Source organism: Rugamonas sp. FW305-51 (assembly GCF_058786935.1).
In genome coordinates this window covers 1-53,105 of record NZ_JBYSZG010000005.1, presented here as the reverse complement: position 1 = coordinate 53,105, position 53,105 = coordinate 1, and the positions used below count along the sequence as shown (strand labels likewise).

Sequence of the window (53,105 nt, the reverse complement as noted above, 5' to 3'; positions counted from 1 at the left end):
GGGCGCCGGGATGGGTAATGTGGGCTTACTCGACTTCCTTCAGTACTTTTTCCACCGTCGCCAGACGGGATTTCAAGTCGCTCAGCGTGGCGTCGATGGACGTCAGGCGCCGCGCGGCTTCGGCTTGCGCTGCAACCGCCTGTTCGGCGAGCTGGCGGTAGGCGTTATCGTTGGCCTGGTGCGCTTTCGCCTGCTGGACGGCGGCGTAGGAACGCATGCCGAACACCAGGACGATGGCGGCGAGCGGCAGGCAGATCGTCAAAAGATAGACACTTACGGACATGATGGCCTCTACGTTTCAGTATTGTTGGTCAGGGACTGCACCGCCTGTGCGATGGCGGCCGGGGTAAGGTCGACGTCGAAATCGGCCGCTTCAAAATACTTGAGCGCCTTGCCGTCGTGGGACAGCTCCAGCTGGCTCGTCACCAGGCCCGCGTCTTCCAGCTTCTGCAGGTGCAGGTGCAGCAGCGGGCGGCTGATGCCGAGCTCCCGCGCCAGCTGGCTGACGTAGTTGCGCCCGCCCGACTCCAGCATGGCGACGATGCGCAGCCGGTGCGGGTTGGCCAGCGCCGACAGCATGGCCAGCAGCCGGTTTCCGTCGATTTGTAGTGTTTTCGTTTTCACGTGTAAAGAATATCTGACACGTGACAGTAAGGCAAGCGATTTCGCTGCGATGGATGCGCAGCGATTTGGGCGGATGCAAAAGCGGGGTTGGGTCAGCGGTTGCGGAATACCGGGCAGAAGGCTGTATTGCCGGTGTAGCTTTGTCCGGCCGTGCCGTCGGGCTTGAGTTCCTTGAGCCAGCCGTCGGGATGGGCCGGCGTCGGCCGCTTGCCGCAGTTGGTGTGCACCCAGTGGATGCCCACGCCCCTGGAGTAGAGCTGGCCGCACACGCCGATCTTGTCGTTCACCTTGATCGCATTGAGCGGGGCCGGAATGCCGGCATTACCCTGGTCAAAGCCGGGGACGAAGACGTTGTCGATGGCGACGTCGTAGATCCTGCCGTCCTGGTCCGCCTTCATCGTCAGGTGCGTGTGCGACAGCTCCACGCCCTTGCGATACTGGCCATGCGCGAATTTGGGGCCGCGCACGACCACGCCGGTGCGGTAGGAACCGGCGGCCGCGCTGCAATCGCTGGCCTCGTCGGCAAACGCGCCGGTGGCGGTAACAAGCAGGCAGGTGACCAGCAGGGTTTTCATCATGACGTCCTCTATGTGGTGGGTGATTCGGGAAGTGCGAACGGGTGCCGGCTACGTGGGTTTTATAGCAGCTTGTGATAGATGACGAATCCCGGCTTGTCGGCCACTTTATCGTAAAGCTGCATGGCCGTCAGATTGGTTTCGCGCGTTTGCCAGTAGACGCGGGCAATGCCGGCCGTCCTTGCCTGTTCGTAGACCGCGTTGATCAGCGCCCGGCCCACGCCCAGTCCCCGGGCCTCTTCAGCGGTGAACAAATCCTGCAGGTAGCAGGTCGGTGCGATCTGTATCGTGTTGCGGTGGTAGAGGAAATGGACCAGTCCCAGCAACCTGCCTGCCCGTTCGGCCACCATGGCGTGCATGGGCTCATAGGCGTCGAAGAAGCGCGACCAGGTCATCCTGGTAATTTCCGGCGCCAGGGCCGTTTCGCCGGATCGGCCGTAGAAGGCGTTGTAACCGTCCCAGAGCGGTTTCCACTGCGGGAAATCGTCCTGCTGCACTGCGCGTATCACCAGCTGTTCGCTCATGGTTTCCTTGTCAAATGGTTGGGGGCCGGATTCCTGCCCGCCGATTTTCACCCTAAATCATCGATCGGATAAGGCGTGCCGTCCTTGTGAGCATACCCAGCGATTTCCGGGGCGAATACGAGGTCGACGTCGGAGTACACCACGCGATCGTTGGCCATACGTGAGCCAACCTCCAGGCAGAGGGCCGTCGCTTCGCTCCGGTTGACGAGATGGTGCCCATTCGGCGTGTTCGCGGGAAAGGCGGCACAGTCGCCCGCCCGCATCAGCCGTTCGCCGCTGTCCGTGATGAGCACAACTTCGCCAGATATCACATACACAAATTCATCTTCCGCCGAATGCCAGTGACGCTGCCCGGACCAACAACCGGGCGGGAGCTCGATGCGATTGACGCCAAACTGCGTCAGGCCGCCTGCATCGCCCAGCCGCTGGCGGACGCGCGCAGCAACCTCCAAGTGGTAGGGAGCCGGATAATCGGAGCCTGTATGCGCAGGGACATTGTTCAAATCGAGTTTGGGCATGGTCACTACACCTCTGGTCAGTTTTACGGTTCGTCTTCGCCGCGCCCTGTGTTTGCACGCATGGATCGCGACCGCTCTCATCACCCCGCCGCAAACAGCGGGAACTGGGCGCCGCCATCGGCATCCTCGCCATGCAGGCTGACGATGGGCGGCAGCCGCGTGGCCGCTTGCCAGATGGGGGCGCTGTCGAAAGCGGCCACCCAGGCCAGCACTTCGCCGGCCGGCATGGGGCGGGCGATGCCGTAACCCTGGGCCAGGTCGCAGCCCAGCCGCAGCAGCATGGCGCCATGCTCCACCGTTTCCACCCCTTCGGCGATGATGCGCATGCCGAACGAGCGCGCCAGGCTGATGATGGCGCTCACCAGGTGCAGGTCTTCCCGGTCCACCAGCATGGCGCGCACGAAGCTCTGGTCGATCTTCAGCGTGTCGGCCGGCAGCCGCTTGAGGTAGGACAGCGACGAATAGCCGGTGCCGAAATCGTCCAGCGCGAAGCTGATGCCCTGCTGCTGGCAGGCCAGCATGATGGCGCGCACGTGGGCGATGTCGCTCAGGGCCGACGATTCGAGTATTTCCAGCTCCAGCATGGCCGGCGGCACGTCCGGGAATTCGGCCAGGATGGCGCACAGGCGCTCGACGAAATCGGCGCGCTGGAAATGGCGCCCGGCGATGTTGATGCTGACCACCCAGTCCGGCATGTCGGCCCGCCACGCCTGCAGCTGGCGCAGCGCCTCGCGCAGCACCCATTCGCCGATGTCGACGATGATGTCGCTGTGCTCGACGATAGGCAGGAAGTCCATCGGCCCCACCAGCCCCCGCTGCGGATGCTGCCAGCGCAGCAGCGCTTCCATGCCGATGATGCGGCCGGTGCGCATGTCGAGCTTGGGCTGGTAGTGCAGCCGCAGCTGGCCGGCGCGCAGCGCGGCGCGCACTTCCGTGCGGCGGTTGTGGTGGGTGCGTACCTGTTCGTCCAGGTCGGCGTCGAAGAAGTGGAAACGCTTGCGGCCCGTGATCTTGGCCTGGTACAGGGCCTGGTCGGCGTGGCGCAGCAGGAGGTCGGCGCTGGTCTCGGTGCCGGTGTAGATGGCCACGCCCACGCTGGCCGACATCTTCACCACTTCCCCTTCGCACAGATAGTCGCGTTCCAGCGCGGCCATCAGGCGCTGCAGCACGGGGGCGATGGCGTTGCGTTCGCCAAGTTCGGGCAGCAGCAGCACGAATTCGTCGCCGCCCAGGCGCGCCACATACTGGCGGTGTTCGGCCAGCTCGTGCAGGCGGCTGGCCACCTGCTTGAGCAGGGCGTCGCCCACGGCCTGGCCCAGGCTGTCGTTGACGTGCTGGAAGTGGTCGAGGTCGAACAGGCACACAGCCAGCCGGTAATGGCCGTCGCGGGCGCGCGCGATCTCGTGCTCGAAGCGGGCCGCCAGCGCGGCGCGGTTGGGCAGGCCGGTGAGGATGTCGTGATTGCTCTGCCATGACATCTGCTGGATCAGCTGGCGCCGTTCCGTCACGTCGCGGAACACCAGCACCATGCCGTGCACGGATCCGTTGGCCGAGCGGATGGCGGCGGCCGTGTATTCGATGGTCGACAACTGGCCCGACAGATGGCGCAGGGCCTGGTTGCTCATCTTGACGGCGGCGCTGCCGGCGCAGATGGCGTCCGTGGCCTTGAGCAGCGCGTGCTGGCCGAAGTTATTGGCCAGTGCGAACACCTGGTGCAGTTCCATACCGCGCGCCTGCTCCTCGTCGCGTCCGGTCAGGGCCTGGGCCACGGCGTTGACGGTGACGATGCGGCCGGCCGTGTCGGTGGTGATGACGGCGTCGCCGATCGAGGCCAGCGTGACTTCGATGCGCTCCTTTTCCGCCCGCAGCTGCTGCTGGCTGCGCCGCAGCGTGTGCACCAGCGCCGCCACCTTCTCGGCCATGTTGTTGAAGGTGCGGGCCAGGGCGCGCGCTTCCAGCGTGCCGCGCTCGCGCATGCGTACCGTGTAGTCGCCGTGCTGGAATCGATCGGTGGCCGCTTCCAGGCGCCGCAGCATGCGCTGGTTGAGGCACACGAGCATGGCCAGCAGGGCGTAGATGATGGTGATGTTGATGGCCGAGATCACGGCTTGCTGGCGCACCGTGTGCCACACGGCGTTCAGCTGCGCGGTGGGCGCGAACTGCAGCGCCAGCGTGGCGCGCGGGCCGATGGCGCGCTCCATGGCGAGCGCCGGCACCGTGCCCAGGCCGGCGAACCAGGAGGGGAAGCGGACCGGCTCCGGCGCCGCGCGCAGCGCTTCCAGGTGGCCGCCCGGGTAGTCGAGGCGGACATCGGCCACGTCGGGATTGAGCAGCAGGGCGCCGGCCAGCACCGTGTCGAGCGCGCCGCGGTCGCGCGCGGCCAGCGCCGGCTGCAGGGCTGTGGCCAGGTAGCTTTCCAGCTCGCGCGCCTGCTGCCGGTAGCGCGCCCCGGCCGCCTGCGATTCGCCGTCGATCAGCAGGGTGTAGCGCACGCCGGTGACGACCGCGATGATGACGAAGATCGGCAGGAACAGGCGGGAATAGGTTCCCATCCGCATCCAGCGTGATAACAATTTCCCGAGCAGCGGCATAGACGGTCGATTTAATCCGGCAAATTTATCCACACTCATTATTACCGAAAAGTTAATCCACACGCATTTTATTTTGCCACTCGTAAAGTTCGCGGGGCCGCGGGACGGCGACCCCGGTGTGGCGGGCGGCACAGGCGGCCCGGGCGCGCGACTGCCCGACCCTAAAGCTTGCATATTGCAAGCCGGAGGGCCGTCGTACGCCTGATTGTGGGTGGGGAGCGGGAGGCTGACGGGGCCTGGCCGCGATTATTCGGCCAACAGCTTTTCTATGTCGGCGATCAATTCTTCGGGCTTGGTGGCCGGCGCGTAACGCTTGTAGACGGTGCCGTCCTTGCGCACCAGGAACTTGGTGAAGTTCCACTTGATGCCTTCCGTGCCCAGCAGGCCGGGCGCGTCCTTCTTGAGCTGCTTGAACAGGGGATGGGCGCCGCTGCCGTTCACGTCCACCTTGGCGAACATGGGGAAGGTGACGCCGTAGTTCTTTTCGCAGAAGGCGCCGATCTCGTCTGCCGAGCCCGGTTCCTGGGCGCCGAACTGGTTGCACGGGAAACCCAGTACCACGGCGCCCTTGTCCTTGAACTGTTCATACACCGCTTCCAGCCCCTGGTACTGGGGCGTGAAGCCGCACTTGCTGGCCGTGTTGACGATCAACAGCACCTGGCCTTTGTACTGGCCCAGGCTGACGGGCTTGCCCGACAGGGTGTCCGCTTCCAGGTCGAAAATAGTATGCATCAGATGATTCCCAAATGTTCGGTGCCGGCCGACAGGTCGCGCGTCTTGGCGGCCTTGCCTTCCAGCTTGATGGTGAGCCGCAGGTCGTTCACGGAATCGGCGTTGCGCAGGGCGTCCTCGTAGGTGATCAGGTCGGCCTCGAACAGGTCGAACAGGGACTGGTCGAAGGTCTGCATGCCCAGCTCGCGCGACTTCTTCATCAGCTCCTTGATCTCGTGCACCTGGCCCTTGAAGATCAGGTCCGAGATCAGGGGCGAATTGAGCATGATCTCGATGGCCACGGCGCGGCCCCGGCTTTCCTTGCGCGGCACCAGGCGTTGCGAGATCATGCCGCGCAGGTTGAGCGACAAGTCCATCAGCAACTGCTGGCGGCGCTCTTCCGGGAAGAAGTTGATGATGCGGTCCAGCGCCTGGTTGGCGCTGTTGGCGTGCAGCGTGGCCAGGCACAGGTGGCCCGTCTCGGCGAAGGCGATGGCGTGGTCCATGGTCTGGCGGTCGCGGATCTCGCCGATCTGGATCACGTCCGGCGCCTGGCGCAGCGTGTTCTTCAGGGCCACTTCCCAGTCTTCCGTGTCGACCCCCACCTCGCGCTGGGTGATGATGCAGTTCTTGTGCGGGTGCACGTACTCGACCGGGTCCTCGATGGTGATGATGTGGCCGTAGCTGTTCTCATTACGGTAGCCCACCATGGCCGCCAGCGTGGTCGACTTGCCCGAACCGGTAGCACCGACCATGATGACCAGGCCGCGCTTGGACATGACCACTTCCTTGAGCACCTCCGGCAAGCCCAGGTCTTCCAGGCGCGGGATCTCGCTGGTGATGGTACGCAGCACCATGCCGACCGAACTCATCTGCACGAAGGCCGATACCCGGAACCGGCCCAGGTCGCCGGGGCTGATGGCGAAGTTGGCCTCCTTGGTCAGCTCGAAGTTGGCGGTCTGCTTGTCGTTCATGATGGAGCGGGCCAGGTCGGCCGTGTGGGCGGCCGTCAGGGCCTGGGCCGACACGGGCGTCATCTTGCCGTCGATCTTGATGGCGGGCGGGAAGCCGGCCGTGATGAACAAGTCCGAACCCTTCTTGCTGAGCATCAGGCGCAGCAAGTCGAACATGAATTTTGATGCCTGGTCCCGTTCCATGGTGACCGCTCCTTGCAGGGGCGGGGGGCAGTTGCGGCAAGTGGACAGAGGCGCTGCCTTAGTCCACTTGCCGCAACTGACCCCCTGGGTTTTAGCCGGGGAAGTTGTCCGGCGTCTTGGCGGCCGAGCGGGCCGCGGCGGACGAGATGACGTTGCGCCGCACCAGGTCGGTCAGGGTCTGGTCCAGCGTCTGCATGCCCACGTTGCTGCCGGTCTGGATGGCCGAGTACATCTGGGCGATCTTCGCTTCGCGGATCAGGTTGCGGATGGCCGGCGTGGCCACCATGATCTCGTGCGCGGCCACCCGGCCGGAGCCGTCCTTGGTCTTGAGCAGCGTCTGCGAAATGACGGCCTGCAGCGATTCGGACAGCATGGCCCGCACCATTTCCTTTTCATCGGCCGGGAACACGTCGACGATACGGTCGATGGTCTTGGCGGCCGACGAGGTGTGCAGCGTGCCGAACACCAGGTGGCCCGTCTCGGCCGCCGACAGGGCCAGGCGGATGGTTTCCAGGTCGCGCAGCTCGCCCACCAGGATCACGTCCGGATCTTCCCGCAGGGCCGAGCGCAGCGCGTTGTTGAACGACAGCGTGTGCGGCCCCACTTCGCGCTGGTTGATCAGGCATTTCTTCGATTCGTGCACGAATTCGATCGGGTCTTCGATGGTGAGGATGTGGCCGTACTCGTTCTCGTTGACGTGGTTGACCATGGCCGCCAGCGTGGTCGACTTGCCCGAGCCGGTGGGGCCCGTCACCAGCACCAGGCCGCGCGGCTTGAGCGACAGTTCGGCGAAGATCTTGGGGCAGTTCAATTCTTCCAGGCTGAGGATCTTGGACGGAATGGTGCGCAGCACGGCCGAGGCGCCCCGCTCCTGGTTGTAGGCGTTGACGCGGAAGCGGGCCAGGCCGGGAATGGCGAACGAGAAGTCCACTTCCAGCATTTCTTCGTAGGCCTTGCGCTGGCCATCGTTCATGATGTCATAGATCATGCCGTGCACGTCCTTGTGCTCGAGCGGCGGCAGGTTGATGCGCCGCACGTCGCCGTGGACCCGTATCATGGGCGGCAAACCGGCCGACAGGTGCAAGTCCGAGGCCTTGTTCTTGACGGAGAATGCCAGCAGTTCTGAAATGTCCATTTATAATCCCTGTGCCTGTTGTCGGGCGCGCGCGCCGGGTCGGCTTACCGGCGCGGCGAATGTGTCGGGCTGAATTCTTTTCAGCCGCGTCAGCCCATCGTCTGTTTATTGTCCGCTTACCACCATCTGCTCATTGATTATGTCCACAATCGCCCAGAACTTGCAAGCCATAGCCGGCACAATTGTTGCCGCATTACAAGAAAGTGGCCGCCAGCCCGGCGCGGTCCAGCTGCTGGCCGTGTCCAAGACGTTCGGCCCGGAGGCGGTGCTGGAAGCGGTGCGGGCCGGCCAGCTGGCCTTTGGCGAGAACTACCTGCAGGAGGCGCTCGACAAGATGGCGGCCGTGGCCGCCGGCGCGCCCGGCACGGCCCTGGCCTGGCACTTCATCGGCCCCATCCAGAGCAACAAGACCCGGCCCATCGCCGAGCATTTCGACTGGGTGCACACGGTGGACCGGCTCAAGATCGCCCAGCGCCTGTCGGAACAGCGTCCGGCGCAGCTGGCGCCGCTCAACATCTGCCTGCAAGTGAATATCAGCGGCGAGGCCAGCAAGAGCGGCGTGGCGCCGGACGAAGTGGCCGAACTGGCCCGCCAGGTGGCCGCGCTGCCGCGGCTGCAGCTGCGGGGCCTGATGGCGATCCCGGAACCGGCCGAAGGATACGAGCAGCAACGAGCCCCGTTCGCCCGCCTGCGCGCGCTGTACGAGCAATTGCGGGCCGAAGGCCTGGCGCTCGACACCTTATCGATGGGCATGTCGGCCGACCTGAAGGCCGCCATTGTCGAAGGGGCCACCATCGTGCGCGTAGGCAGCGCCATATTCGGATCACGCAACTACCACTAAAACGAGAGAGCGAACATGAAGATAGCATTTATCGGCGGCGGCAACATGGCATCGGCCCTGATCGCGGGCCTGGCGGGCAAGCTGACGGCGGGCCCCAACATCCACGTGGTCGACCCCAACGGCGCCGCGCTGGACAAGCTGCAGGCCCAGTTCGGCGTGACGACGGCCGCCGCGGCCGACGGCGCGCTGGCCGGGCGCGACGTGATCGTGCTGGCCGTCAAGCCGCAAAGCATGCGCGAAGTGGCGGCCCAGCTGCTGCCGCTGCTGGACAGGAACGCGCCGCCGCTGGTGCTGTCGATCGCGGCCGGCATCCGCGCCGCCGACCTGTCGCGCTGGCTGGGCGGCTACGGCGCCATCGTGCGCTGCATGCCGAACACGCCGGCCCTGATCGGGCTGGGCATCACGGGCATGGTGGCCATGGCCGGCGTTAGCGCGGCCCAGAAGGACGCGGCCGATGCCATCCTGAAAGCCGTAGGCCAGACCGTGTGGCTGGACGACGAAGCGCAGATCGACCCCGTGACGGCCGTGTCGGGCAGCGGCCCGGCCTATGTGTTCTATTTCATCGAAGCGTTGCAGGAAGCGGCGGCCGAGCTGGGCCTGAGCGCCGAGCAGGGCAAGCAGCTGGCGCTGGCCACCTTTGCCGGTGCGGCGCAGCTGGCCGTGCAGTCGGACGAACCGGTAGCGCTGCTGCGCGAGCGCGTCACCTCCAAGGGCGGCACCACGTATGCGGCCCTGACCAGCATGGAAGGCAGCGGCGTGAAGGCGGCCATTGTCCAGGCCGTGAAAGCGGCGGCCCAGCGCGGCAAGGAACTGGGCGACGAGCTCGGCGGCGCGGCCTGATCGCCAGCCGGCCAGGCAAGCTGGCCGGCAGCGACAATCGCAGACAAAATAGGCAAAATGGGGACGTACCCCATTTTTTTGTTTCATGGCGGGGACGAAACACTTGGTTCGGCGCGGCGCGCGGGCGGCGTATTATCATGACGGCTCGCCCAAAATGGGGACGTACCCCATTTCACGTACCCTATTTCACGACGAGCTCGGCCTGATTGCCAGCCGGCCAGACAAGCTGGCTGGCAGCGACAATTGCAGACAAAATGGGGTACGTCCCCATTTTTTTTGTTTCATGGCGGGGACGAAACACTTGGTCGGGCGCGGCGCGCGGGCGGCGTATTATCATGACAGCTCAACGATTGTCGGGAGGCAAGATGGCCAATCGCAGAATCTTTATCATGCACGCCGTGGCCGGCCTGGCCGCCGCCGGCCTGGGCCGGCTGGCCGTGGCCGCCGAGCGCAGCCCGCTGCGGGAAGACGACCCCAAGGCGGTCGAGTTCGCTTATGTGACGGATACCCGCCGGGTGGACCAGGCCAAGTTCCCCGAGCATCAGCCGGACCAGCAATGTGCCACATGCCAGATCTACGAAGACGGACCGGACGGCATGGGCGGCTGTCCGCTGTTCCCCGGCAAGCTGGTGCGGGCCGGCGGCTGGTGCAGCGCCTTCAATTAGAGCGCCGGCGCCGCAACGGCGCCGCGTGGACCCATTAGTCGGTCTTGCCGTCGCCCAGGTACTTCTGGTAGATGGCGTTGTAGCGTCCCGTTTCCTTCAGGTGCTTGAGGCCGGCGTTGAAATCGTCGCGCACCCGGCCGTCGCGGAATACGGGCCGGTAATCCATGGGGTTGAGCTTGACGAAGCTGTGCTCCTCCGTCGGTTTGAGCGGCATGCCGTGTTCGCGCTTGAGCTGCAGGGTGAAGTATTTGAAGATGTTGCGGTCGCTGAGCACGAGGTCGTAGCGGCCCTTGTCCAGCGTGAGTACCTGCAGGCCTTGGTCGTTCTGCTCAAAATACAGGCCCGCGTCCTTGACCGGGCCCAGCCAGTCGGGATAACGCTTGGCGGCGCCGGCAAAGGCGATCACGCGCAAGCCCCGCAAATCTTGCGGCTTGCGCACGACCAGATGACGCTCCTTGAGACTGATGAACACGTTGTCGTACAGCACGGCCGGATCGCCGTACCAGCCGCCTTCGGCCGTCATGTTTTCGCCCAGGTCCGTCATGGCCGCATCGACCACCCTGGTCTTGAATGCCACCGGCACGCGGGCGAACGGGAAATACTGGGGTTTGAGCACGTGGCCGCGATAGGCCAGCGCTTCGCCGATGACTTCCAGTTCGATACCTGAATTGGTTTCCGGGAAACAGAACGGCGGGATTTTTTCCCCGAACGCCATTTTGACTTCCACTGCCCGGGCAGGCGACCATGCGGCGCAGGCCGCCAGCAGAATGAGCAGACGATAAGGCAGGCGAGACGACATGAAGGTCCAGGTTCAGGGAGTGGCGCGACGACAAAAGCAGCGTCATTATGGCATGGTGGCGCGCCGGCGGGAATTTGGATATGCTAGGGCCAGCCCGCCTCCGGGCCCATGACATTCACCTGGCGCAGGGAACGATAATGACGATGCGGATGCTGTTGCTGGTCACTGCCTTGTGTGCCGCCGCGCCGGCCGGCGCGGGTATGGCTGTCACGCCTGAGGCAGCCGCGGCAAGCGCCGGCCGGAACTACACGGTCGGCGTGGAGAACCTGCAATACTATCCCCTGCACAGCACGGACGCCAACAACGAGTACACGGGCTTCGCGCGCGAAGTGCTGGATACCTTCGCCCGCCAGCAGGGCTATACCTTCCATTATGTGCCGCTGCCCATCAACCGCTTGTACACGGCGTTCCTGAAGGAACAGTCGCTGGACTTCAAGTATCCCGACCATCCGAAATGGCGCGAGGAGTTGCGCCATAGCCTCAAGATCAGCTACAGCGACGTGCTGGTGAGGTCGGAAGAGGGGGCGATGGTGTTGCCGCAGAATAAAGGCCGGCCTCTGAGTACCATCCATTCGCTGGGCACGGTGCTGGGGTTCACGCCCTGGCCCTACCTGCCGGCCATTGAAAGCAAGGCCATCGTCGTGACCACCAGCAACCGCTTCGACGGCTTGCTGCGCCGCGTGCTGGCCGGGCAGCTCGATGCCGTCTACGTCAATATCGATGTGGCCAATTACCTGCTGGCGCAGGAATTGAAGGCGCCGGGCGGCCTGCAGTTCGACCCCTCCCTGCCGCACGCCCACAGCGATTTCCGCCTGTCGAGCTTGCGGCATGATGAGGTGGTGGCCCAGTTCAGCCAATTCCTGCAGCATGAACAGCCCTTGCTGCAGCAGCTGCGGCTCAAGTACAAGGTAGCCGAGCCGCGCCCCGCCGAGGCTGGCAGCCGCTGAGCGGCGTGCCGGCGGCTTGATGGCCGCATCAAGCCGCAGGCCGGCAGCCGCTCAACGGGGTTTCAGCGCCGTGATGGCCGCATCAAGCCGCTGGCCGGCAGCCGTTCAACGGGGTTTCAGCGCCGTGATGGCCGAATCACGCCGCAGGCCGGCAGCCGCCCAGCCGGGTTTCAGCGCCGTGATAGCAGCAGGCCGGCAACCACGCCGACGGCCGCGCCCAAGCCCACGGCCTGCCACGCATGGCCCTTGACGTAGCCGTCGGCCGACTGGGCCACCAGCTTGCCGCGCGCCGTCACGTTGTCCTGCAGGCGCAGCAGGTCGGTCTTGGCGGCCCGCAAGGTTTCATCGAAGCGGGCCTGGGCTTCGCCGGCGTGGCTGGCGGCGTTGTGTTTGGCTTCCTTGAGCCAGGCTTCGGCGTCGCCGATGACCAGCTTCAGATCGTTCATCAATTTGTCACGCGCCTCGTTGCCGGTGGCCTGGCTTTGCGCCATGTTGCCGTTGACGGCGCCATTGCCTTGTTGCACAGTCTGTTCCATGATGGCTTCTCCCTGGTCAGGTGTAACGATACTCCGTGAAAGTGCCCAGTGTATAAGTTGCTGCGCGGATGGCGCTGTGCGCCAGATCAAGGGGGCGCGGGACGCGCTCAGCGCAGCGCGTAATCCAGGGCCACGCCGGCGAACACTGCCGCGCCCAGCCAGTTGTTGTGGCGGAAGGCGTAGAAGCAGGCGTCGCGTTCACGGTCCCGTATCAAGGTGTAATGGTACGCCGCTATGCCGGCCGCTGCCAGCAGTCCCGTAACGAACCAGGCCCGCAGGCCCAGCAGCCAGCCGCAGGCCAGCAGCAGCGTCAGGTTGGCGCCATAGCAGAACATGACGGCGGCCACGTCGTGGCGGCCGAAGGTGATGGCCGAGGTCTTGATGCCAATTTTTAAGTCGTCGTCGCGGTCCACCATGGCGTATTCCGTGTCATAGGCCAGGGCCCAGAACACGTTGGCCACCAGCATCACCCAGGCCAGCGGCGGCACCGTGTCCTGCACGGCGGCGAACGCCATCGGAATGCCGAAGCCGAAGGCGATGCCCAGGTAAGCCTGGGGCAGGGCGAAGAAACGCTTGAAGTAGGGATAGCTGGCGGCAATGATGACGGCGGCCACCGACAGTTGCTTGGTCAGCGCATTGAGCGGCAGGATCAGGCCGAACGACAGCAAGGCCAAGGCGGCGGCGATGGCCAGCGCTTCCTTGCCGCTGACCTTGCCGCTGGTGATGGGGCGCTGGGCCGTGCGCTTGACGTGCTTGTCGAAATCCTGGTCCGCGTAGTCGTTGACGGCGCAGCCGGCCGAGCGCATCAGCAGGGTGCCGACGGAAAAGATCAGCACCAGCTTCCAGTCCGGCTTGCCGCCCGAGGCCAGCCACAGGGCACTCAGCGTGGGCCACAGCAGCAGCAGGGTGCCGATCGGTTTGTCGAGGCGCAGCAGGCGCGCGTAGAGCTCCAGCTTGTTCATGGATGAGGTCCGTTGCAGGGCAAAACGCGATTATCGCAAATCCTGGCGGGCTGCGTCAGCAAAGGAAGAGCGGGCGTCAGTGCGCGTCCACGGGCAATGCCGTCACGCCGGGCAGGTGGCATTCGGCCACGGCGGCGCAGACGGCGTCGATGGCGGCCTTGCGGGTGAAACTCTTGCGCCACACGATGACCACCCGGCGCGACGGCTCCGGCTGGCTGAAGTGGCGGAATTGCAGCATGCCGTCGGCGCTGTCCATGTCCGGCACGGAGGCGCGCGGCAGTACCGTCAGGCCGATGCCGGAAGCGACCATGTGGCGGATGGTTTCCAGCGACGACCCTTCGAAGGTACGCTGCATGCCGTTGCCGGGCGAGGAAAAACGCGCCATTTCGGGGCATACTTCCAGCACCTGGTCGCGGAAGCAGTGGCCGTTGCCCAGCAACAGCATGTTTTCCGTCTTCAAATCCTCGGCCGGGATGGCCTGGCGCCGCGACCATGGGTGTTGCGGCGGCATGGCCACCACGAACGGTTCGTCGTACAGCGCTTGCACGGCCATGCCATGTTCGGGCAGGGGCAGGGCCATGATGGCCGCGTCCAGTTCGCCCTGGCGCAGCATTTCCAGCAGCTTGACGGTGAAATTTTCCTGCAGGATCAAGGGCATCTGGGGCACGTTGGCGATCATGGCCTTGACCAGCGGCGGCAGCAGATAGGGGCCGATGGTGTAGATCACGCCCAGCCGCAGGGGACCGGCCAGCGGATCCTTGTTCTGCTTGGCCAGTTCCTTGATGGCGGCCGTCTGTTCCAGCACGCGTTCGGCCTGGGCCACGATCTGGGCCCCCAGCGGCGTGACGGAGATTTCCGCACCGCCCCGTTCAAACAATACGACACCCAGCTCGTCTTCGAGCTTCTTGATTGCTACCGAGAGCGTAGGCTGGGCGACGTAGCACGCCTCGGCCGCGTGGCCGAAGTGTTTCGCTCGTGCAACAGCAACGATGTATTTCAGTTCGGTCAGTGTCATAAACCTATTTGAACACAGGCATTGCGGGGACGCAATGATATAAATGGGCCAATATCAAGCGCTGTCCCATTTAGGAAAAACGGTGGCGGCGGCCGCTGCCGATATAATGTTGCGCACGGCCGTTACGCTGCACCGACTGATTGAAAGGTTCGCATGTCCTCCACTTTTGGCCCTGAAGAGGCCCAGGCCTACCTCCACAAGCTGCTGAAGGTAATGCACCACACGGGCGGCTCCGATTTGTTCATTTCCGCCGACTTTCCGCCCAGCATGAAGTCGCAGGGCGCCATGAAGCCGCTCAGCCAGCAAAAGCTCAGCGGACCCATCACGCGCGCGCTGGCCCTGTCCATCATGAACGAGAAGCAGCGCACCGAGTTCGAGGCTGAGCTCGAGTGCAACTTCGCCATTTCACTGCCGGACGTGTGCCGCTTCCGCGTCAACGTGTTCGTGCAGCAGCAGAACGTGGCCATGGTGATCCGCACCATCGCGTCCGAGATCCCCACCTTCGAAAAGCTGGACCTGCCCGACATCCTCAAGGAAGTCATCATGACCAAGCGCGGGCTGGTGCTGGTGGTGGGCGGCACGGGCTCGGGCAAGTCGACCACGCTGGCGGCCATGATCGACTACCGCAACGCCAACTCGGCCGGCCACATCATCACGGTGGAAGACCCGGTCGAATATGTGCACAAGAACAAGAGTTGCCTGATCACCCACCGCGAAGTGGGGGTCGACACGCTGTCCTGGCACAACGCGCTCAAGAACACGCTGCGCCAGGCGCCGGACGTGATCCTGATCGGCGAGATCCGCGACACGGAAACCATGGAACACGCCATCGCCTTCGCCGAAACGGGGCACCTGTGCCTGGGCACGCTGCACGCGAACAACTCGAACCAGACCATGGACCGCATTATCAACTTTTTCCCGGAAGAGCGGCGCAACCAACTGCTGATGGACCTGTCGTCCAACCTGCGCGCCATCGTCTCGCAGCGCCTGGTGCGCACGGAAGACGGCAAGGGGCGCAAGGCGGCCATCGAAATCCTGCTCAACACGCCGACCATCGCCGAGATGATCTTCAAGGGCAATTTCCAGTCGATCAAGGAAATCATGCACAAGTCGCGCGAACTGGGCATGTGCACCTTCGACCAGGCCCTGTACGAACTTTATAATAAGGGCTTTATCGGCTACGAGGAAGCGATACGCAACGCCGACTCGGCCAACGGCCTGCGGCTCCAGATCAAGCTGCGCGGCGACCGCCACGGCGGCCAGGCGGCCTCCGGCGGGGGCGAACTGAGCATGCAGGTGGACGACGAGGAAGAGGACGAGTAAGCCAGTCCGGCGGCCGGCGCCGCCGTCCGCAACAGCAGAACGCAGCAAGCGGCGGCTCCCGGCCGCCGCATCACCCAACCAGATATTTGCCATGCCCCTTTTTGAAGACAAGATTTGCACCCGTGAACAACTGGCCGCGCGCGTGGCCGCGCTGCCCAAGCCCGTGGTCCTGACCAACGGCGTATTCGATATTCTGCACCGCGGCCACGTGACCTATCTGGCGCAGGCGCGTGCGCTGGGCGCTTCGCTGGTGGTGGCGGCCAACACGGACGCCTCCGTCAAGCGCCTGGGCAAGGGCGACGACAGGCCCCTCAACAGCTGCGCCGACCGCATGGCCGTGCTGGCCGCGCTGGAGTCCGTCAGTCTGGTGGTGGACTTCGACGAGGATACGGCCTTGCAAGTGGTGCTGGAAGCGCGTCCCGAGATCTACGCCAAGGGCGGCGACTACGACATGGGGGCCATTCCGGAAGGGCAGGCCGTGCTGGCCTACGGCGGCCAGGCGATTGCCATCGACTTCGAGCACGACCGGTCGACCACCAAGCTGCTGAACAAGGTGCGCCAGGCATGAAATCGCCGTCGTCGCCGCACGGCACGCAGGCATGGCTATCGACCGTGCGTGCCTACAACCTGTGCGAGACGGTGGTCAGCCGGCGGCTGGCCGAGATCCAGCTGCGGGTGGGCGACCTGGAAGTGCTGGCCACGCTGGCTACCCGGCCCGGCCTGAGCCAGCGCGAGCTGGCGGCCCGCTGCTTCATCACCAAGAGCGGGGTGAGCATGCTGCTGACGCAAATGGAAGAGCGGGGCCTCGTCGTGCGCGGCACCGACGCGGACGACGCCCGCACCAAGCGCCTGACCCTGACGGCCGCCGGCATGGCGCTGGCGGAACAGGCCATGCAGATACAGGCCGAGGTGGTGAAAGCCATGGTGGCCGGGTCTTCGGAGGCGGAAATCGCCACCATCGGCCGCGTGATGGAGCGCGTGTCGGCCCGGCTGGAGGCGCTGCTGTAGTCAACGCAGCAGTCGCTGTTCAGGCGCGGGCATCCTGGCTGGCCTGCAGGGCCGCGATCACCACGTGGGGCGCGACCACGCCCTGCTTGCCCACCAACAGTCCTTTCGACGTGCCCTCGGCGATGAGTTTGTCGCCGATGGTGAAGCGGTGCGTCATGAAGAAATGGCGCTCGTCCCAGTGCGTCAATTCCATGGTCGCCTTGAAGCGGCGGAACACGCCCAATTCCTTGCGGTACTTCATCGTATGTTCCGCGATGACGGGCATCCAGCCATGCTTGACCATCAGCCGCGCCAGGCCGGAGCGGATGAACAGGTCGACCCGGTTCAGGTCGCACAGCGTCAGGTAGCGGCCGTTGTTGACGTGCAGGTTGATGTCCAGGTCATTGGGCATGGTCATCAACGCCAGTTCGCTGGTGGCCGGGCCCACGGGCAGGCGCGGGCGGAACAGCGTGGTGATCAGCACATAGAACAGCCGGATAAACAGATTCATGGAATGGGCTCCGCAAAGGTAACTGAATTTGGTTCGAGTTTGAACAGTATAGTTCAAATTTGAACTATGTGCGCGCGCGTTCGGATGTGTGCAGCTTTTGCTTGGTCTGGTGGTGTCGCATCGGCAGGCGGATGCACTGGGCCGTAGGGACTATGCGCGCAGAGTCGGGCCCAGGCCTCGCGTAAGTGGCGCAAGGACGCAAAAAATAGGGTTCTTCACGGATTAGCGGGAGACGGCGCGAGGCTTCAAGTACCGGGTTAAATTGCCAGCAGGTCTATCTCGTCAGGCCCCGCCCGCGTAGCCGTTCTGGCGCCACGCTTCGAACACGACCACGGCCACCGTGTTCGACAGGTTCAGGCTGCGGTTGTCGGGCCGCATCGGCAGGCGGATGCGCTGGGCCGGCGGGAACGACTCGCGCAGGGCCGGGTCCAGGCCGCGCGTTTCGGAACCGAACACGAACACGTCGCCGGGCCGGAACGTGGCGTCGGCGAACGGCGAGGAACCATGCGTGGTCATGGCGAACATGCGGGCCGGGTCGGGCTGCACGGCGGCCAGGAAGGCGTCCCAGTTCGGGTGTACTTGCATCTGCGCGTACTCGTGGTAATCGAGGCCGGCGCGTTTCATTTTCGAGTCTTCCAGCGGGAAGCCCAGCGGTTCGATCAGGTGCAGCTGGGCGCCCGTGTTGGCGCACAGGCGGATCACGTTGCCCGTGTTGGGCGGGATTTCCGGGTTGACGAGGACGACGTGGAACAAAGTGCTTCTCCTAAAAAAATCAATGGGGCGGTGTGCGGGCGAACACCAGGTTGCTCACGCGCGCGGCGCCGTAACGCTTGAAGGTGGCGGCCAGTTCATTCAAGGTCTGGCCGCTGGTCATGACGTCGTCGACGATGCCGATGTGGCGGCCCTCGACCAGCGCCGGGTCCGCGATGGCGAAGGCATGGGCCACGTTGCGGCCGCGCTGGTCGGGCGCGACGCTGCTCTGGGCCTGCGTGTCGTGCACGCGGCAGGCCAGGCGCGGCACCAGCGTCACGCCCAGCGCCCGCGCCAGGGGACGGGCGATTTCCAGCGCCTGGTTGAAGCCCCGCTCCGCCAGCCGCCGCGGCCCCAGCGGCACCGGGCACAGCACGGCGGGCAGCACGCAGTCCGGCTGCTGCAGCACGGCGTCGCGCAGCAGGCGGGCGAACAGGGCGGCGTGCGCCAGCCGGTGGCCGAATTTTAACTGCAACACCAGCTGGTCCAGCGGCATGGCGTAATCGGCCGCCACCACGGTGGCGTCGAAGGCGGGCGGCTGCAGCAGGCAGCCGGCGCACAGGCCGGACCCGGCCCCGGCACCGGCCGGCAGGGGATTGGCGCATTGGCGGCAGCGCAGCGTCATGCCACGGCAGCCGATACCGCTGGCGCCAGCGCTGCCGAAAAATTGGGCAGTGCAGGGCATGCACAGCGTTTCCGCGCAGGCGACGCCGCACAGGGCGCAGGACGTGGGCAGCAGGCCGTGCAGCAGGGCCGTGCCGGCCCGGCGCAGCAGCGCGCGGGCGCTGGCCGGCGGCGGACGGCGCGGCAGTGGCGGGGCGGTCGGCATCGCGTTTGGCTTCAACCATGTACACTGCCGACATTATCGCATCTTCATCGCCTCCTATTCAGAACCATGCAAGTGCCTGCCAATCCGCCCAAACTGAGCGCGCCCATAGACCTGGCCCGCGTGCGCGCCGCCTTTGCCCACCCCCAGCGGGTGCAACCGTCCGACTTCCTGCGGCGCGAAATTTCGTCGCGCATGCATGACAGGCTGGGCCTGATCAAGCTGTCGCCCCAGCGCGTGCTCGACGCCGGCTGCGGCGAGGGCGCCGATCTGGCGGCCCTGCAGAAAGCCTATCCGGCGGCCCAGATCGTGGGGGTGGATGCGGCCGAGGCCATGGTGGGCGCGGCCCGCACGCCCGCCTCGCGGCTCGGCTCCATCAACCAGTTGCTGAGCAAGCTGTTGCCGGCCAAGACGGGGGTGGACCTGGTATGCGGCGATTTCGCGGCGCTGCCGCTGGGGCCGGGCGCCGTCAACCTGGTCTGGTCCAACCTGGCCTTGCACTGGCATCCGCAGCCGGACCGCGTGTTCGCCGAGTGGCGCCGGGTGCTCAAGGTCGATGGCTTGCTGATGTTTTCCTGCTTCGGTCCCGATACGTTCAAGGAAGTGCGGGCCGCGTTCGCGGCGGCCGACGGCGCGCCCCATGCGCTGCCGTTCGTCGACATGCACGACTTTGGCGACCAGCTGGTGGAGGCGGGCTTTTCCACGCCGGTGCTGGACATGGAGGTCATTACCGTCACCTACGATACGCCGCAAGCCCTGCTGGCCGACGTGCGGGCCTGGGGCGGCAATCCGCTGGACACGCGCCGGCGCGGCCTGATGGGGCGCCAGGCCTGGGCCCGCGCGCTTGCCGCGCTGGAACGGGGCCGCCGCAGCGACGGCAAGCTGGGCCTGACGTTCGAGATTATCTACGGCCACGCCTTCCGTCCGGCGCCGCGCGTGACGTCCAAGGGCGAGGCCATCATCCGCTTCGATTTGCCGCGCAAGCCGCGCTGAACGGCTGCATGTCGCGAGAGCAGAGGAGGCGGGGCGCGGCGCGCCCGCGCCCCGCTGGCGTCGCCGCCGCGCGCATCGCGCAATGTTTTGCCTTCCCGGCAACGCCGGCCGGCCGCTTCAAATGCACTTCTTACTCACGCCGCGCACAACAATGGTGCGCCGCTCCTATGACAAATTGGTTTTTTTCTTGATGGATGTCATTGTTGTTCTATATAATCGTTGACTAATTTTGTCATGACTTGACATCGCCAACCAGATATAGGCGACGCAGGGAGGCGAAGAGTAATTGCTAGTGCAGGCCGGGCAACTGATAGTAATATCGGGTACGCTTGGCGAAATATCAAGGTCCCGCCGGATCATCGCCCGCAGCATTTCGCAGGCGGCGCCGGCATGGGGCCTGTAGGTGTTTAAGGAGCGGCGGCGGTTCAACTCATCGAATCTCTACGCCGTTATAAAAAAATATTTCTATTTTTTGGTGGTTGGGGAAAACATGAAACATGCAAAGCGACTTCAATCGTTGATGCTCGGGCTGCTGATGACAGCCGCGGGCATGCCGGCGTGGGCGGCCGACGCCCCGGTGGCGGCCGGCACCTATACGGCAGCAACGGGCGGTACCGGCGGGCCCATGGTGCGCGAACTGAACCTGCAAGCACCGGCAACGCAGATCGCGACCGAAGTCTATAGCCTGCACACCTGGATGATGGTGATCTGCATGGTGATTTTCGTCGCCGTGTTCGGCGTGATGTTCTATTCGATCATCAAGCACCGCAAGTCGCTGGGCCACAAGCCAGCCACCTTCCATGAATCGACGGCCGTCGAAATCGCCTGGACCGTCGTGCCCTTCCTGATCGTGATCGGCATGGCGCTGCCCGCCACCCGCACCGTGGTCGGCATGAAAGACACCTCCAACGCCGACATCACCATCAAGGCCACCGGCATGCAGTGGAAATGGGGCTACGACTACCTGAAAGGCGAGGGCCAGGGCATTTCCTTCCTGTCCAACCTGTCCACCCCGCGCTCGCAAGTGGGCGCGCCCGGCGTGGCGCCGACCGAGCCGCGCGGCGAGAACTACCTGATTGAAGTCGACAACGAAGTGGTGGTGCCGGTCAACAAGAAGATCCGCATCGTCACCACCGCCAACGACGTGATCCACGCCTGGTCCATCCCCGCCTTCGCCGTCAAGCAGGACGCCATCCCCGGTTTCGTGCGCGACACCTGGTTCAAGGCCGAGCATACGGGCACCTACCGCGGCAACTGCGCCGAACTGTGCGGCAAGGAACACGCCTTCATGCCCATCGTCGTCAAGGTCGTGACGGAAGACGAGTACAAGGTCTGGGTCGACGGCAAGCTCAAGGAAATGGCCGCCCAGGCGGAAGACCCGAGCAAGGTCTGGACCATCGATGAACTGAAGACCAAGGGCGAAAAAGTGTACGCCACCAACTGCGTCGTGTGCCACCAGGCCAACGGCAAGGGCTTGCCGAACGCGTTCGCCGCGCTGGACGGCTCGCCCGTCGTCAACGGCGCCAAGGCTGACCAGATCCACGTTCTGCTGAACGGCAAGAAGAGTGGCAAGTTCCCGGGCGAAATGCCAGCGTGGAAACAACTGTCGGATACGGAGCTTGCGGCTGTCATCACCTACACCCGCAACAACTGGTCGAACAAGGCCGCCGAAAACATCGTTCAACCAGCCGAAGTCCTGGCTGCACGCAAGTAATTAGGGGATTTACATGAGCACAAGCACTCTGGATCACGCACACGATCACGCCCACGATCACGCGCACGACCATCCGCACGGTCTGTCGCGCTGGCTGTTTGCCACCAACCACAAGGATATCGGTACCCTGTACCTGTGGTTCTCGTTCATCATGCTGCTGTCGGGCGGCGTGTTGGCCCTGATGATACGCACCGAGCTGTTCAAGCCCGGCCTGCAGTTCTTCCAGCCTGAATTCTTCAACCAGCTCACCACCATGCACGGCCTGGTGATGGTGTTCGGCGCCATCATGCCGGCCTTCGTCGGCTTCGCCAACTGGATGATCCCGCTGCAGATCGGCGCCTCCGACATGGCGTTCGCCCGCATGAACAACTTCTCGTTCTGGCTGCTGCCACCGGCCGCCATCCTGCTGGCGTCGTCGTTCTTCGTGCCGGGCGGCGCCACCGCCGCCGGCTGGACCCTGTACGCGCCGCTGTCGAGCCAGATGGGCATCGGCATGGACATGGGTATCTTCGCCATGCACCTGATGGGCGCCTCGTCCATCATGGGTTCGATCAACATCATCGTCACCATCCTCAACATGCGCGCGCCCGGCATGACGCTGATGAAGATGCCGATGTTCTGCTGGACCTGGCTGATCACGGCCTACCTGCTGATCGCCGTCATGCCCGTGCTGGCCGGCGCCATCACCATGACCCTGACCGACCGTCACTTCGGCACCTCGTTCTTCAACGCAGCCGGCGGCGGCGACCCCGTCATGTACCAGCACATCTTCTGGTTCTTCGGCCACCCCGAGGTCTACATCATGATCCTGCCGGCGTTCGGCATCGTGTCCCAGATCCTGCCGGCCTTCGCCCGCAAGCCCCTGTTCGGCTACGCCTCGATGGTGTACGCCACCGCTTCGATCGCCATCCTGTCGTTCATCGTGTGGGCCCACCACATGTTTACCACCGGCATGCCGGTAACGTCGCAGCTGTTCTTCATGTACGCCACCATGCTGATCGCCGTGCCGACCGGTGTGAAGGTGTTCAACTGGATCGCCACCATGTGGAAGGGTTCCATGACGTTCGAGACGCCGATGCTGTTCGCCGTCGGCTTCATCTTCGTGTTCACCATGGGCGGCTTCACCGGCCTGATCCTGGCCGTGACCCCGATCGACATCCAGCTGCAGGACACCTATTATGTGGTGGCCCACTTCCACTACGTGCTGGTGGCCGGCTCGCTGTTCGCCCTGTTCGCCGGTTTCTACTACTGGTCGCCGAAATGGACCGGCCATATGTACAACGAAACCATGGGCAAGCTGCACTTCTGGCTGTCGCTGATCACGTTTAACATCACCTTCTTCCCGATGCACTTCCTGGGCCTGGCCGGCATGCCGCGCCGCTACGCCGACTATCCGGCGCAGTTCACGGACTTCAACATGATCGCCTCCATCGGCGCCTTCGGTTTCGGCCTGTCGCAGGTGTTCTTCCTGTTCTGCGTGGTGCTGCCCACCATCCGCGGCGGCAAGAAGGCGGAAGCCAAGCCATGGGATGGCGCGGAAGGCCTGGAATGGACCGTGCCTAGCCCGGCCCCGTTCCACACCTTCGAAACGCCGCCGACCGTCAAGTAATGGCAAGGGCGGGCCGCCAGCCGGCGGTCCGCCAACGAACGATGCAACGATGAATGAGTTGGCAACCATGTCCCAAGCGAACAAACCGAACAATGTGAAGACCGGCCTGATCCTGGCCACCGTGGCACTGGTGTTTTTCGTGTCCGTGTTCGTCAAGCACATCTGGCTGAGCTGACATGGCCATGGACCGGGAAACCCGCGGCCTGAACCGGCAACTGCTGGGCAAGCTGCTCGTCATCGCCGTCATGATGTTCGGTTTCGGCTATGCGCTGGTGCCCGTCTACAAGCAGATCTGCGAAGCGCTGGGGATCAACGTGCTGACCCAGAAGGATGGCACGGTGGCGCTGGACCAGAACACCCAGGTCGACCTGAGCCGCACCGTCACCGTGGAATTCGACGGCAACGCCCAGGGCCCGTGGCGCTTCCGTCCCGTGGTGGCCAGCCTGAAGGTGCACCCGGGCGAACTGCAGACGGTGCTGTATGAAGTGGTCAACACCCAGCCCCGCACGGTGCAGGCGCAGGCCATTCCCAGCTATGCGCCGCAAAGCGCCATGCCGCACTTCAAGAAGGTGGAATGCTTCTGTTTCAAGCAGCAGACCCTGAAGGCGAACGAGGCGCGCCAGATGCCGGTGGTGTTCTTCATCGATCCGGCCCTGCCCAGGGATGTGAAGACGATCACGCTGTCGTACACGTTTTTTGAAATCGCCGGCCTGGACAAGACGGCCGCCAAGTGAACAAGGTAAGCGCCATGGATGAAGCAAAGAAACCGCAGCAGCAGGCCTCGTTCCTGTACTCGATGAAGGCGGTGTTCTGGTCGTTCTTCGGTTTGCGCCGCAAGAGCGATTTCGACGCCGATTCCGCCAAGTTGAATCCGGTGCACGTCATCATCGCCGGCCTGATCGGGGTAGCCCTGTTCATCACGTTGCTGATATCGATCGTTAAATTTGTCGTTTTAAAATAAAAGTAGCATTCTCGAATACAGTTGATTTAGGGAGATGAAGATGAGTTCACAAAACGCCTCGGCACCGTACTACTTCGTGCCTGGTCCATCCAAGTGGCCATTGCTGGCCGGCCTGTCGCTGTTGCTGACCATGGTGGGCGCGTCCGCCTGGGTCAACGATGTCTCGTGGGGCCCGGCGCTCAACATGATCGGCCTGGTGGGCATTATCGCCGTGCTGTATTTCTGGTTCGGCGACGCCATCAGCGAATCGGAAAAAGGCCTGTACAGCCAGCGCATCGACCACTCGTACCGCTGGTCGATGAGCTGGTTCATCTTCTCGGAGGTGATGTTCTTCGGCGCCTTCTTCGGCGCCCTGTTCTATGCCCGCAGCATCTCCATGCCGTGGCTGGGCGACCTGGACCACAAGATCCTGTGGCCTGACTTCGCGGCCCACTGGGGCAACACGGGGCCGGCCGGCACCATCCAGGAATTCAAGACCATGGGGCCGTTCCCCATCCCGACCCTGAACACGGCGCTGCTGCTGACCTCGGGCCTGACGCTGACCATCTCGCACCACGCGCTGCGCGCCGGCCACCGCGCCCAGACCGCGTTCTGGCTGTTCGCCACCATCCTGCTGGGCGCGACCTTCATGGGCTTCCAGGCCTTCGAGTACATGCACGCATACAGCGAGCTGAACCTGAAGCTGACCTCGGGCATCTACGGTTCCACCTTCTTCATGCTGACCGGCTTCCACGGCTTCCACGTGACCATGGGCGCCATCATGCTGTCGGTGGTGCTGTACCGCGTACTGAAGGGCCACTTCACGCCCGACCACCACTTCGCCTTCGAAGGCGCGGCCTGGTACTGGCACTTCGTGGACGTGGTCTGGCTGGGCCTGTACGTCGTCGTCTACTGGCTGTAAGAGAGCGCTATAATTCGCGGCAACCCAGCCGCGAAGCTGAAAAAGCCGCATGCGGGGAAGTCCCCGATGCGGCTTTTTTCGTAACAGAAGGGGGCGAAGGGCGGCGGCTTAGCGGATGCCGGTGGGCTGGATGTAACCGAGCTTGTAGCCGAGCAGTATCAGCAGGAACAACGTGATCGACAGGCCCACCCGCATGGCCAGCGCCCGCACCGTGTTGTTGCTTTTGCCTTTGTCGCGCATCAGGTAGAACAGGGCCGAGCCCAGGCTGCCGATAATCAGGATGAAGGCGATGGCAACGGCAATTTTCATGGCGTGGTAGGCAGGAAATAGAATTAAGGCACCCATTGTAATGCGTATCGCCTTCCGGTTTACACTTATCCCGTTCGCGGCCACCGTGCTGGTGGCGGCGCTCGGCATCGCCCTGGGCAATTGGCAGGAACGGCGCGCGGCCGAGAAGCTGGTGCTGCAGGCGCAGCTGGCCCAGGGGGCCGCGGCCGCGCCCCTGCAGCTCGATGGCCGGCCGCTGGCGCCGGCCGCCGTGGCATTTCGCCGGGTACGGGTGCAGGGCCGCTTCGTGCAGGAATGGCCGCTGTACCTGGACAACCGCCCCTACCAGGGCCGGGCCGGTTTTTATGTGCTGATGCCGTTCCGGATCGCCGGCACGGCCAGCCATGTGCTGGTGGCGCGCGGCTGGCTGCCGCGCGACCCGGTCCAGCGCGACCGGCTGCCCGTCTATGCCACGCCGGCCGGCACCGTCACGCTGGAAGGCGTGGCGCGCCTGAACGCAGGCCACGTGATGCAGCTGGGCGCGGCGCCCGCGCTGCGTCCGGGCGCCATCGTGCAGAACGCGGACGCGGCCCAGGTGGCGGCCGACAGCGGGCTGGCGCTGGCGCCGTTCATCGTCGAACAGACCGGCGCCGCCGGCCCGGACGACGCGGCCCTGGTGCGCGACTGGCCGGCGCCGGCGCTGGGCGTGGACAAACATCGCGGCTACGCCTTCCAGTGGTATGCACTGGCGGCGATGGCCATCATCTTCTTTGCATGGAATGGATACCGACGTGGAAAAGGCAGTGGACAAAGCAATGGACAAAGCAATGGACAATAACGCAGGCCAGGCCGACCCGGCCGCGCAGCGCACGGCGCGCGGGCGCTGGAAGCTGCTGGCCGTGCTGGCCGTGTGCGCGGCGCCCCTGGTCGCCTCCTACTTCACCTATTACTTCATCAAACCGAGCGGACGCACCAACTACGGCGACCTGATCGACCCGCGCCAGTATCCCATCCCCGCCATGGCCAGCACCACGCTGGACGGCAAACCAGCCACGCTGGAGGACTACAAGGGCAAATGGATCATGCTCAAGGTGGGGCCGTCGGACTGCCAGCAGGATTGCCAGGACCAGCTGTTCGCCATGCGCCAGCTGCGCACCATGCAGGGCAAGGAAATGGAGCGCATCGAGCGGGTCTGGCTCATCACCGACAACGCGCCGCTCGAGACCATGCTGCTGCGCGTGAACGACGGCACCCGCATGCTGCGCGCGCCGGCCGACGTGGTGGCCAAGTGGCTGCCGCCGGGCACGGACGGCCCCCTGGCCGACCACGTGTTCCTGATCGACCCGCTGGGCAACCTGATGATGCGCTTCCCGGCCCACGCCGTCTCGTCCGACATCGATAAAATGGCCAAGGTGAAGAAGGACCTGGCCAGGCTGCTCAAAGCCTCCGCCATAGGTTGAACCGCCATGCACGCCGCCACCTTGCCCCAAATGGCCATCACCGCGCTGCTGGTGGCCCTGCTGCCGCTGTCCATCGTCTGGACCTCGTCCGACACCAGCAAGTACCGCAAGCTGGTGTGGGTGTGCGTGTTCCTGACGTTCGATCTGATCGTGTTCGGCGCCTTCACCCGTTTGACCGACTCCGGCCTGGGCTGCCCCGACTGGCCCGGCTGCTACGGCACGGCCAACCCCTTCCTGGCCCATGCGCAGATCCAGGCGGCCGAGGCCTTGCTGCCCACCGGTCCCGTGACGGTGGCCAAGGCCTGGATCGAGATGATCCACCGCTATCTGGCCATGGCGATCGGGGTGCTGATCGTGGCCATGGTGGTGCAATCGTGGCGCCACTGGCTGCGCGACCGCAGCCGCGCCGAATACGCGCCGGCCCTGCCCACGGCGCTGCTGCTGTTCGTCTGCCTGCAGGGCGCGTTCGGCGCCTGGACCGTCACCCTCAAGCTGCAGCCCGTCATCGTCACCACCCACCTGCTGCTGGGCATGGGCCTGCTGGCGCTGCTCACCTGGTATGGCGGACGCCAGGACCAGCTGATCGCGCCCGTCAAGATCGTGACCGGTTCGCCGCCGGCCATGCGCAACATCCGCCTGCTGGCCGCGCTGTCGGGCGTGCTGCTGCTGATGCAGCTGGCCCTGGGCGGCTGGGTCAGTACCAACTACGCCACGCTGGCCTGCACCGACTTCCCCCTGTGCGGCGGCAAGCTGGTGCCGGAGATGGACTTCGCGCACGGCTACACGCTGTGGCGCGAACTGGGCAAGACGGCCGCCGGCCACTACCTGCCGTTTTCCGCGCTGACGGCCATCCACTGGGTGCACCGCAACTTCGCCTTCGTGGTGGCGCTGGTGGCCGGCTACACGGCCTGGCGGGCCTGGGGCCACACGGCCCTGCACCAGACGGCGCGCACCATCGCCGTGGTGCTGGTGCTGCAGCTGTGCAGCGGCATCGCCACCATCTTCCTCAACTATCCGCTGGCCATCGCCGTGCTGCACAACGCCGGGGCGGCGCTGCTGGTGCTGCTGCTGACCATGTTAAACTACCGGGCTAAGTTCCAATTCGAGATTGCGCAGAAGGCAGCCGCCAGCGCCGTATTCCCGCAAGCCACCGCTGCCAGACACCACTAATGACGACCCAGACCGCAACCCATAAATCCAGCAACCGCATCGCTCAATACTGGGCGCTGACCAAGCCCCGCGTCACCCAGCTGGCCGTGTTCTGCGCCGTGATCGGCATGTTCCTGGCCGCCGACGGCCTGCCCGACTGGCGCGTGGTGGTGGCCGCCACCTTCGGCATCTGGCTGCTGGCCGGCGCCGCGTTCGCCGTCAACTGCCTGGCCGAGCGCGAGATCGACGCCCGCATGGCGCGCACGGCGCGCCGCCCGATGGCCACCGGTGAGCTGAGTGTGACCCAGACCGTGCTGTTCTCGGCCATCATCGGCGGCGCCGGCATGTGGGTACTGTACGCGCTGGTCAACCCGCTCACCATGTGGCTGACCTTCGTCACTTTCGTCGGTTACGCCGTGATCTACACCATGATATTGAAGCCGGCCACGCCGCAGAACATCGTCATCGGCGGCCTGTCCGGCGCCATGCCGCCGGCGCTGGGCTGGGCCGCCGTCGCCAACGACGTGCCGATGCAGGCCTGGCTGCTGGTATTGATCATCTTCGTCTGGACCCCGCCGCACTTCTGGGCGCTGGCCATGTACCGCCGCGACGACTACGCCAAGTCCGGCCTGCCCATGCTGCCCGTCACGCACGGCCTGCCGTTCACCCAGTTCCACGTGTGGCTGTATTCGATCGCGCTGGCCGCCACCACCTTGCTGCCGTTCGCCGTCCACATGAGCGGCTTGATCTACCTGGCCTGCGCCGTGGTACTGAACGCCATCTTCCTGCGCCACGCCTGGAAGATCTACCGCCATTACACCGACCTGGTGGCCCGCAAGGCCTTCACCTGGTCCATCATCTACCTGTCGCTGCTGTTCGCCGCGCTGCTGGTGGACCACTACATCAAGCTGTAATTGAAGCTCCAATCACACACCATGAAAAAACTGTTAGCCCTGTTGACACTGGCCATACTGGCGGCCGGTCCCCTGGCCGGTTGCGGCGAAAAGCCGGCCCTGCCCAAGGTGGAATTCAAGAACACCGACCTGACCGGCCTCGATTACGCGCGCGACTTTTCCCTGACCGACCACACGGGCAAGCCCCGCAAGCTGGCCGACTTCAAGGGCAAGGCCGTGGTGATGTTCTTTGGCTATACCCAGTGCCCGGACGTGTGCCCGACCACGATGGCCGAAATGGAGAGCGTGATGCAGGCGCTCGGCCCCCTGTCGGACCAGGTGCAGGTGCTGTTCGTCACCGTCGATCCCGAGCGTGACACCCAGGCCCTGCTGGCCCAGTACGTGCCGGCGTTCGACAAGCGCTTCATCGGCCTGTACGGCACGCCGGAACAGACGGCCGCCGTGGCCAAGGAATTCAAGGTGTTCTACGCCAAGGTGCCGGGCAAGACCAAGGACAGCTACACGGTCGACCACACGGCCGGCAGCTACGTGTTCGACAAGAGCGGCAAGCTGCGCCTGTTCGTGCGCCACGGCCTCGGTCCCGAACCGATCGTGCATGACCTCAAGCTGCTGCTGAACTGAGCCTGACATTGGGGGCGCCGCGGCGCGGCCCACCGTCCAACCAACCGGGGATTGCATGGAGCAGCGCTTCCAACCCTACACCCGCCTGGCGGCCGTCGTGCTGCTGATCCTGGGCTGCCTGATCGTATTGCGCCCCTTCCTGGCCGCCATCCTGTTCGCGGCCGCCATCGCCATCTCCAGCTGGCCCCTGTACCTGCGCCTGCTGCACCGCATGCACCAGCGCCGCACGCTGGCCGCCGCCCTGATGACCGTCTCGCTGACGCTGGTGATCCTGGTGCCGCTGGCGCTGGTGGCCTGGAGCGTGGCCGACAACGCGGCCAGCTATTTCGACCAGGTGCGCGCCGCCATCGACGACGGTACCATCGTCCCGCCCGCGTGGCTCAAGCAGCTGCCGCTGGTGGGCGAGCAGGCCGACGCCTATTTGCGCAAGCTGGTGGCCAGCCGCGAGGAACTGATTGCGCTGGCCCAGCGCCTGCTGGAGCCGGCGCGCCGGCTGCTGCTGGGCGGCAGCCTGGTGCTGGGGCGGGGCGTGGCCCAGGTCAGCCTGGCCGTCTTCGTCTGCTTCTTCCTGTACCGCGACGGCCACGCCATCGTGGCCATGGTCCGCAGCGGCATGGAAAAACTGATCGGCGCGCAGGGCGCGGCCGTGGCCGACACCGTGGGCCGCACCGTGCGGGGCGTGATGTACGGCCTGCTGGGCACCGCCTTGGCGCAGGCCGGGGTGGCCGCCATCGGCCTGGCGCTGGCCGGGGTGCCGGCGGTGGCGCTGCTGTCGATCGCCACCTTCTTGCTGTCGCTGATCCCCGTGGGGCCGCCGCTGATCTGGGGCGGGGCCGCCATCTGGCTGTTCAACGAGGGCCATACGGGATGGGGCGTGTTCATGCTGGTGTGGGGCTTTTTCGCCATCAGCGGCGTGGACAACGTGGTCAAGCCCATGCTCATCAGCCGCGGCAGCAGCCTGCCGTTCATCCTGGTGCTGCTCGGCGTGATGGGCGGCGTGCTGGCGTTCGGCTTCGTCGGCCTGTTCATCGGCCCCACGCTATTGGCCGTGGCCCTGGGGCTGTTGCGGCACTGGGGAGCGGCGGGGCAGGAAGACGGCGTCGCCTGAGGCGTGTGCCGCACCCATTCCATGGTTGCGATGTGCGGGCTTGGCAGGCTATGATAAGTTGATTGAAACTTAACATGCACTGAGCAACATGGACATCACCTTTTGCACTGAATTGCCGCCCGCGCCATCGTTCAAGCATCTCTACGACACGACCGGTTGGGGACCGCTTGAGCGCGACGCGGCGTTTTATGCGGACGCGCTGCGCGGCTCGTGGGCGTGTGTTGCGGCCTATGACGGCGACCAGCTGGTGGCATTCGCCCGCGCGATTTCCGACGGCCGCCTGCATGCCTTCATCACCGAGATGATCGTGGCCCCGGCCTACCAGGGGCGCCGGATTGGTGAGCAGCTGCTTGCGCAACTGGTGGCACGCTGCCATGCGGCCGGCGTGCGCGACATCCAGCTCTTTTGCGCGAAGGGCAAGTCGGACTTCTATCTGAAATGCGGATTTTCCAGGCGCCCGGACGATGCGCCGGGCATGCAATACACGGGTGACGCCACCTGATGATGGGCGCCGGCGCCTGCTGCCATCGCCGATTCGTTCTGACCTGGCCAGGCGCGGCCAGACTTGTCGGGAGAAATACAGGGAGGCAGCAGGTTGCCATTCTTGATCTGAAAACAAAGGAGCATCGCTATGCGTCGGGAATTTTTCAGTGTGAAGTTATGGACGGTGATCTTTGCGATCGCATTGCATTGCGCGCTGCCGGCACGGGCCGAGGAGCCCGTGGCGGTATTGGCGCCGGCGCAGCAATCCGAACTGGCCGGCAAGCTGGTGGCAGGTTCCCCGTGGCGCTTTGAAACGAAGTACGAAGACACGCTCTTCACGTTCCGCCTGACCGAGGACGGGAAATTGCAGCGCCAGTCCTCGCACAACCAGAGCTGGAGCGACTTGCCGGTGACGGAGCAGCGCGCATCCTACCGTACCCAGAACGGTTATACGGTCACGTTCATGCTGGATGCGGCTGGCACTCCGGTGGCGTACCACTCCAAGCACACGGCAACGTTCAAGTCCGTCAAATAGCGAGCGTCCTCAAAACGTGACGATGAAGCGCGCGCCGCTGCCGACCGATTTCGCGTAGCGCACGGTGCCGCCATTGCGGTGCACCAGTTGCCGCACCATGGACAGGCCGATGCCGCTGCCTTTGCTCTTGGTCGAGAAGAAGGGCGTAAAAATGTCGGCTGCCAGCAGGTCCGGCACGCCTGGACCGTTGTCGCACACCTCCACGCGTAACCGTCCGCCGCGCACCAGCCTGGCGCTGACACGTACTTCCGGCGCCGCCGGGCCAGCGCATGCTTCGGCCGCGTTCTGGATCAGGTTGACCAAGGCCTGTTCCAGTTGACCCGGGTCGGCCATCAACTCGAGCGATTCCGGCTCCACGCTGAACAGTGCGCGCCCACCGCGTACCTGCCAGGCCGGCGCCAGCAGGGCCGACAGGCGCGCGAACAGGGGGCCGATGGCGACCCGTTGCGGCCGGGCCTCCGGCACGCTGGCCAGCGCGCGATAACCGCCGGCGAAATGGGTCAGGCTGTCGGCGCGCCGGCTGATGGCGTCGAGCGCGATATCGAGATCGGCGGCGATATCGGCGGGCAGGCCGGCGCCCGCTCCGGCCAGCAGGTCGCGCGCCGTGTGCGACAGCGACGCCACCGGCGTGAGCGAGTTCATGATCTCATGCGTGAGCACGTGCACCAGTTTCTGCCAGGCCTGCATGGCCTCGGCTTCCAGCTCGTTCTCAAGCGGCAGCAGCGCCACCAGTCGTTGTGGCAGGCCGTCGACCGTCATGTCGCTGACGATGGCCAGCGCGCGCTCGCTGCCCAGTTCCGTATCGAACGCGATCACGCTGCGCTGGCCGGTGGCCAGTCCGGCCAGCGTGCGCTGCAGCTGGTCCGTCCGGGTGGCGCGGCCGGGGGCGAGCAGGCGGCGCGCATTGGCGTTGACGGGTTCGAAGCTGGCCGTCGACCGCATATCGCCGACGGCGAACATGGCGACGGGCGCGAATTCAAGCCGGGTTTCCAGGGCCAGTGCGCGGGCGGCCAGCTGTGCCTGATCGCCCGGTGCGCCCGGCGGCACTTCAGGCGCAGGCGCGGCCGCAGCGGGCAGCGCGGCCAGGGCGCGCCAGATCAGGGCGATGGCCAGCAGCGCGCCCCATCCGCTGGCGACCGCAGCGAGCGAAACCGCGGTCGCCGCGCCCTGATAGCTGGCGCCCCCGCCGAATGCGGCGACGGCGAGCAGGGCGGCGCCGGCCGCCAGCGTACGCCGCGGGTGCCGGTCAAAGTCCATGGCGCTCGAGTTTGCGGTACAGCGCGGCGCGGCTCACGCCCAGCACCCTGGCCGTGCGGCTGATATTGCCCTGTTGCTGCGCCAGCGCGGCGGCGATGGCGTCGCGTTCGAGCGCATCGAGCCTGGGCACTTCGGCCGTTGCGGCGGCCAGCACCGGCGCCGGCGCCGGCGCGGTGGCCGCGGCGCCGTCGTGCAGACCGAAGTCGGCCAGCTGGTAAGCGCCATGCTGTGCCAGGATCACGGCCCGCTCGCAGGCGTGCCGCAGCGCGCGCACGTTGCCGGGCCAGGCGTGGCGGCACAGGGCATCGAACGCCGCCGGCGCCACGTCGGCGTCGGGCTTGCCATATTGGCGCCGGTAGTGGGCCAGATAGTGCGCCAGCAACATGGGGATGTCGTCCCGGCGCGTGCGCAGCGGCGGCACGCGGATGACGATGGTATTTAAGCGGAACAGCAAGTCCGGCCGGAAGGCGCGGGCGTCGTAGAGCGTCGCTTCGTCGACATTGGTGGCGCTGACGATGCGCACATCGATCGCCTGCGGGCGGTCCGCGCCCAGCGGCGTGACTTCGCGCCGTTCCAGGGCGGTCAGCAGCTTGGCTTGGGCGGCCAGCGGCAGATTGCCTATTTCATCGAGCAGCAGTGTGCCGCCGGAGGCGGCCTGGAAGCGGCCCGCGCGGTCGCTGCGCGCATCGGTGAACGATCCCTTGCGGTGGCCGAACAATTCACTTTCCAGGGTTGCCTCCGGCAGGCTGCCCATGTCGACGGCGAGGAACTGTTGCGCGGCCCGGCGTGAAGCTTGATGGATGGCGCGCGCCACCAGCTCCTTGCCCACCCCGTTTTCCCCCAACACCATCACGTTCGCTTCGGTCGGTCCCACGTTGGCGATAAAGGCGCGCAGTTCGCGCATGGCCGGGGCGTCGCCCATCAGCGCTCCGGCGCCCGGGCCGGTGCCGGCCGGCACCGCCGCGCCACGCCGTGCCAGCGCGCCGTCGACGGCCGCGGCCAGGCGGGCGTTGTCCCATGGCTTGGTGATGAAGTCGCACGCGCCCCGCTTCATGGCCTCCACCGCCAGCCCGACGTCGGCATAGGCCGTCATGGCGATCACCGCCGGCGGCCGGGGCAGGGCCCGCAACCGGTCCAGCGCCGCCAGGCCCTCGGCACCATCGGTGCGGCCGGGAGCGAAATTGAAGTCGAGCAGCACCAGATCCGGCACGCCTTGCTCCAGCTGGCGCGCCAGCAGCCGCGGATGGGCCAGCGTGCTGACCTGGGCGGCGCAGCGCCGCAGCAGCAGCCGCGCCGCGCAGGCGACGTCGGCATCGTCGTCGAGGATCAGGATCTGTGCTGGGCTGGCGGTCATGGGCAGGGCCGGGGAAATGGTGGGCCGATTCTAGCAGCACGTGCGCGCCCGCGTCCATCGCGCCGGGGCCGGCACGGACAACTGTCCGGAAACGCACACCTGGCTTGTCCGCATCCGGACAGGCATGGCGCCGTGGGGCGCCGGCGCGGCGTGGTGGCGGCGGGAATTGGCATGGCATGGAAGTTGCGACTTGTCCTGACATGAGCACATTTCCCCCTGATGCGGTGCTGGCGATGCCGCCACCGGCCGCCGCCACGGACCGGCGTCCCACCGGCGCCGCCATGGACCAGCCCTTGCCGCCGCGGCGCGCCAGGCGCCTGGCCATAGGCGGCGCGCTGCTGGCGCTGGCAGCGGGCAGCACGGCCCTGTGGCAGCTGGCACCGCGCGGGCTGCAGGTGCCGCTCGCGCAGGCGCGCTTCGCGGTGGTTGAGCAGGGCGTGTTCCGCGACGAGCTGGCGCTGCGTGCGACGGCGGCGCCGCTGCGCACCGTCATGCTCGACGCGGTGGAGTCGGGCCGGGTGGAAGAAGTGCTGGCGCGTGATGGCGCGTCCGTGCGGCAGGGCGAGCTGCTGTTTCGCCTGTCCAATCCGCAGCGCCGCCTGGAGTTGCTGGCGCGCGAGGCCGAACACGCGCAGCAGATCTCGAACCTGACCAATCTGCGGCTGGCGGCCGAGGCGAGCCGCGCGGCACGCCAGCGGCGCGGCGCCGAGCTCGCCTACGCGCTGACGGTGGCCGAGAAGCAGCATGGCCGCGATCTGGCGCTGGCGCGCCAAGGCTACCTCTCCAGCGCGGCGCTGGAGGACGCCGGCGACCGGCTGGCGCAGCAGCGCGCCTTGCTCGACGCCGAAGTGGCCGGCAATGCGACGCAAACGGCGATCGAGCGCGATGCCTTGCGCCAGATGGCGCTGGCGATCGCCCGGCTGGAGGCGGGCCTGCAGCTGGTGCATGCGACGCTGGACGGCTTGGCCGTGCGCGCGCCCGCGCCCGGGCGCCTGACCGATTTCCATTTACAGCTGGGCGAAACGGTCCGGCCGGACCAGCATCTGGGCCGTATCGACGACGTGGCGCGCTTCAAGCTGTCGGCCCAGGCCGACGAATACTACCTGGCCCGCTTGGCGCCGGGCCAGCCGGGCGTGGCGACCATCGCCGGCCATGGCTATGCGGTGACGGTCAGCCGCATCACCCCGCAGATCAGCGATGGCCGCTTTACGCTGGAGCTGACGTTCGACCGGCAACAGCCGCCGGCCTTGAGCCCGGGCCAGAGCGTGGAAGTGTCGGTCGCGCTGGGCGGATCGCGGCCCGCCCTGCTGCTGCCCAACGATGCCTTTATCAACGACACGGGCGGGGCCTGGGTGTACGTGCTCGATGGCCGGCGCATGCTGGCCGCGCGGCGCGCCATCCGCACCGGTCGCCGCTCGCCCGGCCAGCTCGAAGTGCTGGCGGGCCTGGCCGCCGGCGAGCGGGTGCTGGTGTCGTCCTACGCGGCCTATGGCGCCGCACCGGTTCTGCAATTCAATCGATAACTGTTCAACGACACCCCCGGAGATGACACAATCATGCATACGACCCCAACCCTTCACGAGAAGCACGGCATGCTCAAGCTTTCCAATATCAGCAAGACCTATCAGGGCGGCCAGGTGCGCACCACGGCGCTCGACCGCATCGAGCTGCACATCGAGGCCGGGGAATATGTGGCCATCACGGGCCCGTCCGGCTGCGGCAAGTCGACGCTGCTGGCCATGCTCGGCCTGCTCGACACGCCCGATAGCGGCGAGTACTGGTTCGAGGGCCGCAACGTGGCCGGCTGGAGCGAGGCACAATTGAACCGCCTGCGGCGCGGCCGCATCGGTTTCATTTTCCAGAGTTTCAACCTGATCGAACAGCTGTCGGTGGCCGAGAACGTGGAACTGGCGCTGGAATACCTGGACGTGCCGGCGCGCGAGCGGCGCGCACGGGTGGCCGCCATGCTCGAGCAGCTGGGCGTGGCGCACCGCGCCCGGCACCGGCCGTCGCAGCTGTCGGGCGGGCAGCAGCAGCGGGTGGCGATTGCGCGCGCCCTGGTGGCCCGTCCCGCGCTGTTGCTGGCGGACGAACCGACCGGCAATCTCGACTCGGCGCACGGCGATGAGGTGATGCGCCTGCTGCGTCAGATCAACGGCGAGGGCACCACCGTCATCATGGTCACGCACTCGCCGTCCCATGCGGCGCAGGCATCGCGCACGCTGCGCCTGCTCGACGGGCGTATCCTGGTCGACGCCCTGCAAGCGGCGTGAGGCGGACGCAGATGAAACTTCGCGATTTCCGTCTCGGCTGGCGCGCGCTGGCGCAGGAACCGGCCTACTCGCTGGTCGTCATCGGCGGCCTGGCCATGGCCCTGGCGGCCGCCTTGCTGCTGTTGGGCTTGGTGCGCTACTCGTGGCAATACAACCGGCAGGTGCCCGACCTCGGCCAGGTGTATGTGGTCAAGCAGCGCTACAACGTCGACCCCAAGGCGCCGTGGTTCGACCAGGCGCCGATCATGCTGCGCGCGGTGGCGGCAGGCGCGCCGGGCGTGGCCGAGGCCACGGCGTGGCTGCCTGCGCGGCCGGAAAGCCAGGGGCTCACGGTCGGCATCGACGGCCAGCTGCACCGGCTGCACGGCCTGACGGTGCTGCCGGGTTTCGCCGCCATGCTGGGCGTGCGCACGCTGCAGGGCGACCTGGCGGCGACGCTGGAGCAGCCGGGCGGGCTGGCCGTCACGCAGGAGACGGCGCTGCGCCTGTTCGGCACCACGCACGCGCTGGGGCGGACCATGCGGGCCGAGGGTAATCTGTTGCGGGTCGGCGCCGTGCTGGAGTCCCCGCCCGCCAATACCACCATCCCGTTCGAAGCCTTGAACGGGGTCAATTCGGTGCTGGCCAGGGAGGTGCGCGACGAGTTGCTCACCGGGCGGCAGGGATGGTGGGGCAAGCTGCTGATACGGGTCCGGCCGGGCGCCTCGCCACAGGCCATCACGGCGCTCCTGCAGCAGGCGGCCGACACCAGCCCCAGGCTGCTCGATCAGCCGCCGGAAGTCAAACAGCGGCTGGGGGCGCGCAAGGTGATGGAGATCGTGCTGGCGCCATTGGCCGACGCCTATTTCGACCGCGACGTGGCCCGCAACAATATCGCGGCGTCCGGCGCGCGCGCCAATCCGGCGCTGGTGGCCGGACTGGGCGTGATCGCGTTGCTGATCGTGGCGCTGGCGGCCGTCAATTACGTCAACCTGGCCGTGGTGCGCGTGCTGCGGCGCCGGCGTGAAGTGGCCATACGCAAGGTGCTGGGCGCGGGCGTGCGCCAGATTGTGCTGCAACTGCTGGCCGAATCGTTGCTGGTGGCGCTGCTGGCAACGGCGCTCGGGCTGCTGCTGGCCTGGCTCGCGCTACCCCTGTTTGCCCAGCTGGTCGACCGCAAGCTCGACGCCTTGCTGGCGCCGGAAAACATCGGCGCCGCGCTTGCGCTGGGGCTGCTGCTGGCCGGGCTGACGGCGGCCTACCCCGCGTGGATCGCCGTCCATGTGCATCCCGGGCAGGCGCTGGCCGGGCGCGACGGCAGCGAGTCGGCCCGCGGCACGCAATGGCGGCGGGCGATGAGCGTGCTGCAAATGGCTACCGCCATGGGCTTTGCCAGCGTCACCCTCGCCATCGCCTGGCAGACCGGATTTGCCATGCGCGCCGCGCCGGGATTCGATCCCGCGCCCATCCTCATCGTCGACTTGCCGGAAACGGTCAGGGACAGCGTGCCGGCGCAGGGGTTCGTCGCCGCGCTTGGCGCGCAGCCCGGTGTGGCCGGCATCGCCATCTCGGAGGACGCGGTCGGTCGCACGGATTTTTCATGGTTCCGCGACCTGAAACGTCCCGGCGGCACCAGCGCACCGGTCGAAATGAAGTCGGTCAGCGCCAATTTCTTCCAGCAGTACCGCGTCGGGCCGGTAGCGGGGCGCTTGTTCGACCCGCGCCTGGACCGGGAGGATGCGCCCGAGCCGCTGGTGCTGAACGCCATCGCGGCCCGGGAACTCGGCTTTGCCAGCCCGGCCGCGGCAGTCGGGCAGACCATGTTGTTTACCGGTTTCGACGGCAAGGTCATCCCCAAGCGGGTGGTGGGAATCGCGCCGGAACTGCGCTTCCAGTCGCTGCGCGAAATGCCGCGCGCCGTGGGCTATGAGTTGTGGAGCGCCGGCGCCACGCTCAGCGTTCGGGCCGGCCAGGCGCCGGCGGCGCTGGCGCCGCTGGAACTGGCGGTGCGCAGGCTGTGGCCGAAGTACTTCCCCAATGCGATCGTCAAGACGCGGCCGGCCGCCGCCATCCTCGCCCTCAATTATGCCGACGATGCGCGCATGGCCAAGTTGCTGGCCGCGGCCACCGGCGTCGCGTTGACGATCGCCGCCTTCGGCACCTATGTGCAGTCCGCCCATACAGTGCAGCGCCGCGCCAGGGAAATCGTCATGCGCAAGCTGCATGGCGCCAGCCGTGCCGCCATCGGCCTGCTGGTGCTGCGGGAAGTGGGTGCCCTGACGGCGGTGGCGGCCGTGATCGGACTGCCGCTGGCGGCCCTTGCCATCGAGCGCTATCTGGCCGGCTACGTCGAGCGGGCGCCCATCGGCTGCTGGACGATGCTGCTGGCGCTGGCGTGCACGCTGGCGATTACCGGCATGGCCGTGGCGCGCCACGCATGGATGGCGATGCGCATGCGCCCGGCCGAGGCGTTGCGGACATAGCGGGGCGTGCGGGCGCCCGCATTCAGTCCATGTCGTCCGTATCGCCGGCCGGTTCCGGCTTGGGGATCACCTTCACCAGCAGGATGCGCGGCCCCGTCATCTTTTTGGCGACGATGTCGAAATGGCGGAAGCTGATGCGCTGGCCCTGTTTGGGAATGTCGCCCAGCTTGAGCATCAGCAGGCCGCCCACCGATTCCACCTCGTCCAGCCCCAGCTCCTCGTTCTCGATGTCGATCCCCAGCGCCCGCTCCAGCGAGAAGATGGGCAGGCTGGCCTTGCCCACCAGCGTGCCGTCGGGCTGCTTGAGCCAGTCGTTTTCGTTGAGGCGGAATTCATCGTGGATTTCGCCCACCATGGCGCCCAGCAGGTTGTCGAGCGTGATGAAGCCCAGCGCCCGCTTGCCCTTCTCGCCGATCAGGGCGAAGTGGGGCGCGCCGTCGCGGAAGCGGCGGAACTGTTCCAGCGCCGGGGTGCGGGCGGAAATGGTCTCCACCGGCCGCAGCAGCGGCGCCAGCGCCGTCAAGGGCTGGCCCGATTGCTGGGCGAAGAACAGGTCTTTCAGGTGGATCAGGCCCAGCACCGTTTCGCCGTCCGCGTCGTAATACGGATAGCGGCTGAAGCGGTTGCGGCGCATGGTTTGCAGGTTCTCTTCCGGCGGCAGGTCGGCCCGCAGGGCGATCACTTCGTTGATGGGCCGCATCAGGTCCGACACCGACAGCGCGCTGAAGTCGAGCGAGTGGGCCAGGATATTGCGCTCGTCCTTGCTGTACTTCTGGCCCGGCTGGTTGCTGCGCAGGATCAGCTTGAGTTCATCGACGGAATAATGGGTGTCGTGGCCGCCCTTGCCGGACAGGCCGGCCAGCCCCAGCACCATGCCGGCGCTGGCATTGAGCAGCCAGATGGCCGGGTACATGGCCCAGTAGAAGCCATACAGGGGCAGGGCGCTCCACAGGCCGATCGCTTCGGGCATGCGGATCGCCAGCGACTTGGGCGCCAGTTCGCCCACCACGATGTGCAGGAAGGAGATGATGCTGAACGCGAGCGCGAAGGCGATGCCGTGGATCAGTTGCGGCGAGCTGACGCCGACGGCGGCGAACAGCGGCTCGAGCAGCCCGGCGAAGGCCGGCTCGCCCACCCAGCCCAGGCCCAGCGAGGCCAGCGTGATGCCCAGCTGGCAGGCCGACAGGTAGGCGTCGAGGTTGCCGTGCACCTTGGCCAGCGTGCGCCCGCGCAAGCCCTGGCGCTTGGCGATGGCGCGGATGCGGGTGGGACGCAGCGTGACGATGCCGAATTCGGCCGCCACGAAGAAGCCGTTGAGCGCGACCAGGAATACGGCGAGCAGGACAAGCAGGAGGTTTTGCATAGGGGCGCGCAGCGCGGACGATCGAAACCTGCATCTTATCCGACCCGGCCCGCCGGCAGCGCAATTTTCGCGCACGCCCGGCGCGCCGGTTGACGCGGCGCGCGTCCGCCCGCCCGCCTGTGTGCCGCCGGCGCATCGTCTGCCCGCACCGGGCGCCGCTGTCCGTGCCGCCGCGTTCAGTGCGCCACGGCGAACGGCCCGCTGTGCACGGCCGACAGGATGGCCTCCACGGCCGGGTGCTTGATCTTGCGTTCGTTGGAGATGGCGTAGAACTGTTCGCGCAGTTCGGGCGCGTCGCCGGCCAGCACGGCGCCGAACTGCTCCCCGATGTCGTGCGCCAGCGCGGTCGGCGCGAAAAACAGCCCCAGGCCGTTGCGGCCGAAGGTGTTGAGCATGGCGTTGTCCTCGAATTCGCCCACCACGTCCGGCCGCACGCCGTGCTGCACCAGCCAGGCGTCGATCCGTCCGCGCAGGGCGTTGTTACGGGTCGGCAGCAGCAGCGGCGCGCCGTCGAGGCTGGCGGGGAAGTTGCGCCTGACCTTGCGCGCCAGGCGCGGCACGCCGAACAGCTGCATGCCGCTTTCGCCCAGCAGGTGGCTGAACACGCGCAGGCCGCCGCCGGGCCGCACGGCGCGGTCGGTCAGCACCACGTCCAGCTTGTTGAGCGCCAGGTCGGCCAGCAGCGACTCGAATTCATCCTCCAGGCACACCAGCTTGACCTGCTGGCCCATCTGCTGCGTCGCCTCCAGCAGGCGGAACGCGATCAGCTTGGGCAGCGAATCGGAGATGCCCACCGTCAGCCGCATCTTGCCCGCGTCCGTCTCCTCCAGCGCGTCCTGCAGCTGGTCGCCCAGCAGGAAAATCTGGTCGCAGTAGCTGAGCGCCACCCGGCCCGCCTCGGTCGGCGCCAGGCGCCGTCCCTGCGGCTCGAGCAGCTGCTTGCCTACCGACTGTTCCAGCAGCGCGAGCTGCATGCTGACCGTCTGCACGGCCAGTCCCAGCCGTTCGGCGGCGCGCGTCACGCTGCCTTCCTTGGCCACCATCCAGAAAAAATACAGGTGGCGGAAATTGAGTCCGGTGGTTTTCATCTTCTGTTTTTCCGAAGTAAAGCTTCGATTATCTTCTATTTTTTAATATCGCGTCCGGCCCTACACTGCACCCCATTCACTACAACAACGGGGTAAAGCAATGAAGCACTTCAAGGTGTCATTCCTGGTCACCTTCGTCTGCCTGGCGGCGGCGGGGTGGTGGGGCTACGAACATACGGGATGGGCCGGCGCGCTGTCGGCCATCGGCATCGCGGCCATCCTGGGCGTGATGGAAGTGTCGCTCTCGTTCGACAACGCGGTGGTCAACGCCTCCGTGCTGAAGACCTGGGACGCGTTCTGGCAAAAGCTGTTCCTGGGCGTGGGCATCGTGATCGCCGTGTTCGGCATGCGATTGCTGTTCCCGCTGGTGATCGTGGCCATGGCGGCCGACCTGGGGCTGATGGAAGTGTGGCACCTGGCGCTCAACGATCCGGCCGCCTACTCGGCCCACCTGACCAACCACCACGCGGAAGTGGCGGCCTTCGGCGGCATCTTCCTGCTGCTGGTGTTCCTGAACTTCCTGCTCGACCAGGACAAGGAACTGCACTGGCTGGGCCATGTGGAGCAGAAGCTGGGCGCGCTGGGCAAGGTGTCGTCGATCGCGGTGATGGTGGCGCTGGGCGCGCTGCTGGCCAGCCTGATGCTGGTGGAACCGGAGCAGAAGCTGGTGGTGCTGGTGTCGGGCCTGTGGGGCGTACTGACCTACGTTGGCGTGGACGCCGTCAGCAGCCTGCTGGAGAAAGAGGAAAACGGCAGCAACGTGGGCGAGTTGATCAAGCGCGGCGGCATAGGCGGCTTCCTGTACCTGGAAGTGCTCGATGCGTCGTTCAGCTTCGACGGTGTGATCGGCGCGTTCGCCATCACGACCGACGTGGTGATCATCATGCTGGGCCTGGCCATCGGCGCCATGTTCGTGCGTTCGCTGACGGTGTTCCTGGTGAAGAAGGGCACGCTGGACCAATTCGTGTTCCTCGAACACGGCGCCCATTACGCCATCGGCATCCTGGCGCTGATCATGTTGGCCAGCATGAAGTTCCACATCCCCGAGATCTTCACGGGCCTGGTCGGCGTGGCCTTCATCGTCGCCTCGCTGTGGTCCTCGATCCGCCACCGGCGCAAGCAGCAGGCGCCGGCCCTGGCGGCGTGAGGGAGCAGTTTTTTGACAACGCGGCGGGCGCCAGGCACCGGCCCGCCGCGGGCAAGCAGTACAGGCTATTACGGCCAGGTGCCGGTTCAATCACATAGGAGTAGCACATCATGGCAATCAGTCTGCAAAAAGGCGGCAACGTCAACCTGAGCAAGGAAGCGCCCGGCCTGTCGAAGATGGTGATCGGTCTCGGTTGGGACGTGCGTGCCACCGACGGCAACGCGTTCGACCTGGACGGCTCGGCCTTCCTGCTCAAGGCCGACGGCAAGGTGCGGGGCGACGCCGACTTCGTTTTTTACAACAACCTCAAGTCGGTGGAGGGCGCCGTGGCCCACTCGGGCGACAACCGCACCGGCGCCGGCGACGGCGACGACGAGACGGTCACCATCAACCTGGCCGAGGTGCCGGCCAACGTGGAGCGCATCGCCATCTGCGTCACCATCCACGAGGCTGACGCGCGGCGCCAGAACTTCGGCATGGTGCGCAAGGCTTTCGTGCGCTGCGTGAACGCCAGCGGCAACGCCGAGATCGCCCGCTTCGACCTGTCCGAGGACGGCTCGGCCGAGACGGCGATGGTGTTCGGCGAGGTGTACCGCAACGGCGGTGACTGGAAGTTCAAGGCCGTGGGCCAGGGCTTCAAGGGCGGACTGGGGCCGCTGGCGTCGTCCTTCGGCGTCAACATCTGAACGGCATAAACGGCATAAACGGTATAAACGGTATCAATAGGATTAATTTCTGAAAGGGACAGGGCACTATGCCTGCTTTTACGGTAACAGGGGACGTTGACCCGTTCCTGCACGTGTCGCTCGCGCACGGCGAAAAAATCTACTGCGAGTCCGACGCGATGGTGATGATGGAGGCAACGCTCGATTTGCGCGGCAAGGTCACCGGCGGCATCGGCGCGGCCCTGATGCGGCGCTTCGCCAACGGCGAGTCGTTCTTCCAGCAGCACATCGAGGCCGTGCGCGGCGCCGGCGACTGCCTGCTTTCGCCCACGCTGCCGGGCGCCATGCAGGTGGTGGACGTGGGGCCGCGCCAGTACATGCTGAGCGACGGTGCCTTCGTGGCCGCCAGTGCCGGGGTGGCGCTGCAGGTGCGCACCCAGAGCCTGGGCAACGCGCTGTTCGCCCAGAGCGGCGGCTTTTTCATCACCGAGACGGCCGGCAGCGGCCAGCTGGTGGTGTCGGGCTTCGGTTCCATCTCGCAGCTGGAGGTGGCGCCGGGGCGCGACGTGGTGATCGACAACGCCCACGTGGTGTGCTGGGACAGTGCGCTGCATTACGAGATGTCCGTCACCACCGGCGGCGGTGGCGGCTTCCTGGGCAATCTGATCAACAGCCAGACCAGCGGCGAAGGCATGGTGCTGCGCTTTTCCGGCCAGGGCAAGGTGCTGGTCTGCTCGCGCAACCGCGACGCCTTCCTCAGCTGGACCCAGCGCCGCCCGCAGTAAGGCCTTAGCTTAGCAAATCACTCGAAAGGAAACCGCAATGTCAGTCAATCTGCAAAAGGGCCAGAAGATCTCTCTGGACAAGGAAGCGGGCGCCGCCCTGGGCCGCGTCGTCATGGGCCTGGGCTGGGACGCCGTCAAGCGCAAGGGCTTGTTCGGCTTCGGCGCGCGCAGCGAGCCGGTCGACCTGGACGCCTCGTGCGTGATGTTCGACGAGGCCAACCGCCCGCTGGACGTGATCTGGTTCCGCCAGCTGCGCAGCCGCGACGGCAGCATCGTCCACACGGGCGATAACCGCACCGGGGCCGGCGACGGCGACGATGAACAGATCAACGTCGACCTGCATGCCGTGCCGGCCGCCGTGCGCAGCCTCGTCTTCACCGTCAACAGCTTCACGGGCCAGAGCTTCGCCCAGGTGGAGAACGCCTACTGCCGCCTGCTCGACGCGGCCAGCGGCAGCGAGGTGGCCCGCTTCAACCTGTCCGTGCAGGGCCCGCACACGGCCCAGATCATGGCCAGGGTGTACCGCCACCAGGGCGAATGGAAGATGCACGCCATCGGCGAAAACGCCAGCGGCCGCACCTTCGACGACCTGCTGCCGCTGATCGCGCCCCACCTGTAGCGGGGGCGCGGGCCGCATCCGTGGCGGCCGGGATACAGGGCGCTGCGGGCGGCATGGCGGGGCATTGCGGTTATCGCGGCCCTGCGTATAATGTTTCCATGGAAAAACTAAAAGACTTCGCCCAGATAGTGTCGCAGGCCGAACGCGGCGAGCTGGTTTTTCCCACCAGCGTGAACGCCGCGCTGCAGCTGCAGCTGGCGCTGGCCGATCCCGACTGCGTCACGGACGACGTGGTGCGCCGCGTGCTGGCCGAGCCGCAGCTGGCCGCGCGCACGGTGGCGTTGTCCAATTCGGCCGTGTTCAACCGCCGCGGTCCGCTGGTGACGGGCGTGCGGGCCGCCGTGCTGCGGGTGGGCTACCGCAACCTGTACACGATGGCGGCGGCCATGGTGGTGCGCCAGTTCGGCAACCGCATCCGCGACCGCCTGCTGCGGGCCCAGGCCGAACAGCTGTGGCGCCACACGGCCCACGTGGCGGCGCTGGCCCACGTACTGGCCCGCCACGTGACGGGCGTCGATCCCGACACGGCCCTGTTTGCCGGCATCGTGCACGAGGCGGGCGGCTTCTACCTGCTGTCGCGCGCCGACGAAATGCCCGGCCTGCTGGACGACCCGGCCGAGTGGATGGGGGCGGCCCAGGAAATCATCACCCGCGAAATGATGCGCAAGCTGGCCATACCGGAACCGGTGGCGCTGGCCATCGTGGCCTTGCGCGGCGCCACGCTGTCGCCGCCGCCGGCCGGCCTGCTCGACACGCTGCTGCTGGCCAAGCGGCTCTCGCCCGTGGCGACGCCGCTGGCCTGGCCCACCGGCCCGGACGACGCCGACGGCGCGCTGGAGCAGTATGTGCGCGACAACCCGGAGCTCGAGCGCATCCTGCATTTGTCGGCGGCCGACGCCGGATCGATGAGCGCCGCGCTGCTGGTGTGAGCCGCCCGATCCTCAGCGCGGGCCGTACAAATCCATGCCGAAGCGCTCCGTGCGCGGATGCCAGTTGCCCGTGATGTCGGCCGAGGCCAGCACGCGCTCGGCGCGGCCGATCAGCAGCGCCCGCGGCACCAGGCCGATGTAGCGCGAGTCGGCGCTGTTGTCGCGGTTATCGCCCAGCATCATGTACTGCCCGGGCGGCACCGTGACGGGGGCGAAGTTGCGCCGCGCATTGACCTGCGGCAGCAGCTGTATGGCGTGCGGCGCGAGCGTGCCGGCGGCCATGGTCTCGCGCAGCTGCACCGTCTGCAGCGTGCCGGCCGCGCCCACCGTCTCGCTGCCCTGGCCCAGCAAGGCGTAGCTGGCCGGCTGGCCGTTGATGATCAGCTGCTCGTCGCGCATTTCGACCCGGTCGCCCGGCAGCGCGATCACGCGCTTGATCAGGCGCTTGCCGTCCTGGGGCGAACTGAAGGTGACGATGTCGCCCCGCTGCGGCTCGCCCGTGTGGCCCAGCACGACGTCCGTCAGCGGCAGCTTGACGTTGTAGGCCAGCCGGTTCACCAGCACCAGGTCGCCCTCCAGCAGGTTGGGATGCATGGAGGCGGACGGGATGGGGTTCCAGTCCGCCACGGCCGTGCGGAAGATGCCGAACAGCGTGAGGAACAACAAAAAACCTTTGTTGGCGCGTATCCAGCCTTGCATGACGTCTCCCTTTGGATCATTGAAGTGTGGCCAGTATCGTCAGGGAATCTTAATTGGACCTTAGCGGCGGAACTTGGCGGCCACTCAGCCTGCGGCATCTGCGCCGAACGCGGCCAGCAGCTGGCGCTCGCCCCTGGCCGGCACGTGCAGCGCGCGGCTGTCGAGGTCCTGTTCGGCCCAGCCCCGTTGCAATGCCAGCCGCAGCATGGCCGCGCCCAGCGCGCCGCCGATGTGGGGCTTGCGTTCGCTCCAGTCCAGGCAGGGACAGGCGAAACGGCGGCGCAGCTTGCGCACGGCCGCCAGGTCGACGCCGGCGCGCGCCATGCCGGCCTCGCCGGCCACGCTGAGGCCATAGCCGTCGGCGGCGGGCGTCAGCCAGCCTTGCGCGGCCAGCCGGTCGTGCAGGGCCACGGCCACCGTGCCGGCCATGTGGTCGTAGCAGGTGCGGGCGCGCCGCAGCCGGTCCGGCGTGTTCGGTTCGAAGGCGGGACGGGGCAGGCCGGCCACCACCAGCAGCGCCTCCAGCGCGGTGGCCACGTCGGCGCCGGCCAGGCGGAAGTAGCGGTGCTTGCCCTGCGCGACCACGTCCACCAGCCGGGCCTCGCGCAGCCGCGCCAGGTGGGCGCTGGCGGTGGACGGGCTGACCCCGGCCACCACCGACAGTTCGGTGCTGGTGCGGGCGTGGCCGTCGAGCAGGCAGCACAGCATGCGGGCCCGCGCCGGTTCGGCGATGGCGCCGGCGATGCCAGGCAGGGAGTAATCGGCGTGTTGCGCATCCATAGTGTGGCCGTGAGCGAAGTGTGGGAGAAGGACGTCGAGCATACTGCAGCCCATCTCCACTCGCAACGGAAAATCCATGCAACCGACCGATCCCGTCCAGGCGGCCACCCACGCCGACCCTTATCCCTACTACGCGGCGCTGGCGGCCCGTCCCGGCCTGGCGTACGACGCCCGGCTCAAGCTGTGGGTGGCAGCCGATGCGGCCACCGTACGCGCCGTGCTGACCCATCCCGACTGCTGCGTGCGGCCGCAGGCCGAGCCGGTGCCGGCCGCCATCGCCGGCGCGGCGGCCGGCCACATTTTCGGCGCGCTGGTGCGCATGAACGACGGCGTCCGCCACCACCAGCCCAAGCTGGCGCTGCAACGCGCGCTGGGCCGCGTCGACCTCGCGCAGGCCCATGCCCGCGCGCACGTGCTGGGCCGCCAGTTGTGGCGCGCCGACGGCCTGACGGACTGGATGCTGGCCGTCCCCGTTTCCACCGTGGCTAGCCTGATCGGCTTCGACGACGCGGCGCTGGCGCCGCTGGCCGCGTGGATGGCGGACTTCGTCGCCTGCCTGTCGCCACTCAGCAGCGAGGAGCAGATAGGGCGCGCCCACGGCGCGGCGCTGGCGCTGCTGGACAGTTTCACGGCCCTGCTGCGGCAGGGCGACGCGCGGCCGGACAGCCTGCTGGCGCAGGTGCGGGCCGAGGCGGCGGCGGTGGGCTGGGACGACGCGCAGGCGCTGCTGGCCAACCTGGTCGGGCTGCTGTCGCAAACCTACGAAGCCACGGCCGGCCTGCTGGGCAACAGCGTGCTGGCGCTGCTGCGCCAGCCGGCGGACGCACGCTGCGCCGCGGCCGACGCGGCCGCGCTGGTGCAGCTTGTCAGCCGGCGCGATCCGCCGGTGCAGAACACGCGCCGCTTCGTGGCGCGCGCCTGCACCATCGGCGGCGTGCGGCTGGAGGCGGGGCAGGCCATCCTGCTGCTGCTGGCCGCCGCCAGCCGCGATCCGGCGGGGGAAGGCCACGCCTTCGGTTTCGGCTACGGCCCCCATGCCTGTCCCGGTCACGCGCTGGCCTGTGCCATTGCCGCCGGCGCGCTGGCGGCGCTGCTGGAGCAGCCCTTGCCGGCCCGGTTGGCATGGCGCTACCGGCCTTCCGTCAATGCCCGCATTCCCGTTTTCTTCCACCCCCAGGCGCAGGAGGCGGCATGATCGCCGTGATTTTCGAAGTGTGGCCGTGCGCCGCCCGCAAGCAGGAGTACCTCGATATCGCCGCCTCGCTGCGGCCGTTGCTGGACCAGGTGGATGGCTTCATTTCGATCGAGCGCTTCCAGAGCCTGGTCGATCCGTCCAAGCTGCTGTCGCTGTCGTTCTTCCGCGATGAGGAGGCGATTGCCCAGTGGCGCCGGCTGGAAGCGCACCGCGCGGCCCAGTCGGCCGGACGTGCCGCCATTTTTGACGACTACCGCCTGCGCATCGCGGCCGTGGTGCGCGACTACGGCTTGCATGAACGTCAGCAGGTGCCGGCGGACAGCCGCCAGTGCCATGGGCGCCAGGATGACGGTGGAAACGGGATTGGTGCGGGCTGACGCGCATGAAGTCTGGTGTTCAGGGCGAGGCGGAACGGCGCACCTGCACGCTGACCCGATAGTCGGGCGCCGCTTCCTTCATGTGGGGCACGCTGTCCGGTTCCACCCCGAGCAGGGTGAAGGTCAGCCCGTTCTGGCTCACGCTCTTGCTGGCGCCGGGCATGTCGGCCGCCAGCACGAAGCCGGCGCTGGCGCCACCCTTGGTGAGCGTGAAGCTGTAGCTGATGTAGCCGGCCCATACACATACGGCGCCCACCCGGCAGCGGCTGTCGTTGACGCGCTCCAGGCGCAGCACGGCCCCCGGCGCTACGGTGGCGCTCTGGCCCTGGGTCAGCACGACGGTGATAGTGGCCGGTGCGGGCGGCGGCGGCGGGGTGTCGCTGGCGCGCGCGCCGCAGCCGGCCAGGCCGGCAAGGCCAGGCAGCAGGAGAAGACAGGTCCACAGTTGGCGCAACAACTTGCTGTTCATGCGTTTCCTTTCGGTCAGGATAGCAACGAGACTAACAAAAGCTGCCCGGTGGCGGCGCACGCACGGCGCGCCGCGAAAAAAACGGCGGGACGGATATGGTACACGCAGCCGGCGCAGCGCCATAAAAAATGCCGCCCGGCGCGTGCGCGGGGCGGCATGGTGCGGGTGGCGCCGGCGGCGGCCGGCTGGCCTCAGACGTAGGCCGCCAGCGCGCCCTTCATCTTCTTGAGCGCGGCCGCTTCGATCTGGCGGATGCGCTCGGCCGAGACGCCGAATTCGTCGGCCAGCGTGTGCAGCGTGGCGCCGGAACCGTCGTCGTTGGCCAGCCAGCGCGCTTCGACGATGCGGCGCGAACGGGGATCGAGCTTGCCCAGCGCCGTCTCCAGCCCTTCGGACTGCAGGCGCGTTACCTGTTCGGCCTCCAGCACCCTGGTCGGCTCGCTCTGCTCGGACGACAGGTAGGCGATGGGGGCGAACTTGTCGTCCTCGTCGTCGGTGGGCGACTCGAGCGCGATGTCGCGCCCGCTCAACCGCGTTTCCATCTCGATCACTTCCTCGCGCTTGACGTCGAGCATCTTGGCCAGGCCGTCGATCTGGGACGGCGTCATGGCGTCCAGCCCCTGCTTGTGGCTGCGCAGGTTGAAGAACAGCTTGCGCTGGGCCTTGGTGGTGGCCACCTTGACCAGACGCCAGTTCTTCAGGATGTACTCATGCATCTCGGCCTTGATCCAGTGCATGGCATACGACACCAGGCGCACGCCCTGGTCGGGGTCGAAGCGCTTGACCGCCTTCATCAGGCCGATATTGCCTTCCTGGATCAGGTCGGCGTGCGGCAAGCCGTAGCCCAGGTAGCCGCGGGCGATCGACACCACCAGGCGCAGGTGCGACAGCACCAGCTCCTGGGCGGCGGCCAGGTCGTTCTTTTCCTTCAGGCGGCGCGCCAGCGAGACTTCGTCGTCGTGCGACAGCATCGGCAGGCGATTGACGGCCGAGATATAGGCGTCCAGGTTGCCCAGGTTGCCAGTGAAGCCGAGGCCCAGAGCACGGTTGTTGGCCGGGACCAACGCGTTCGGTGCGGACATCATAGTCATTTCTTTCCTCGCTAGCTGATATTGCTAAGTGTCAATGTGCCATGCAGCCGGGTCGTCTACACCTGATGTTACGGTTTGTTACCCGCTGCGATCTTGCTTGGGGAAACCGGTCATTCTGTCCCAAAAAAAGTTGCTATTGAGAATATCCGGCCCCGCGATGTTTCATATATTAGCACTCTCCATCGATGAGTGCCAATCGCCATCCCAAATCGCCTTGATAGTAAAAATACTATCAACTTGCAAGGTTCCATGGCCTTTGTAAAAACAAGTGCCGGCGCGGGCCGGCGGCAGATCCGTGCACCACATTCACAGTGGCAATACCCCGCGCCTGATGATGGGATCAGGATGCGGGGGCGAGCTTAAGCAGGACTTAATTGTAGGCCGCGGCGGGCAGAAATACCGTGCGTGAACGCACGGTTGGGGCTTGCCGCTCAGTTCAGGCGGGACAGGTGGCGTTGCACGGACAGCACGGCGCCCACCAGGCCCAGGCCGGCCGACAGGGCCAAGAGGCCGGCCATGGCCAGCGGCGGCAATGGCGTCAGCTGGAATTCGGACGCGTACAGACGGGCGAATTCGGCGATGGCCGTGTTGAGCGGGCGTAAGGCCAGCGCCACGGCGCCCAGGGCCACGGCGCCCGCGCACAGGCCCAGCAGGGCGCCCGTGTAATAGAAGGGGCGGTGGATGAAGGTGTCGGTGGCGCCGATCAGCTTGGAGACGATGATCTCGTCGCGCTGCGTCATCACCTGCAGCCGGATGGTGTTGAACACCACGGCCACCACCACCGTGCCCAGCGTGGCGGCCAGCAGCAGCAGGGCCAGCCGCAGCACGTTGATCAGGGCCGCCAGCCGCTTGACCCAGGCCGAATCGACTTGCACCGTGTCGACCCCGGGCAGGGCGCGGATCTGGTCGGCCAGCGCATCGACGTTGCCGCCGGACTGGGCGTTGCGGAAGGCGTCCAGCTTGAGCACATAGCTGTCGGGCAGGGGGTTCTCGCCCAAGGTGCCCAGCACGTCCGACAGGCCGCTCTTGGTCTTCAGGCTGTCGAGCGCCTTTTCGCGCGGGGTGAAGATGATCCTGGCCTGCTTGTCGGCTACCAGCTGGCGTAGCGTGCCGGCCATCGCTTCCCCTTCCGGCCGCGCCAGGTCCTGCTTGAGGAACACGCTGATCTCGGGATCGACCGACAGTTGCTCGGACATGGGGCGCACGTTGTCGAGCAGGGTCACGCCCGCGAACGGCAGCGCCAGCGCGATGGCCACCACCACGATGTTGAACAGGAAGCTGCCCGGCGCCCGGCGCAGGTGCACCAGCGCCGCCGCCAGCGCGAAGCCGTGTTGCCGTAACCAGTTGCTCATGCTTGCGCTCCCGCGTCGTGCTGGCCGTCGATGCGGCCGTTGTGGAGGTGGATCACACGGGCGGCCGCGTCCAGCATCTGTTCGTCGTGGCTGGAGATGAGGCAGGTCACGCCCACGGAATGGAAGGCCTTGAGCGCGTCGAGCACCTGGTTGGCGCTGGCGCGGTCCAGGTTGGCGGTGGGCTCGTCGGCCAGGATGATCTGGGGCCGGTTGACGATGGCGCGCGCGATCGACACGCGCTGCTGCTCGCCGCCCGACAGGGCCAGCGGCTGGGCCAGCGCCCGCTCCAGCAAGCCCACCTTGTCGAGCGCGGCGCGGGCGCGCTGCTCGGCCGCCGCGCGCGGGGCGCCCGTCACCAGCAGCGGCAACATCACGTTGGCCAGCACCGAGCGGTCCGTCAGCAGGCGCTGCTGCTGGAAGATCAGGCCCAGGTTGCGCCGCAAGAACGGCAGGCCGGCCGGCTTGAGCTTGCCGATGTCCTGGCCGTTGACGATCACCTGCCCGGCGCTGGGGCGCTCCATGGCCGCGATCATCTTGAGCAGCGTCGATTTGCCGGCGCCCGAGGGGCCGGCCAGAAATACCAGTTCGCCTTTTGCCACCGTCAGCGACACGCCGCGCAGGGCGATGGCGTCGGGTGCGTATTGTTTGGTGACGTTCTGGAATTCAATCATAGGCTTCATCCGAGCAAGGCTTCGACAAAATCGGCCGCCACGAAGGGCTGCAGATCCTCAATCTTTTCACCGATGCCGATGAAGTACACGGGCACCGGACGCACGCGGGCGATGGCGGCCAGCACGCCACCCTTGGCCGTGCCGTCCAGCTTGGTGATCACGAGGCCCGTCAGCTGCAGCGCATCGTCGAAAGCCTTGACCTGGGCCAGCGCATTCTGGCCCGTGTTGCCGTCGATTACCAGCAGCGTCTCGTGGGGCGCCCCTTCCAGGCCCTTGCCGATCACGCGCTTGATCTTTTTCAGCTCTTCCATCAGGTGCAGCTGGGTCGGCAGGCGGCCGGCCGTGTCCACCATCACCACGTCGATGCCGCGCGCCTTGCCCGACTGCACGGCGTCGAACGAGACGGCGGCCGGGTCGCCCGACGCTTGCGAAATGACGGTGACGTTGTTGCGCTGGCCCCAGACCATCAGCTGCTCGCGGGCGGCGGCGCGGAACGTGTCGCCGGCGGCCAGCAGCACCGACTGGCCGTGCGACTGCATGTGCTTGGCCAGCTTGCCGATGGTGGTGGTCTTGCCGGCGCCGTTGACGCCGGAAATCATCATCACCAGCGGCTGGTGGCGGCCCAGCTCGAACGGGCGCTGCAGCGGCGTCAGCAGGTCGATCAGCAGCGTCTTCAGGGCCGCCTTGACGGCGGCCGCGTCCAGCAGCTTGTCTTCCTTGACACGGCGCTTGAGGGCGTCGAGCAGGTACTGGGTGGCGTCCACGCCGGCGTCGGCCATCAGCAACGCCGCCTCCAGCTCGTCGTACAGGTCGTCGTCGATCTTGGCGCCCACGAACAGGATGGACAGGTTGGCCGACGTCTTCGACAAGCCCGCCTTCAGGCGCGACATCCACGACTGGCGCGGCGCCGGCTCTTCCACCGTCAGCAGCGCTTCGACGGCCGGCACGGGGGCGGCGACGGGGCCGGCCATGGGGAC

Annotated in this window: 60 protein-coding genes; 32 read left to right on the top strand and 28 right to left on the bottom strand. The window is 66.5% G+C overall.

Translation table 11 applies throughout. The features are described 5' to 3' along the window. Positions 1-25: 25 nt before the first annotated feature. The 9 genes from AC3WOS_RS05345 to AC3WOS_RS05305 form a co-directional block, all read right to left on the bottom strand. Positions 26-283 (bottom strand): hypothetical protein, encoded by a 258-nt coding sequence (locus AC3WOS_RS05345; protein WP_492714818.1) that lies wholly within the window; start codon positions 281-283, stop codon positions 26-28. Between the two features lie 8 nt (positions 284-291). Next, positions 292-624, bottom strand: coding sequence for an ArsR/SmtB family transcription factor (locus tag AC3WOS_RS05340; protein ID WP_492714817.1), 333 nt, complete (start codon positions 622-624; stop codon positions 292-294). Positions 625-716: 92 nt separating this feature from the next. Beyond that, positions 717-1,202: a hypothetical protein gene (locus AC3WOS_RS05335; protein WP_492714816.1), complete on the bottom strand. Its 486-nt coding sequence runs from the start codon at positions 1,200-1,202 to the stop codon at positions 717-719. Between the two features lie 59 nt (positions 1,203-1,261). Beyond that, on the bottom strand, positions 1,262-1,723 hold the full coding sequence (locus AC3WOS_RS05330; protein ID WP_492714815.1) for a GNAT family N-acetyltransferase: 462 nt from the start codon (positions 1,721-1,723) through the stop codon (positions 1,262-1,264). A gap of 47 nt (positions 1,724-1,770) precedes the next feature. Next, positions 1,771-2,241 carry a cupin domain-containing protein gene (locus tag AC3WOS_RS05325; protein WP_492714814.1) on the bottom strand — a complete coding sequence of 157 codons (471 nt, stop codon included), beginning with the start codon at positions 2,239-2,241 and terminating at the stop codon, positions 1,771-1,773. 80 nt (positions 2,242-2,321) lie between these two features. Continuing rightward, positions 2,322-4,793 (bottom strand): putative bifunctional diguanylate cyclase/phosphodiesterase, encoded by a 2,472-nt coding sequence (locus tag AC3WOS_RS05320; protein ID WP_492714813.1) that lies wholly within the window; start codon positions 4,791-4,793, stop codon positions 2,322-2,324. 285 nt (positions 4,794-5,078) lie between these two features. Then, positions 5,079-5,564 carry a glutathione peroxidase gene (locus tag AC3WOS_RS05315; RefSeq protein WP_492714812.1) on the bottom strand — a complete coding sequence of 162 codons (486 nt, stop codon included), beginning with the start codon at positions 5,562-5,564 and terminating at the stop codon, positions 5,079-5,081. Continuing rightward, complete coding sequence (locus AC3WOS_RS05310; RefSeq protein WP_492714811.1) at positions 5,564-6,700, bottom strand: PilT/PilU family type 4a pilus ATPase; 1,137 nt, start codon at positions 6,698-6,700, stop codon at positions 5,564-5,566. The genes AC3WOS_RS05315 and AC3WOS_RS05310 overlap by 1 nt, the downstream gene beginning before the upstream one ends. A 91-nt stretch (positions 6,701-6,791) precedes the next feature. Then, positions 6,792-7,835: a type IV pilus twitching motility protein PilT gene (locus tag AC3WOS_RS05305; protein WP_492714810.1), complete on the bottom strand. Its 1,044-nt coding sequence runs from the start codon at positions 7,833-7,835 to the stop codon at positions 6,792-6,794. Positions 7,836-7,974: 139 nt separating this feature from the next. Between AC3WOS_RS05305 and AC3WOS_RS05300 the strand changes: the two genes are divergently transcribed. The 3 genes from AC3WOS_RS05300 to AC3WOS_RS05290 all read left to right on the top strand — a co-directional run bounded on the left by AC3WOS_RS05300 (position 7,975) and on the right by AC3WOS_RS05290 (position 10,181). Then, positions 7,975-8,676, top strand: a complete 702-nt coding sequence (locus AC3WOS_RS05300; protein ID WP_492714809.1) for a YggS family pyridoxal phosphate-dependent enzyme — start codon at positions 7,975-7,977, stop codon at positions 8,674-8,676. A 15-nt stretch (positions 8,677-8,691) separates the two neighbouring features. Next, on the top strand, positions 8,692-9,516 hold the full coding sequence (gene proC / locus AC3WOS_RS05295) for a pyrroline-5-carboxylate reductase (protein WP_492714808.1): 825 nt from the start codon (positions 8,692-8,694) through the stop codon (positions 9,514-9,516). Between the two features lie 365 nt (positions 9,517-9,881). Continuing rightward, complete coding sequence (locus tag AC3WOS_RS05290) at positions 9,882-10,181, top strand: high-potential iron-sulfur protein (RefSeq protein WP_492714807.1); 300 nt, start codon at positions 9,882-9,884, stop codon at positions 10,179-10,181. A gap of 34 nt (positions 10,182-10,215) precedes the next feature. On the opposite strand, the gene AC3WOS_RS05285 is transcribed toward AC3WOS_RS05290, so the two are convergent. Next, positions 10,216-10,896, bottom strand: a complete 681-nt coding sequence (locus AC3WOS_RS05285) for a substrate-binding periplasmic protein (protein ID WP_492714806.1) — start codon at positions 10,894-10,896, stop codon at positions 10,216-10,218. Between the two features lie 284 nt (positions 10,897-11,180). Between AC3WOS_RS05285 and AC3WOS_RS05280 the strand changes: the two genes are divergently transcribed. Then, the gene (locus AC3WOS_RS05280; protein ID WP_492714805.1) at positions 11,181-11,927 is read left to right on the top strand and encodes a substrate-binding periplasmic protein; all 747 of its coding nucleotides are present in this window, start codon (positions 11,181-11,183) and stop codon (positions 11,925-11,927) included. A 170-nt stretch (positions 11,928-12,097) separates the two neighbouring features. Here the strand turns inward: AC3WOS_RS05280 and AC3WOS_RS05275 are convergent, their stop codons facing one another. The 3 genes from AC3WOS_RS05275 to AC3WOS_RS05265 form a co-directional block, all read right to left on the bottom strand. Then, complete coding sequence (locus AC3WOS_RS05275) at positions 12,098-12,463, bottom strand: ElaB/YgaM/YqjD family protein (protein ID WP_492714804.1); 366 nt, start codon at positions 12,461-12,463, stop codon at positions 12,098-12,100. 107 nt (positions 12,464-12,570) lie between these two features. After that, positions 12,571-13,425 carry a 4-hydroxybenzoate octaprenyltransferase gene (ubiA, locus tag AC3WOS_RS05270; RefSeq protein ID WP_492714803.1) on the bottom strand — a complete coding sequence of 285 codons (855 nt, stop codon included), beginning with the start codon at positions 13,423-13,425 and terminating at the stop codon, positions 12,571-12,573. Positions 13,426-13,501: 76 nt separating this feature from the next. Continuing rightward, on the bottom strand, positions 13,502-14,440 hold the full coding sequence (locus AC3WOS_RS05265; RefSeq protein WP_492714802.1) for a hydrogen peroxide-inducible genes activator: 939 nt from the start codon (positions 14,438-14,440) through the stop codon (positions 13,502-13,504). A gap of 153 nt (positions 14,441-14,593) precedes the next feature. On the opposite strand from AC3WOS_RS05265, the gene AC3WOS_RS05260 reads away from it, so the two are divergent. From AC3WOS_RS05260 to AC3WOS_RS05250, 3 genes are all read left to right on the top strand, one after another. Continuing rightward, a complete protein-coding gene (locus AC3WOS_RS05260; protein ID WP_492714800.1) occupies positions 14,594-15,763 on the top strand; it encodes a PilT/PilU family type 4a pilus ATPase in 1,170 nt (389 codons plus the stop codon). 91 nt (positions 15,764-15,854) lie between these two features. Further along, entirely contained in the window at positions 15,855-16,331 is a 477-nt protein-coding gene (locus AC3WOS_RS05255) for an adenylyltransferase/cytidyltransferase family protein (RefSeq protein WP_492714799.1), read from the top strand. Further along, entirely contained in the window at positions 16,328-16,771 is a 444-nt protein-coding gene (locus AC3WOS_RS05250; RefSeq protein ID WP_492714798.1) for a MarR family winged helix-turn-helix transcriptional regulator, read from the top strand. Before AC3WOS_RS05255 ends, AC3WOS_RS05250 begins: the two co-directional genes overlap by 4 nt. A 19-nt stretch (positions 16,772-16,790) precedes the next feature. On the opposite strand, the gene AC3WOS_RS05245 is transcribed toward AC3WOS_RS05250, so the two are convergent. From AC3WOS_RS05245 to AC3WOS_RS05235, 3 genes are all read right to left on the bottom strand, one after another. Beyond that, on the bottom strand, positions 16,791-17,261 hold the full coding sequence (locus AC3WOS_RS05245; protein WP_492714797.1) for an acyl-CoA thioesterase: 471 nt from the start codon (positions 17,259-17,261) through the stop codon (positions 16,791-16,793). A 282-nt stretch (positions 17,262-17,543) separates the two neighbouring features. Further along, complete coding sequence (trmL, locus tag AC3WOS_RS05240) at positions 17,544-18,014, bottom strand: tRNA (uridine(34)/cytosine(34)/5-carboxymethylaminomethyluridine(34)-2'-O)-methyltransferase TrmL (protein ID WP_492714796.1); 471 nt, start codon at positions 18,012-18,014, stop codon at positions 17,544-17,546. 19 nt (positions 18,015-18,033) lie between these two features. Beyond that, positions 18,034-18,840, bottom strand: coding sequence for a ComF family protein (locus AC3WOS_RS05235; RefSeq protein WP_492714795.1), 807 nt, complete (start codon positions 18,838-18,840; stop codon positions 18,034-18,036). 66 nt (positions 18,841-18,906) lie between these two features. Here AC3WOS_RS05235 and AC3WOS_RS05230 point away from each other — a divergent pair, with 66 nt between their 5' ends. The 7 genes from AC3WOS_RS05230 to AC3WOS_RS05200 all read left to right on the top strand — a co-directional run bounded on the left by AC3WOS_RS05230 (position 18,907) and on the right by AC3WOS_RS05200 (position 25,015). Continuing rightward, positions 18,907-19,830: a methyltransferase domain-containing protein gene (locus AC3WOS_RS05230; RefSeq protein ID WP_492714794.1), complete on the top strand. Its 924-nt coding sequence runs from the start codon at positions 18,907-18,909 to the stop codon at positions 19,828-19,830. A gap of 490 nt (positions 19,831-20,320) precedes the next feature. Further along, entirely contained in the window at positions 20,321-21,544 is a 1,224-nt protein-coding gene (coxB, locus tag AC3WOS_RS05225; RefSeq protein ID WP_492714793.1) for a cytochrome c oxidase subunit II, read from the top strand. 13 nt (positions 21,545-21,557) lie between these two features. Next, positions 21,558-23,153 carry a cytochrome c oxidase subunit I gene (ctaD, locus tag AC3WOS_RS05220; protein ID WP_492714792.1) on the top strand — a complete coding sequence of 532 codons (1,596 nt, stop codon included), beginning with the start codon at positions 21,558-21,560 and terminating at the stop codon, positions 23,151-23,153. A gap of 67 nt (positions 23,154-23,220) precedes the next feature. Further along, complete coding sequence (locus AC3WOS_RS05215) at positions 23,221-23,328, top strand: cytochrome oxidase small assembly protein (protein ID WP_492714791.1); 108 nt, start codon at positions 23,221-23,223, stop codon at positions 23,326-23,328. Positions 23,329-23,335: 7 nt separating this feature from the next. Further along, complete coding sequence (locus AC3WOS_RS05210) at positions 23,336-23,887, top strand: cytochrome c oxidase assembly protein (RefSeq protein ID WP_492714789.1); 552 nt, start codon at positions 23,336-23,338, stop codon at positions 23,885-23,887. A gap of 14 nt (positions 23,888-23,901) precedes the next feature. Further along, positions 23,902-24,114, top strand: a complete 213-nt coding sequence (locus AC3WOS_RS05205) for a DUF2970 domain-containing protein (RefSeq protein ID WP_492714788.1) — start codon at positions 23,902-23,904, stop codon at positions 24,112-24,114. A 40-nt stretch (positions 24,115-24,154) separates the two neighbouring features. Beyond that, a complete protein-coding gene (locus AC3WOS_RS05200; RefSeq protein WP_492714787.1) occupies positions 24,155-25,015 on the top strand; it encodes a cytochrome c oxidase subunit 3 in 861 nt (286 codons plus the stop codon). 108 nt (positions 25,016-25,123) lie between these two features. On the opposite strand, the gene AC3WOS_RS05195 is transcribed toward AC3WOS_RS05200, so the two are convergent. Continuing rightward, positions 25,124-25,324, bottom strand: a complete 201-nt coding sequence (locus AC3WOS_RS05195) for a twin transmembrane helix small protein (RefSeq protein WP_492714786.1) — start codon at positions 25,322-25,324, stop codon at positions 25,124-25,126. A gap of 40 nt (positions 25,325-25,364) precedes the next feature. Between AC3WOS_RS05195 and AC3WOS_RS05190 the strand changes: the two genes are divergently transcribed. The 8 genes from AC3WOS_RS05190 (at position 25,365) to AC3WOS_RS05155 (ending at position 31,552) form a co-directional block, all read left to right on the top strand. Further along, positions 25,365-26,120, top strand: a complete 756-nt coding sequence (locus tag AC3WOS_RS05190; RefSeq protein WP_492714785.1) for an SURF1 family protein — start codon at positions 25,365-25,367, stop codon at positions 26,118-26,120. Next, positions 26,110-26,742, top strand: a complete 633-nt coding sequence (locus AC3WOS_RS05185) for an SCO family protein (protein WP_492714783.1) — start codon at positions 26,110-26,112, stop codon at positions 26,740-26,742. The genes AC3WOS_RS05190 and AC3WOS_RS05185 overlap by 11 nt, the downstream gene beginning before the upstream one ends. Before the next feature lie 6 nt (positions 26,743-26,748). Then, positions 26,749-27,912, top strand: a complete 1,164-nt coding sequence (locus tag AC3WOS_RS05180) for a COX15/CtaA family protein (RefSeq protein ID WP_492714782.1) — start codon at positions 26,749-26,751, stop codon at positions 27,910-27,912. After that, positions 27,912-28,805: a heme o synthase gene (gene cyoE, locus AC3WOS_RS05175; RefSeq protein WP_492714781.1), complete on the top strand. Its 894-nt coding sequence runs from the start codon at positions 27,912-27,914 to the stop codon at positions 28,803-28,805. The genes AC3WOS_RS05180 and cyoE overlap by 1 nt, the downstream gene beginning before the upstream one ends. A gap of 21 nt (positions 28,806-28,826) precedes the next feature. After that, positions 28,827-29,426: an SCO family protein gene (locus AC3WOS_RS05170; protein ID WP_492714780.1), complete on the top strand. Its 600-nt coding sequence runs from the start codon at positions 28,827-28,829 to the stop codon at positions 29,424-29,426. Positions 29,427-29,481: 55 nt separating this feature from the next. Next, on the top strand, positions 29,482-30,534 hold the full coding sequence (locus tag AC3WOS_RS05165) for an AI-2E family transporter (RefSeq protein WP_492714779.1): 1,053 nt from the start codon (positions 29,482-29,484) through the stop codon (positions 30,532-30,534). Between the two features lie 88 nt (positions 30,535-30,622). After that, entirely contained in the window at positions 30,623-31,036 is a 414-nt protein-coding gene (locus tag AC3WOS_RS05160; protein ID WP_492714778.1) for a GNAT family N-acetyltransferase, read from the top strand. 129 nt (positions 31,037-31,165) lie between these two features. Next, a complete protein-coding gene (locus AC3WOS_RS05155) occupies positions 31,166-31,552 on the top strand; it encodes a hypothetical protein (RefSeq protein ID WP_492714777.1) in 387 nt (128 codons plus the stop codon). A gap of 9 nt (positions 31,553-31,561) precedes the next feature. Here AC3WOS_RS05155 and AC3WOS_RS05150 read toward each other — a convergent pair whose 3' ends face one another. Both AC3WOS_RS05150 and AC3WOS_RS05145 read right to left on the bottom strand, forming a co-directional pair. Continuing rightward, positions 31,562-32,809, bottom strand: coding sequence for a sensor histidine kinase (locus AC3WOS_RS05150; protein WP_492714776.1), 1,248 nt, complete (start codon positions 32,807-32,809; stop codon positions 31,562-31,564). Continuing rightward, positions 32,799-34,163, bottom strand: coding sequence for a sigma-54-dependent transcriptional regulator (locus AC3WOS_RS05145; RefSeq protein WP_492714775.1), 1,365 nt, complete (start codon positions 34,161-34,163; stop codon positions 32,799-32,801). The genes AC3WOS_RS05150 and AC3WOS_RS05145 overlap by 11 nt, the downstream gene beginning before the upstream one ends. 200 nt (positions 34,164-34,363) lie before the next feature. Here AC3WOS_RS05145 and AC3WOS_RS05140 point away from each other — a divergent pair, with 200 nt between their 5' ends. From AC3WOS_RS05140 to AC3WOS_RS05130, 3 genes are all read left to right on the top strand, one after another. After that, positions 34,364-35,686: an efflux RND transporter periplasmic adaptor subunit gene (locus tag AC3WOS_RS05140; RefSeq protein ID WP_492714774.1), complete on the top strand. Its 1,323-nt coding sequence runs from the start codon at positions 34,364-34,366 to the stop codon at positions 35,684-35,686. Between the two features lie 69 nt (positions 35,687-35,755). Then, on the top strand, positions 35,756-36,436 hold the full coding sequence (locus tag AC3WOS_RS05135; protein WP_492714981.1) for an ABC transporter ATP-binding protein: 681 nt from the start codon (positions 35,756-35,758) through the stop codon (positions 36,434-36,436). A gap of 11 nt (positions 36,437-36,447) precedes the next feature. Further along, positions 36,448-38,898 carry an FtsX-like permease family protein gene (locus tag AC3WOS_RS05130; protein WP_492714773.1) on the top strand — a complete coding sequence of 817 codons (2,451 nt, stop codon included), beginning with the start codon at positions 36,448-36,450 and terminating at the stop codon, positions 38,896-38,898. Between the two features lie 22 nt (positions 38,899-38,920). On the opposite strand, the gene AC3WOS_RS05125 is transcribed toward AC3WOS_RS05130, so the two are convergent. Then, positions 38,921-40,261, bottom strand: a complete 1,341-nt coding sequence (locus AC3WOS_RS05125) for a hemolysin family protein (RefSeq protein WP_492714772.1) — start codon at positions 40,259-40,261, stop codon at positions 38,921-38,923. Positions 40,262-40,437: 176 nt separating this feature from the next. After that, positions 40,438-41,349 (bottom strand): transcriptional activator NhaR, encoded by a 912-nt coding sequence (gene nhaR, locus AC3WOS_RS05120; protein WP_492714771.1) that lies wholly within the window; start codon positions 41,347-41,349, stop codon positions 40,438-40,440. 100 nt (positions 41,350-41,449) lie between these two features. Between nhaR and AC3WOS_RS05115 the strand changes: the two genes are divergently transcribed. The 5 genes from AC3WOS_RS05115 (at position 41,450) to AC3WOS_RS05095 (ending at position 45,494) form a co-directional block, all read left to right on the top strand. Then, positions 41,450-42,496 carry a DUF475 domain-containing protein gene (locus AC3WOS_RS05115; protein ID WP_492714770.1) on the top strand — a complete coding sequence of 349 codons (1,047 nt, stop codon included), beginning with the start codon at positions 41,450-41,452 and terminating at the stop codon, positions 42,494-42,496. Between the two features lie 110 nt (positions 42,497-42,606). Then, a complete protein-coding gene (locus tag AC3WOS_RS05110; protein ID WP_492714769.1) occupies positions 42,607-43,182 on the top strand; it encodes a TerD family protein in 576 nt (191 codons plus the stop codon). A 68-nt stretch (positions 43,183-43,250) separates the two neighbouring features. Continuing rightward, on the top strand, positions 43,251-43,946 hold the full coding sequence (locus AC3WOS_RS05105) for a TIGR00266 family protein (RefSeq protein WP_492714768.1): 696 nt from the start codon (positions 43,251-43,253) through the stop codon (positions 43,944-43,946). Between the two features lie 37 nt (positions 43,947-43,983). Further along, entirely contained in the window at positions 43,984-44,565 is a 582-nt protein-coding gene (locus AC3WOS_RS05100) for a TerD family protein (RefSeq protein ID WP_492714767.1), read from the top strand. 98 nt (positions 44,566-44,663) lie between these two features. Continuing rightward, complete coding sequence (locus AC3WOS_RS05095; protein WP_492714766.1) at positions 44,664-45,494, top strand: HDOD domain-containing protein; 831 nt, start codon at positions 44,664-44,666, stop codon at positions 45,492-45,494. Between the two features lie 12 nt (positions 45,495-45,506). On the opposite strand, the gene lepB is transcribed toward AC3WOS_RS05095, so the two are convergent. Together lepB and AC3WOS_RS05085 are read right to left on the bottom strand one after the other, a co-directional pair. Then, positions 45,507-46,193, bottom strand: a complete 687-nt coding sequence (gene lepB / locus AC3WOS_RS05090) for a signal peptidase I (RefSeq protein ID WP_492714765.1) — start codon at positions 46,191-46,193, stop codon at positions 45,507-45,509. A gap of 84 nt (positions 46,194-46,277) precedes the next feature. Next, positions 46,278-46,973, bottom strand: coding sequence for an ArsR/SmtB family transcription factor (locus AC3WOS_RS05085; RefSeq protein WP_492714764.1), 696 nt, complete (start codon positions 46,971-46,973; stop codon positions 46,278-46,280). Positions 46,974-47,049: 76 nt separating this feature from the next. Between AC3WOS_RS05085 and AC3WOS_RS05080 the strand changes: the two genes are divergently transcribed. After that, complete coding sequence (locus AC3WOS_RS05080; RefSeq protein ID WP_492714763.1) at positions 47,050-48,168, top strand: cytochrome P450; 1,119 nt, start codon at positions 47,050-47,052, stop codon at positions 48,166-48,168. After that, positions 48,165-48,545 carry an antibiotic biosynthesis monooxygenase family protein gene (locus tag AC3WOS_RS05075; RefSeq protein WP_492714762.1) on the top strand — a complete coding sequence of 127 codons (381 nt, stop codon included), beginning with the start codon at positions 48,165-48,167 and terminating at the stop codon, positions 48,543-48,545. The genes AC3WOS_RS05080 and AC3WOS_RS05075 overlap by 4 nt, the downstream gene beginning before the upstream one ends. Before the next feature lie 19 nt (positions 48,546-48,564). Here AC3WOS_RS05075 and AC3WOS_RS05070 read toward each other — a convergent pair whose 3' ends face one another. From AC3WOS_RS05070 to ftsY, 5 genes are all read right to left on the bottom strand, one after another. Beyond that, positions 48,565-49,014, bottom strand: coding sequence for a hypothetical protein (locus tag AC3WOS_RS05070; protein WP_492714761.1), 450 nt, complete (start codon positions 49,012-49,014; stop codon positions 48,565-48,567). 191 nt (positions 49,015-49,205) lie between these two features. Then, on the bottom strand, positions 49,206-50,099 hold the full coding sequence (gene rpoH / locus AC3WOS_RS05065; RefSeq protein WP_492714980.1) for an RNA polymerase sigma factor RpoH: 894 nt from the start codon (positions 50,097-50,099) through the stop codon (positions 49,206-49,208). A 437-nt stretch (positions 50,100-50,536) separates the two neighbouring features. After that, positions 50,537-51,457 carry a permease-like cell division protein FtsX gene (gene ftsX, locus AC3WOS_RS05060; RefSeq protein WP_492714760.1) on the bottom strand — a complete coding sequence of 307 codons (921 nt, stop codon included), beginning with the start codon at positions 51,455-51,457 and terminating at the stop codon, positions 50,537-50,539. After that, a complete protein-coding gene (locus AC3WOS_RS05055) occupies positions 51,454-52,128 on the bottom strand; it encodes a cell division ATP-binding protein FtsE (protein WP_492714759.1) in 675 nt (224 codons plus the stop codon). Before AC3WOS_RS05055 ends, ftsX begins: the two co-directional genes overlap by 4 nt. Before the next feature lie 5 nt (positions 52,129-52,133). Next, positions 52,134-53,105 (bottom strand): signal recognition particle-docking protein FtsY (gene ftsY, locus AC3WOS_RS05050; RefSeq protein ID WP_492714758.1); only part of this gene is annotated, 972 nt, incomplete at its 5' end.

Bases quoted from the DNA above. Each gene is read 5' to 3' on its own strand.
- AC3WOS_RS05280 (WP_492714805.1), top strand. From the start codon at position 11,181: ATGGCTGTCACGCCTGAGGCAGCCGCGGCAAGCGCCGGCCGGAACTAC.
- AC3WOS_RS05085 (WP_492714764.1), bottom strand. From the start codon at position 46,973: ATGGATGCGCAACACGCCGATTACTCCCTGCCTGGCATCGCCGGCGCC.
- AC3WOS_RS05130 (WP_492714773.1), top strand. From the start codon at position 36,448: ATGAAACTTCGCGATTTCCGTCTCGGCTGGCGCGCGCTGGCGCAGGAA.
- cyoE (WP_492714781.1), top strand. From the start codon at position 27,912: ATGACGACCCAGACCGCAACCCATAAATCCAGCAACCGCATCGCTCAA.
- AC3WOS_RS05315 (WP_492714812.1), bottom strand. From the start codon at position 5,564: ATGCATACTATTTTCGACCTGGAAGCGGACACCCTGTCGGGCAAGCCC.
- AC3WOS_RS05300 (WP_492714809.1), top strand. From the start codon at position 7,975: ATGTCCACAATCGCCCAGAACTTGCAAGCCATAGCCGGCACAATTGTT.
- AC3WOS_RS05155 (WP_492714777.1), top strand. From the start codon at position 31,166: ATGCGTCGGGAATTTTTCAGTGTGAAGTTATGGACGGTGATCTTTGCG.
- AC3WOS_RS05255 (WP_492714799.1), top strand. From the start codon at position 15,855: ATGCCCCTTTTTGAAGACAAGATTTGCACCCGTGAACAACTGGCCGCG.
- AC3WOS_RS05140 (WP_492714774.1), top strand. From the start codon at position 34,364: ATGAGCACATTTCCCCCTGATGCGGTGCTGGCGATGCCGCCACCGGCC.
- AC3WOS_RS05080 (WP_492714763.1), top strand. From the start codon at position 47,050: ATGCAACCGACCGATCCCGTCCAGGCGGCCACCCACGCCGACCCTTAT.
- AC3WOS_RS05095 (WP_492714766.1), top strand. From the start codon at position 44,664: ATGGAAAAACTAAAAGACTTCGCCCAGATAGTGTCGCAGGCCGAACGC.
- AC3WOS_RS05055 (WP_492714759.1), bottom strand. From the start codon at position 52,128: ATGATTGAATTCCAGAACGTCACCAAACAATACGCACCCGACGCCATC.
- AC3WOS_RS05245 (WP_492714797.1), bottom strand. From the start codon at position 17,261: ATGAATCTGTTTATCCGGCTGTTCTATGTGCTGATCACCACGCTGTTC.
- AC3WOS_RS05285 (WP_492714806.1), bottom strand. From the start codon at position 10,896: ATGGCGTTCGGGGAAAAAATCCCGCCGTTCTGTTTCCCGGAAACCAAT.
- AC3WOS_RS05100 (WP_492714767.1), top strand. From the start codon at position 43,984: ATGTCAGTCAATCTGCAAAAGGGCCAGAAGATCTCTCTGGACAAGGAA.
- AC3WOS_RS05210 (WP_492714789.1), top strand. From the start codon at position 23,336: ATGGACCGGGAAACCCGCGGCCTGAACCGGCAACTGCTGGGCAAGCTG.
- AC3WOS_RS05330 (WP_492714815.1), bottom strand. From the start codon at position 1,723: ATGAGCGAACAGCTGGTGATACGCGCAGTGCAGCAGGACGATTTCCCG.
- AC3WOS_RS05205 (WP_492714788.1), top strand. From the start codon at position 23,902: ATGGATGAAGCAAAGAAACCGCAGCAGCAGGCCTCGTTCCTGTACTCG.
- rpoH (WP_492714980.1), bottom strand. From the start codon at position 50,099: ATGATGTCCGCACCGAACGCGTTGGTCCCGGCCAACAACCGTGCTCTG.
- AC3WOS_RS05170 (WP_492714780.1), top strand. From the start codon at position 28,827: ATGAAAAAACTGTTAGCCCTGTTGACACTGGCCATACTGGCGGCCGGT.
- ctaD (WP_492714792.1), top strand. From the start codon at position 21,558: ATGAGCACAAGCACTCTGGATCACGCACACGATCACGCCCACGATCAC.
- coxB (WP_492714793.1), top strand. From the start codon at position 20,321: ATGAAACATGCAAAGCGACTTCAATCGTTGATGCTCGGGCTGCTGATG.
- ubiA (WP_492714803.1), bottom strand. From the start codon at position 13,425: ATGAACAAGCTGGAGCTCTACGCGCGCCTGCTGCGCCTCGACAAACCG.
- ftsX (WP_492714760.1), bottom strand. From the start codon at position 51,457: ATGAGCAACTGGTTACGGCAACACGGCTTCGCGCTGGCGGCGGCGCTG.
- AC3WOS_RS05145 (WP_492714775.1), bottom strand. From the start codon at position 34,163: ATGACCGCCAGCCCAGCACAGATCCTGATCCTCGACGACGATGCCGAC.
- AC3WOS_RS05305 (WP_492714810.1), bottom strand. From the start codon at position 7,835: ATGGACATTTCAGAACTGCTGGCATTCTCCGTCAAGAACAAGGCCTCG.
- AC3WOS_RS05275 (WP_492714804.1), bottom strand. From the start codon at position 12,463: ATGGAACAGACTGTGCAACAAGGCAATGGCGCCGTCAACGGCAACATG.
- AC3WOS_RS05185 (WP_492714783.1), top strand. From the start codon at position 26,110: ATGGACAATAACGCAGGCCAGGCCGACCCGGCCGCGCAGCGCACGGCG.
- AC3WOS_RS05075 (WP_492714762.1), top strand. From the start codon at position 48,165: ATGATCGCCGTGATTTTCGAAGTGTGGCCGTGCGCCGCCCGCAAGCAG.
- AC3WOS_RS05260 (WP_492714800.1), top strand. From the start codon at position 14,594: ATGTCCTCCACTTTTGGCCCTGAAGAGGCCCAGGCCTACCTCCACAAG.
- AC3WOS_RS05195 (WP_492714786.1), bottom strand. From the start codon at position 25,324: ATGAAAATTGCCGTTGCCATCGCCTTCATCCTGATTATCGGCAGCCTG.
- AC3WOS_RS05115 (WP_492714770.1), top strand. From the start codon at position 41,450: ATGAAGCACTTCAAGGTGTCATTCCTGGTCACCTTCGTCTGCCTGGCG.
- AC3WOS_RS05235 (WP_492714795.1), bottom strand. From the start codon at position 18,840: ATGCCGACCGCCCCGCCACTGCCGCGCCGTCCGCCGCCGGCCAGCGCC.
- AC3WOS_RS05265 (WP_492714802.1), bottom strand. From the start codon at position 14,440: ATGACACTGACCGAACTGAAATACATCGTTGCTGTTGCACGAGCGAAA.
- AC3WOS_RS05105 (WP_492714768.1), top strand. From the start codon at position 43,251: ATGCCTGCTTTTACGGTAACAGGGGACGTTGACCCGTTCCTGCACGTG.
- AC3WOS_RS05230 (WP_492714794.1), top strand. From the start codon at position 18,907: ATGCAAGTGCCTGCCAATCCGCCCAAACTGAGCGCGCCCATAGACCTG.
- AC3WOS_RS05310 (WP_492714811.1), bottom strand. From the start codon at position 6,700: ATGGAACGGGACCAGGCATCAAAATTCATGTTCGACTTGCTGCGCCTG.
- AC3WOS_RS05250 (WP_492714798.1), top strand. From the start codon at position 16,328: ATGAAATCGCCGTCGTCGCCGCACGGCACGCAGGCATGGCTATCGACC.
- AC3WOS_RS05345 (WP_492714818.1), bottom strand. From the start codon at position 283: ATGTCCGTAAGTGTCTATCTTTTGACGATCTGCCTGCCGCTCGCCGCC.
- AC3WOS_RS05150 (WP_492714776.1), bottom strand. From the start codon at position 32,809: ATGGACTTTGACCGGCACCCGCGGCGTACGCTGGCGGCCGGCGCCGCC.
- AC3WOS_RS05325 (WP_492714814.1), bottom strand. From the start codon at position 2,241: ATGCCCAAACTCGATTTGAACAATGTCCCTGCGCATACAGGCTCCGAT.
- AC3WOS_RS05160 (WP_492714778.1), top strand. From the start codon at position 30,623: ATGGACATCACCTTTTGCACTGAATTGCCGCCCGCGCCATCGTTCAAG.
- nhaR (WP_492714771.1), bottom strand. From the start codon at position 41,349: ATGAAAACCACCGGACTCAATTTCCGCCACCTGTATTTTTTCTGGATG.
- AC3WOS_RS05215 (WP_492714791.1), top strand. From the start codon at position 23,221: ATGTCCCAAGCGAACAAACCGAACAATGTGAAGACCGGCCTGATCCTG.
- lepB (WP_492714765.1), bottom strand. From the start codon at position 46,193: ATGCAAGGCTGGATACGCGCCAACAAAGGTTTTTTGTTGTTCCTCACG.
- AC3WOS_RS05110 (WP_492714769.1), top strand. From the start codon at position 42,607: ATGGCAATCAGTCTGCAAAAAGGCGGCAACGTCAACCTGAGCAAGGAA.
- AC3WOS_RS05125 (WP_492714772.1), bottom strand. From the start codon at position 40,261: ATGCAAAACCTCCTGCTTGTCCTGCTCGCCGTATTCCTGGTCGCGCTC.
- proC (WP_492714808.1), top strand. From the start codon at position 8,692: ATGAAGATAGCATTTATCGGCGGCGGCAACATGGCATCGGCCCTGATC.
- AC3WOS_RS05180 (WP_492714782.1), top strand. From the start codon at position 26,749: ATGCACGCCGCCACCTTGCCCCAAATGGCCATCACCGCGCTGCTGGTG.
- AC3WOS_RS05290 (WP_492714807.1), top strand. From the start codon at position 9,882: ATGGCCAATCGCAGAATCTTTATCATGCACGCCGTGGCCGGCCTGGCC.
- AC3WOS_RS05190 (WP_492714785.1), top strand. From the start codon at position 25,365: ATGCGTATCGCCTTCCGGTTTACACTTATCCCGTTCGCGGCCACCGTG.
- AC3WOS_RS05320 (WP_492714813.1), bottom strand. From the start codon at position 4,793: ATGGGAACCTATTCCCGCCTGTTCCTGCCGATCTTCGTCATCATCGCG.
- AC3WOS_RS05335 (WP_492714816.1), bottom strand. From the start codon at position 1,202: ATGATGAAAACCCTGCTGGTCACCTGCCTGCTTGTTACCGCCACCGGC.
- AC3WOS_RS05165 (WP_492714779.1), top strand. From the start codon at position 29,482: ATGGAGCAGCGCTTCCAACCCTACACCCGCCTGGCGGCCGTCGTGCTG.
- AC3WOS_RS05200 (WP_492714787.1), top strand. From the start codon at position 24,155: ATGAGTTCACAAAACGCCTCGGCACCGTACTACTTCGTGCCTGGTCCA.
- AC3WOS_RS05135 (WP_492714981.1), top strand. From the start codon at position 35,756: ATGCTCAAGCTTTCCAATATCAGCAAGACCTATCAGGGCGGCCAGGTG.
- AC3WOS_RS05070 (WP_492714761.1), bottom strand. From the start codon at position 49,014: ATGAACAGCAAGTTGTTGCGCCAACTGTGGACCTGTCTTCTCCTGCTG.